Genomic DNA, 49,173 nt, shown 5'->3' with positions numbered 1-49,173 from the left:
TTCCTCCGCAAACCCCGGCACGGCCTGCAGCACCTGGAAATCTTCGCCACCACGGACCAGTTCGAACACCTGATCACCGTGATGAACACCGCCACCAACCCCCGCACCGGCCCCGACACCGGCCAGGGCACCGCCACCGGCAACACGGCACAGGCCGGACCGGGCGAGGCGGGCGAGGGCGGGGCGGGTGACGGGTCCGCGGCGGCGGATGCGCCAGGCCCGGCTGCGGAGCCCGCCACGGTGGAAGAGGACCCGTCGCTGCCGGTTCTGGACCTCCGCTCCCGGCCCCAACGGCTGCTCGACGGCCTGGTCGGCGCGTGCAAAGCAGCCCTCGCCACCGGAGGGCTGCCCGCCGCGGGCGGGCTCCGGCCCCAGATCATGGCCACCATCGACTACCGCGACCTGCTCACCCGGCTCGGAACGACTCCCGCCGAAGCAAGCGCCCCTGCCAACACCGCACAGCACGGCACCGGAACCAGGCACGGCACCGGGACGCTGCTGTTCACCGGCCCCGTCACCGCCGGCACCATCCGCAAAATCGCCTGCGACGCCGACATCATCCCCGTCGTCCTCGGCGGCGAGGGCCAGGTCCTGGACATCGGCCGCGCCTCCCGCATCTTCCCGCCCCACATCCGCAAGGCCATCACGGCCCGGGACCGCGGCTGCGCCTTCCCACAATGCACCATCCCCGCCCCCTGGTGCGAAGCCCACCACATCACCTACTGGTCCCGCGGCGGAACCACCGGAACCGGCAACGGAACCCTGCTCTGCTCCCATCACCACCACGTGATCCACAAGGAACACTGGAGCATCCAGATGCGCACCGGCATCCCCTGGTTCATCCCGCCACCCCACCTCGACCCAGCCCAGACACCCCGACGGAACAGATACTTCCGCCTGGAGTGACCCCGTGGCCGCCGCGTGACAGAAGCTTGGACGGAGGCGAGCCATGCGGTTCGGACGGCAGCGGGCTGGCCGCCCCGTGAACAGCGGCCCGGACGGACGGCGGGCTGGCCGCCCCGTGAACAGAAGCCAGGACGGCCGGGTGGGCTGAGCGGCTCGCACGTCCAGGCCAAGGTCATGGCCGCGCGGGGGGCAACCCCGAGTCCTCAGTCCTGGGAGCCCCGGGAGCCCTCCGTCTTACGAGTTTTCCCGGGACGTGATACCAAAGCTCGGAGACTGCAGCTCGGTGAAGTTCCCGACGCTGGCACGCACGGTGCACTGGGGCGTGATCTGCAGGGCCGTCACGGTAAGCCCCGCGCTGTCCACCGCGAGCGCCCCGCCGCAGCCGTCGGAGAACCGTACTCCTTTCTCGCCGCCGCTCACGGCGGCGAGCATCTGCGAGGGCTTGCCCGACGCGGGACTGACGTAGAGCGGGTTCAGCTCGTCGGCGCCGCCGGCCCAGACTGGCACGAGGGTGATCTTTAGCGGGCTGGGCGTCACGACGCGCGCCGGAGTACGCACCTCCACGCCCTTCAGGCGCTGGACGGTATAGGCGGTGCCCTTGACGGCAGGGTCCTGCGTCGCGGCCGTCGTCGCCTCGGACCCAGCCCGCAGCCATGCGTCGAGGGCCTGCTGGTCCGCGGGCGACACTGACACCTTGGCGGTGACCTGGGCTGCCCCTCCCGCCGGGACCTCCAACCCCGAGACCTTCCAGCCGCATTCGACGTCAAGGCCGGTGATCGAGGCCTGATTCCTGCTCACCGAAGCCCCGTCCCATGTGACCGCAGGGCACGCTTCCCCATCGGCCAGGCCCGGGATCACCTCAAGGAAATCACCGGACAATGGCGCCTTCTGCGCCGCGTACGCGACAGTCAAGCGGACCTGACCGGAGGACGGCTCATAGGAGGCCTCCCGCGAGATTGTCAGGCCGGTTGGCAGCGCCGCGTCCTGAAGTTGCTTGGACACCTGGCCTTCCGCGGTGGGCCGCATTTGCTGACCTGCAGGGGCGAGGACAACGAACCCCACGACCATCGCGACGACGAGCAGGGTGGCGGCGCCCGCGAGCAGTAACGCTTTGCGAGTGCGCCAGAACGGGGTGGCGACCTGTTCCTCGAGCCGGGCCTCCGCCCGGGGCCGCACTTCGCGACGCGGGATTGGCCGGGCGATGGTGGCGCTGTCGGCCTCCCCGAGCTCGGGAGCCTTCCCGGCGTGGTCATCTGGCGAGCCTGACGCGAAGGCCGCGAGGTCCTCGTCCGTGAAGGCGCCCCGGACGACGGTGGCCGAGCGTTCGACTGCGTCGAAGTCCTCCGGGGCCTCGGTACGCGTGATCGGGCTGCTGCCGGCAAGGCGGGGTGCGAGACGCCGAAGCGTCGCCGCGGCCTCACTCGCCGTCGGGCGTTGGGCGGGGTCTTTGGACAGCAGCGAGTCGAGTATGTTCCATACCGCGTCGTCCACGGGGATCCGTGGCGGGCGCGAGGAAACATGGCGGTACGCGACGCTGAAGTCCGTCCCCGGCCCGGCGAAAGGAGTGCGCCCGGCGAGGAGCTCGTAGAGCATGATGCCCGTTGAGTACACATCGCCCGGCGGGCCGGACCGGCCCTGGCTGATGAGCTCGGGAGGCATGTAGTGCGGGGTGCCGATGAGACCGGTCGTCTGGCGGATCTTCTCGCCCACGACGTCGGAGATGCCGAAGTCGGAGACCCGTACGTCGCCCGCGGCGCACTCGGGCCAGGGGCGGGCGAGGAGCACGTTGTCCGGCTTAATGTCGCGATGGGTCACGCCTCGTGAGTGCGCGAAAGCCAGTGCGTCGAACACTTCGGCGGCGACGTTGAACGCGTCCACGGGACGCAGCGGGCCCGTCTCCTTGAGCGCGTCGCGCAGCGAGCCTCCCTCGACGTAGTCCATGACGATGGCCAACCGCGCGCCTTCCACCACCATGTCCCGCACCGTGACGATGTGCGAGTCCCGCAGGCCAAGCAGGACGGATCGCTCACGGACGAACCGCTCTACGAGCGAGGGATCGTCGGCGTGCTCCGGGCGCAGGACTTTGGCGGCAAGCGTCCGGCCGTCGGCAGAGGTGACGGTCCAGACCTCGCCGACGGCGCCGGAGCCCACCCGTTCGCCGAAGCGGTAGGACGCTCCCAGAGCCTGACCCGTCTGTGCGAATTTCATACCGTACTCCCCAACGCTATCGATCTGATTCTTCAAGGCCCCCGGCCGTCCACTCGTTCGTCGTAGGCGCTCGTAGCCGGGCTCAGCCCTCGGCGCTCATCGACTGGATCAGTGCCAATTGCCCGCCGACGCCGATATATCCACGCCCCGCACTCAGCGCCACCGGCGCCCTGCGCGGGAGTGCGGTGCCCAGCAGTTCGCCGTCGTAATCTGCATCCGGTTGCAGCAGCACGCCCAGGCGGGATTTGCGGAGCGTCTTGGTCCAGTGACTGTACAGCCCGCGGAGATCCGTGGCCCGTCCGGCCGCGATGACGCACAGCCCCGGCTGCCCGGATGTCACAGTCCCCGCGATGGATTGATCGGTGTCCTCGAAGCGCTCTGCGTCGTCGATGAGCAGGAACACTGGGCCGCGCTCGAGGCGCAGGGAGGCCAGCAGGGCCGGCACTTCATCCGTGCCGACGGCCACGCGATCCAGATCGGCGAGGGCCAGGGGCGAGCGGCGATCGCAGATGCCCCACACCTGAGCCGGCCCGCGTGAGGTGGCCGCGCCACGCAGGGCTGCGGCCAGGGCCAGCAGCAGCGTGGACTTTCCCGACCGGGCAGGCCCGGCGACAAGCGCGTGCTCGCCCTCGTAGATTTCCAGGAACGCCGGCGAGAGGTCAGCCTCCTTTATTCCTACCGGGATGAGCCAGGGTTCGGCCTCCAGCCGGGGTTCCACCCCTAGCTCCAGCATGGTGACGTTGGAGGGCAGGCGCCGGATCGCCGGGGTCTTCGCGGGTGCGTGCGCCCAGCTTTGCCGCACGCGATCCACCGCAGCCTCGACCCCGATACCGGGCGTGGCCACATGCATCTGGAGCGAGGTGCGGGGATCCACGCAGCGCCCAGGAAGCGCAGCGGGGATTTCCTTGCCCCGGACGCCGAGCGAGGAGTAGTCGTAGTCGTCCGCCAGCCGGAAGAGCCACTTCTGCAGCGTCACCTCGTTCATGGCCGAGGGCACCGCCTTGGCGCGTGTGGTGGAGACCGCGAAGGACAGTCCCAGCGCCGGGCCGTCCGCGTACGCCCGATACAGCAGCGCCAGCAGCTGCTGCCCTTCGAAATCCTGGAACTCGTCCCGCAGTGAGGCCAGGCCGTCCAGCAGCACCACGGTGCGGCGGTGCCTGCCAGGCTCGGCGCGGCGGCTCTCGAGCTCCGTGTGCAGGTGCCGGAGGAAACGGGCCTGCTGCTCCTTGGCACCGGCCCCGGTTCCCACATACGCCACGGTGTGCGGCAGGCGTTCCAGGGCTTCGAGTTCACGGGAGCCCATGTCGAGGATCATCAGGTCCAGTTCGGCCGGATCGGCGTCCTTCGCCAGTGTCAGCGCGATCGAGGCCAGTGTGGTGCTCGTGCCGGAGCCGGCCACGCCCATGAGCATCAGGTTCCCGACGGACATGTCCCATCCCGCCGCGGACTGGCGCTGCAGCTCCGGCTCGTCGACGATTGCCACCTGGACCGTGGAGCCTCGGACGGCGCCCACCATCGGCAGCGGCCGGCGTGCGGGATCGGTGGGAGTGTCGGACGGTGTGGCGCGACGGCCGCCGTCCGGCTGAGGATGGTAACCCTCCAGCTCCACACGCTCACCCAGGGCCTCCGGCCAGACCTGCCGCGGCTGGGCGTACCCTGCCTCGGCGTTGGCTTCGACAACCGCGTCGATGAGCAGTTCGAGGTCGTTCTCGTCCACGCCCGCAGACCGTGGCGGCGCCGCCGCGGGCACGGGGACGCCGAACTGGCGGATCTCGCGCACGTCCACGGCGGGCCCGGCGCCGAGCTGCGCCCGTCCGGTCACGAGGGCTGTCTGCACGGGGGTGATGTCGTCCTGGCCCAGTTTCACGAATGCCCGGCCCATCTGGGCCCGGCCGATCGCCGAGGCGGCGGGCACACCGATGACGTTGTTGGAGTCGTCGCGGCTCTGCACCCGAAGGGCCACCCGAAGGTTGGTGTTCGCGAGGATGTCGTCGCTGACGACGCCCGCCGGGCGCTGCGTCGCCAGGATCATGTGCACTCCCAGGGTGCGGCCCACTGCCCCCACGCTGACGAGAGCTTTGAGCACGTCCGGGAAGTCCTTGGCCAGCATGGCGAACTCGTCGATCACGAGCAGCAGCCGGGGCATGGGCTCGGCCGGGTTCGTGGCCAGGTAGGCGTTCAGGTTGTCGATGCCCTCGCCGGCCTCCGCGAAGACCCGCTGGCGGCGTTCCATCTCCGCTTCCAGGGCGCGGAGGGCCCGGTCGGCGAGCTGCTCGTCCAGATTGGAGATCGTGCCGATGGTGTGCGGAAGGCGTTCGCATGCCTTGAAGGCGGCCCCGCCTTTGAAGTCGACGAGGATAAAGTTCAGGCGCGTCGGATCGTTGCGTGCCGCGAGGCCGGCCACAAGCGAGCGGAGGAACTCGGACTTGCCGGAGCCGGTGGTGCCGCCCACCAGGCCGTGCGGGCCGTCCTTGACCAGGTCCAGGGTCAGGGTACCGTTCTCCCCTGTGCCGATCGGCGTGGAGACTCCGGTGGGAGCCTGCCACATGCGACGGATCATGGTCGAGTCCGGGCGGTCGTAGCCGAGGAGCCCGGGCAGCCGCACAAGCGGGGGCAGCGAGGCCCCGGGCACGCTCAGCTCCGGATCGTCGAAGTGCGCCACGCGCATTGCGCAGCGAAGGGCCTCCTCCTGGTCCAGGCCCGCCAGGATGACGTCCTCCACGCGGGTCAGGTCCTCCGGCTGGTCCACAGTGGCCGCTGCGTCCGAACCGACCCTGATGATCGTGGTGCAGGAGGCCGGCAACTGTTCCTCCGAAGTCGCGATGACGATGCCCGCCACCCGGGACGGGCGCTGCTGCGGGCTCCCATGGGCCCCCGGCACGGAGCGGCCCGTGCCGAGCAGCGCGCGTGCCGGTGAGTCCCTGCCCTCCGTGAGGACCTCGGAGTCCAGGACCACCAGCATCGCTGGTGTGGGCAGCTCCTGCACAGCGTCCTTGAGCGTGCGCAGCATGGCCAGGCTCGCCTCGCGGTCCGCGGACATCCACCGCTCGCCCGTGCTGCTGCCGGCCTGGCGCGTGTGCGGCAGCCATGAAGCCCACTCCCACTCGTCAGCGCGTCCGGCGTCGCAGAAGACGCCGATGGTCAGGTCGGCTGGGCCGACGTGCACCGCGGCCTGGGCCAGGAGGGATCGCGCGAGCGCCAGAGTCCCCTCCCGCGGCCCGACGATACCCACCACACCGGCGTCGGTCAGGTCCACGAGCACGGGCGCGGCCTGAAGGCGCGCGGCCGCGAGGGAGTCCTTCACCTTCTCATCCAGCCGCGACCCGGCTGTGCGGTCCACCTCGGGCTTCCAGGGGACGTCACCTGTGCCGGCGTGCAGGGCCAGGAAGTCGTCCGCGTCGGCGCGGCGCTGCCACAAGGACGTGGCGGGGAGTGCGGGGCGCCGGACTACGGTCGCGGGATCGGGGATCATCCGATGGCGTCGTGCGGTCTCCGTCGCTGCGGCTTCGCGGATCTGCCGCTCGAATCCTTGGAGCGCCCCGGCGAAGCGCTCGTCCTCTTCTTTGAGGCCCCGGGCGTGACGGCGCTTTTGTTCGAACCACATGCCCACGGCCATGACCGGGCTGAGCATGGCGAACATCGCGAAGCGCAAGTCCCTCAGGATCAAGACCATCGCCGCCGCCATCACGAGGGGCGCGAGCACCGTGATGTAGCTGAATTTGCTGGCCGGCGGCACGTCCTTGCGGCTCGGCGGGACCAGGGGCTCGCCCGCCGGGGTCTGCCCGGGGCGGGGAGGCCGGTTGAAGGGCGCTGTCGCCGCCGGCGTGAGGTTGTGCAGGCTGCCAGGCGGCGGGGCGGGCGTCTCGTCCAGGGACCGGCGCAGGAGGAGCACCGCGCCGCCCGCCGTGATCGTGGCGGTTTCGGTCACCAGGACCCCGTCCTCCCCCACCGGCTCCCCATTGACGAGGGTGCCGTTCGTGGACCCGCCATCGAACACCCGCAGCCCGTCCTCCTCCCGGCGCAGGCGGCAGTGGTCCCATGACGCACTTTCGGTCGGAAGGCTCAGATCGGCGTGAGGGGACCGGCCGATGAGCATCTCTCGCCCGTGCGGAACGTCAGTCACGCCGCCGGTGCTCTGGCCGCCGGCGAGCGTCACGCTCCAGCCGCGCACGCGCTGCGGAATCTGCCACGGCGCCCGCGAGATGCGGCTGCCCTCCAGGAAGATCAGCTCTGAGACGGGGGTGGAACCACGCACCTCGGCCTCGTTCACGAACACCGCCTCATCGGGTGCCAGGCGCGTGCCACCGGCGGCCTCCACGAGGTCTGTCAGCGTCGTGGCGGGCGCGGCGTGAGCCACGTCGCACTCAAAGCGACGCTCGTCCAGGTCGATCAGCACACGCACCGGGCGCTCCTTCAGTGGTGGATGGTTCCCGCCCGCTTTGGGGCGAGCCGGGGGCAGGTGGTCAGGGGTTTGCCGGCGCCGGCACCCAGACGAGCCGCGGAGCGGCCTCATCCGGCGGCCGCAGGCCCAGATCCTGTGGGGAAGCGTAGACCGGGATTGCCTCCGCGGTCAGCGCCGCGGAGCGCGAGAAATCCAGCGCCGGCCCGGCGAGGCCGTCACCAGGACCGAAGGACATGGTGCGCAACGCCGCGCCGACCTTGGACGGCTCGCCGCTTCCAGCCGATGCGGCCGCCCGTGTGAGGGCGACGACGGCGTCGTGGCTGCGTGAGTCCGCCGCCCATGCGTCGGCGGAGAACGCGGCATCGCCCGTCAGGTTCTTGACCTTCGGGTCGCCGGAGGCCAGGCGCACGGCGGACAGGAATGCGGACATCCCGCGCCCCTGGGCGTCCTGCTGGAGCGCCGTGGCATCGCCGCCGGCCGGGGCAACGCTGACCAGCTGCCCGGAGGCGGCGCCGTCGAGTTCGGCGAGCGTGGAGGCGAAGGCCGGGGCGGTGGCGCCGTCCGGTATGACGACGGGGACGGACACGTCGCGGGCCTGCAGGGCCTGGACCAGCCGGGCCAGCCGCTGCGGGGTGGCGGCCGAGACAACCACGGCGTCCGCGGGCTCGGCGACCCTCGTGGACCCGGCGCCTGCTGGGGCGTCCTCGGCAGGAGGGCGCAGCTGGTCCCCTGTTCGGATGGCGGCCTCCTGGGCCAGGTCCGTCACCGCGTCGAAGCCATCGAGGTTCAGCGTCTGTGAGATCCCGACGGAGGCAGGGACCTCGCCGCCGTCCCCGACGAGCAGCACCCTGTTTTTGCCGTTCAGCGCGGTGCGAAGGGCGGCCGCGACGGATGCGCCCGACGGCCTCGTGGTCCAGGTGGTCTGCGCGGGGTCCGATGGTTCGGCGTAGGGCAGGATCGCCGGGAGGCCGAGCTCCTCGGCGGTCTTTGCCGCGGCCCGGGCCGGCGCACCCGTGGTCGCCACGACGACACCCGATGCTCCCTGCGCGGCGAGCGCGTGGACGGCGGCGCGGGCGCCATCCTCCGTGCCGCGGTCGTTCTGGGCTGCGAGGGCGACGGTGGCGCCGCCCTTGGCAAAGCGCTGTGCGGCGACGATCGCGCCCTGTGCCGCCCGGTTGTACTCGGAGCCGGGCTCGCCGGACTGGCCCAGGGTGAGGACGACGCCGATGGAGAAGTCCTTCGGCAGGCCCTCGGCCTGCAGCGCAACGGGAACCGTCGCGGCTACCGGATCGGGCCGTGAAGCCTCCTTGGGACGGCTCAGCGCCACGGTCGTCAGGGCGATCGCAGCCGCGAGGACGACAGTGATGCCCGCGACGATCAGGGTCGTGAGCCCGGTGCGGGAGCTCATGCGGTGCCGCCGATCTTCAGTGTGTACAGGGTCTGCGACGTGGCGCCGGCCGGCACCTCGAGGTGGAACGGTGGCAGTTCGTCGACCGCGGTGAGTGAAGCCTTGAACTGCGCCTGGCGCAGGAGCAGCCCCGCCACGTCCCTGGAGCGGATATTGGCATAGCCCTCAGCGTTCTGCGATGCCAGTGCCAGCTGATAGTCAGCGGTGTCGGCTTTGGCGGCGCTTGTGGCCATGGAGCCGAGCAGGCCGGATCCGTTCACCGAACGGTCGCCCAGGTCGAGCATCACCTTGGTGAGGCTTGAGGACAGGAGGGCGCTGGCGCCCTCGACGTCACGGGTTGAGCCGGACGTGCTGGAGGCGATGTTCGCGAGCGAGGACTGCGTGCCCTTGTCCAGGGATGCGGCCAGCGCGTCGCTCTGCCCGCGCAGTTCGTCCCGCTGCTTATTCACCGTGCCCTCGGCGTCGTTCACCACCTCGTCCGAGGTGGACTTCAAACCGGAGATAGAGCGGTTGAAGGCCGTGATCACGGCGTCGGAGCCCGCGTCGCCGATCTCGGCGACCCGGCGCACTTGCTCGTCCACGGTCTTGTAGACCTCGGCGGCGGTCTCCGCCGAAACCTCGCGGAGGGACTTCTTGATCTTGTCGCCGAGCCCGTCCTGCTGCTCCTTGAGCTTCGCGAGCGTCGAGCCGACCCGGCCGGAGGAGTCGATCGCCTTACCAAGCACGGCGTCCAGGGCAACGAGTTCGCGCTTGTTGCTGTTGACGTCGCCCGTGGCGGCGCCGTCGAGCGCCTTCGTGGCTTCTTTGATGGCGTCCAGCTTGGCGTCGATGTCGTCGATCGTCGTCCCCAAAGTGGTGAACGCCTGGCCGATCTCCTCGTCCGGGGCGGTGGTGTCGGTGGCCGCCAGGACCGCGTCCCAGGCGGCCGTCTGGGCCTGGATCCGATCGTCCAGAGGGTCCTTGAACCCCAGCGGCGGGCGCAGTTCCTGCGCGGGGTTTCCGCTTTCATCCGTGGGCTCGCACGGTGCGGACGTCAGGTAGGAACGCAGCCGCTCCGCTTGCTCGGCGGACAGTCGGCCCTCGCGGGGCAAGGCGCCGTCGGCCATCTTGCACAACTCGTCGGCGAGCCGCTGCGTTTGCTGCGTCATCGAGCCGTTCAGCAGCGAGCGGTCACCCAACTCGCCCCGGGCGTCCTGCGCAGTCTTCTTGATGTCGCCCAGCTTCTGTCGCAGGCCGTCGATGCTGCCGCGGACCGCAGCGGCCGCGTCCCGGGTCGCGGCGACGGAGGCCCGGGCGGACTTGATCGCTTCCTCCACGTTTGCGAGGGCAGTCTTGTAGTCTTCCGTGGTCTCCGCGCCGTCGAGGACCGCAGCGAAATCAGTGCGCACCTTCTCCAGCGTGACGGCGGCAGCCTCCTGATCCTTGATCGCGCCCTCGACCATCTGCGGCTGCAGGTCCGCCACGAGCTCGTCGCCCTTCTTCACCAGGCCCAGCAACGCGCCGGTGACGGTCACGGCAGAGCCGTAAAGGGAGCATGTCATCGAGCCCTGCTCCGCGCATTCCTCCGCGGTGGGGTCCTCGGGGCCCATGGTGGCCTTGATGGCGCCCGCCACGATATCCCGGCAGCCCGCACTCACCTTCGCGTAGGCGTCGAGCTGCGAGGCCATGGTCTGGATGCTGGAATAGACCGTGGCCGCCTTCCCCGATTTGGGCACCTCCGCGGTGCAGCCGTCACCGTTGATGGGAGCCGTCGCGGGCACGGCCGAGGTGTCGCCCAGCATCGCGTCCACGGCGGCGACGGTCAGCTTCAGCTGGGACGCGGTGGTGGACTGCGTTGACTTCGCCGCGGCCTCCAGGTCCGCGCCGAGAGTCTTCAGTTGCTCCTTCAGGTCCACCATGGTTGCGGCCAGGGCCGTGGAGTTATCGCGCAGCTCGCCCGCGGTCTTCGCACCCAGGGTCTGAGAGGTCTCCTGCAGGTTCTGCCGGACCTCGGTGATGGTGGATCCGGCCTTGGTCAACACGGTGTTGACGTCCGAGACCAGCGAGATGGTGCGGCGTTGCAGCCCCATCTCGGAGCCCGCACCGGAGGAGAACGCGCCAGCGAGCACGCCGTCCGCGCTGAGGTCGGTGTTAATGCCCGGCTGGACCGCCACGTCGAAAGCAGGGACCTGAAAGTCCTTGACCTCAGCAACGAGGCGCAGCGTGGTGCTCGCACCCGAACGGGGTGGGGCCAGCACGGTGGCCCACTGCACCACGGTGGCACCGTCCTCGGTGCTGCTCAAGACGCCGTTGGTGCCCGTTCCGCCGTCCGCAGAGCCGGCGGTGACGTCGTCGGCCCGTACACCGGTGAGCTTCGTTGAGGCGGCGATAGTCAGCGGGGCGCCCACGAGGGCGGTATCGGAGCGGGTTTGGCCCGCGGCATCGTATTCGATGACCCGCGGCTTAACCGTGAGGTTCTCCAGTGTCAGGTCGATCTCGACCGGCCCGGTGTGGCCTTGAAGCTCGGTGAGGTCGGAGCCGGACTTGTCGCCGGCCCGGTACTGCAGGCTCACTCGCACCGGCAGTTCGCCCACCGCCTGGGCGGCGTCGTACTTCGTGTCCGCTGCAGAAGAGTCGCCGGCCGCGGACACAGAGATGGTGGTGCCTTCGATCGTCTCGACCCCGGCGGCCGGGGACATGCCCACGCGCACGCTCTGCAGGAGCTTGACCGGATTGGACACCGACTCCGGCTCGGGGGCCGGGCCGCACGACGTCGTCGCGATCAGCCCCAGGCCGGCAAGGAAAGCGCCCAGCGCCCGGCCGGGCGCGATGCGGCGCCCCGGGATGTGCTGGTGCGTGGTAGTCCGTCTGGACATGATCGTCCCCTCTTCCGTTCATGGTGCCTTCAGCATGATACGGGGTTTCACTCACGAATGGACTAATCGCGGTTTGCCTGTGTCATGCGCATGACTTGGGCGGTCATGTCCCGCCGTCCTAGTTTTTCTTTTTGTTGGATTTATTGACGTGTGTTGGTAGCGTCGGCACCGTCTGGTCGTCGGCGGTTACGTGTCCGGCGGAGAAGCGCTTGTCTCTTGGGAGGAATTTCTATGTCGCGTGTGTTGTCTACTGAGCAAGCGAAGGCTGCGATTGGGCAGGTGCAGTCGATCATTAACGGTGGTTTCACGGATCAGATCTCGGCGCTGGATGCGCAGGGACGAGTTTTGTCAGATCCGAATATTTGGGATGGTCCCCTGGCTGCGCAGTTCCGAGGTTCTACGTGGCCGGAGACGAAGGCTGCTTTGGACAAGGCCAAGGAGGAACTCGAGCAGTTGCGGGGGCAGCTGCAGAAGATTTCGCAGGACATCTTCTCTGCTGGCGGCGGCGCCTGAGCCTGTATGTGATTGCGTGAGGGCCAGGTAGTCGCGCCGCTCTGGTGAGTGGGCGGTTACCTGGCCGATGCACGTTTGGTGGTTTGTCTTTCTGTTCCAGTTCTTGTTCTGTGGGGGGCTTTGGTTGTGACCGATTTCGTTGAGGTGCCGCTGTTGCCGGCGTCGGATGCTTCTCATGGCGGGCGGTTCAGTTATGCCGTGGCCGAGGCGGTGCAGTCGGTATTTGAATCGGCGGCGTCGCGGGTTGAGGGGCAGGCGGGGTCGCGGGCTTCGTATGTTTCCACGGCGAAGACGGACTTCCAGGGCCATTTCTCGGACCTGTTCGCGGCGAACGCAGTAACGGCTGCGGGCGACGCGGAGGCCCTGGCCTCAGCATTGCGGACGGTCGCCGGCTATGTGGGGCAGATGATCGAGGCCGGGCGTGATGAGGATGATCGGCGCCGGCGGAACAACGAGTGGGTCCGGGAGCACAACGACCGGAACGGCTTCGAACAGGCCAGGGACTGGTTTTTTGGTGAGTCGGAGCGGCCGAACGCGGATCCGGGTCCGGCCCCGTCGTTTGCTCCGGCCTCGGCGGCCCTGGGCTCACGGGAAACCCCGGCGCCCGGTGGCGGGTATGGAGGCGGGACGTCCTCGGCGCGGCCGGCTGATCTGCGGTCCTTCGCGGCAGGGTCGCGGGGCCTGGACGACGGTTTGGCGGCCGAGCCGGGCTCGTTGCACGGGCAAATGTCCTCGTTCGCGTCTGCTTGCTACTGGGGTTCAATAGACGCGTCCGGAGTGATCACCGCATACCGGCGGTACTTGCAGGCGAACGAGAACGACGCGAAATGGGCGGTGACGGTTGCGGATGCATTTGCCGCCGCCGGCGGCGAGGGGGCCGTGTCGAGTGTTTCAGACGCGGCGGTGAACGAGGCGCTCGCTGCGGCGGGGGTGAGTGCGACCCGGTCCTCGTTGGCGATTGATCCGCCCACGGCGGCCGGTGCGATGCCGACCAGCGGGTACGCCAATGATCCCGTGAACACCTCAACGGGAAACTTCATCGAGCCGGAAACGGATCTGGGGTTCGCCGGGGTTGCCTCAAACGTGGTGCTGTCTCGGATGTACAACTCGCTGGCGTCAGGTTTGGAGATGCCCGGGGTGTTTGGTCCTGGGTGGGCCTCGGTTCTGGATCAGTACCTCGCGGTCTCGGATGAGGGCTGCCGGTGGGTGATGGCCGACGGCCGCGCCGTGGACTTCCCCCGGGAGGGCACCGGCTGGGGCAGGGGTGTGGGAGAGAATTACTGGCTGGCCCGCGAGCATGCAAAAGCTGCTGACCTGGCGGAGCTGGGCTCCCTGCCTGACGTTACGGTCGAGCTCCTGGTAGTCCGGGACAACCAGGGCGCGTGGTGGGCTTACAGCCTGGCCGGCGTGTGGCTCGGTGCCGGGTCCGGGCCTGGCCGGACGGCGTCCGTTCTCCGGGAAGGGCCAGCTGACGCCGGCAGTGCCGGACTGGTGACCCGGCTGGCGCATGTGCGGGGCCGTTTCCTCGACGTCGAGTACGTGGACGGGCTTGTTGCCGTGGTGAGGGCCTCGGACGGGCGCCGGGTGGAGTACGCGTACGACGCCGCTGGCAGGCTGACGCGTGTGGAGACCGGGCTGGGGACGCGCACCTACCGGTGGAATGAGCAGGGCCTGATCGAGGCCGTGGTCTCGGCTGCGGGCGTTCTCGAGGCAGAGAACACCTACGACGAACACGGCAGGGTTGTCCTGCAGACCTCCCAGCATGGGCGCCGGACCAGGTTCGCGTATCTGCCGGGCCGGGTCACGGTGGTTTCGGATGAGGACGGTACCCGCTCAAACTCGTGGATCGCCGATGCGAAGGGCCGCCTGGTCGGGGTGCTTGATTCCCATGACCAGCGTCAGTCCATGGCGTATGACGGCCACGGAAATCTGGTGTCGTTCACGGAGCGCGACGGGACGGTCACGGTGCACGCCTACGACGGGCGGGGCCGGAAGACCCGGACCGTGACCCCGGAAGGCGCGGACCTCACCTACGGCTGGGATGAGCAAGACCGCATCACCACGCTGGTGACGGAGTCCGGGTCGGTCGTCTCGTATGAGTATGCCGATGAGGTGTCGCGGGATCCCTCGGTGATCCTGGACCCGCTGGGCGGGCGCACCGAGCTTCAGTGGCGGAACGGGCAACTGGCCCAAGTAGTGGACCCGGCCGGAGTGACGGTCGGCTTTGAGTACGACGGGTTCGGGGACCTGGTCGCGACCCGGAACGCTGTAGGAGACATCGCAAGGATCGTCCGTGACCATGCGGGCCGCCCGGTCACGGCCATCAGCCCGTCGGGCGCTGAGACCCGTTTCAGCTACGACGCCGCGGGCCCGCTGGTGCGGCGCGAGGACCCGGACGGCGCCGTCTGGGCCTTCGAACACGATTCGGCGGGGCGGACGACGGCGTTCGTCGCCCCGGACGGCGGGCGGACCGAACTCGAATACGCCGTCAACGGTGAACTGGTCCGGACAATCGATCCGTTGGGCCGGGCCATTGAGCGGGTCTTCGATGAGCTCGGCAACGTCACCGCCGCGGTGCTGCCCGACGGTGCCCGCTGGGGCTTTGTCCATGACACGCTTTCCCGGCTGGTCGGGATCACGGACCCCGCCGGCCATGACTGGGTACGGGAGTACGACAAGATCGGCGCCCTGACCGCCGTCGTCGACCCCACCGGGGTCCGCACAGACGCGACCGCGGACCGCAAGGCCGGGACGGCGACGCTGACGGACGCGTTCTCATCCTCGACGTACAGCTTCGATGCGTACGGGCGCCCCAGGCAGGTCCAGGGGGTGGACGGCTCCGCGGAGCTCATCTCCTATGACGCGGCGGGCAACCCGGTGGAGCTCGTCGACGGCGACGGCGGCCTGACGGTCCTGGGCCGGGACGTGGCCGGGAAGATCACGTCGATCACCTCCCCCAGCGGTGCCGTTACCCGGTACGAGTACGACGTGTGCGGGCGGCCCTGGAAAACCACGGACCCCCTCGGCGCGGTCACGGAACTGGCCTACGACGCCGATCAGCGCGTCATTTCCCGGACGCTGCCCACGGGCGAGGTCGAGACCTTCGAGTACGACCCGTGCGGGCGGCTTGTGTTGCGCCGCACCCCCGGTCAGGGCGTTTCCCGGTACGGCTACGACAAGGCCGGGCGGCTGACGTTCAGCCAGGACTCCTGGTACGGCACGCGCCGGTTCAAATACAACACCGCCGGGGAACTGACCGAGACCGTCAACGGCGTGGGCGGCCGGACCCGGTTCGAGTACGACGTCCGCGGGCGCCTGGTCCGGATCACCGATCCCCTGGGCGGGGTGACCACCCGCACCTACACGGCCACGGACCAGGTTGATTCCGTCACCGATCCGCTCGGGCGGATGAGCACCGCCACCTACGATCCCGCCGGGCGGCAACTGTCCCAGACCGACCCGGACGGACACACCACAACCTGGACGTATGACCGGGCCGGCCGGGAATCCTCCACCTCGTTCGACGGGAAGCCCATTGCCGGCGTCGAACGCGACCTGATCCGCCGCCGCGTAATCATTACCGATTACACGGGCGCTGACGGGCTGGCCGTCGAGCACGAGCTCGCGTATGACCGCTGCGGGCGGCTGGCGTCCCGCACCCGCGGCGGCCGGGGAATGTCGTGGAAGTACGACGCCGACGGGAACCGCACCGGTTTCACCGACGCGCACGGAACCACCACCACTTATGTCCGGGATGCCGCAGGCCGGGTGACCGCTGTCAGCAACCCCCGGCTCGGGGAGGCCGTGTTCTCCCACGATGCGTCGGGGCGTATCACCGCAGCCACTGCCGGGAACCTGGTCCAGGAATGGGCCTACCGCTACGGGAGCCTGTCCGAGCACAGCCGCACGGACCGTTCTGACCCGCTCTCGACCGATGTCACCCTGATCGGCCGGGACGAGGACGGCCGGATCACGGCCCTGACCCGCGCCGGTACTGTGACCCAGTACGGGTATGACGGGGCCGGCCAAATGGTCTCGGCCGCCACCACCCGGAACGGGGAGCCGTGGCTTCCCTCTGCGGTCTCCGAGTGGATGTACGACGCCGGCGGGCGCCTTATCCGGGAATCCACGCCGGGTGGCTCCCGGGTCTATGAGTACGACGCCGCTGGACAGCTCCTCGCCGTCACGGACGCTGACGATTCACGGACTGAGTATGTTCATGACGGCCTGGGCCGCCGCACCCGGCTCATCCACCCGGACGGGTCCTGGACCGAGTACTCGTGGGGTCAGAGCGGCCAGCTGAAGAGCGTTGCCGACCGCACGCCCGACGGCATGGAAACCTCCCGGCATGAGCTGTGGGTGGACGCCCTCGGCGAGCTGGCTGCCGTTGATGGGTCGGAGCTGTGGTGGGACACCGCCACCCCCATCCCCACCCTGGCCGGCTTCGGCGGTCAACAGGTCCTTTCGTTGCCTGGTGGTGTCACCGGTATCGAGGACGCCTGGATCGCGCCGGGCTGGCGGGCCGCCCGCCCCACCGACCAGTCCGACCCCTGGGCCGTCATCGGCGCGCCGGCAGTCCCTGGCCCGGGTCCGGGTGGCACTGCCGTTGGTGGTGCCGCTGGTTTGGGTTCGGTGTCCGGGCTGGCCGGTGTGCTGCCCGCCGGGATCACTCTGACCGGCAACGGCGGCCTGGACATCGCTGGCCTGGAGTGGCTCGGGGCACGTGCGTACGACCCCGCTACTCGAGGTTTCCTCTCCACCGATCCTCTCTCCCCCGTCCTCGGCGCGGGCTGGGACGGCAACCCCTACGCCTACGCCGGCAATAACCCCCTCAACACCACCGACCCCACCGGGCTGCGTCCGCTCACTGATGACGAGCTGAAGGCCTACGACAAATCGGCCGGGAGCCACTGGGAGTACGTCGTTGCGGGACTCGCCGTGGCCGCTGGCGTTGCTGCATTGTTCGTGCCGGGGCTCAACATCATCGCGGCAGGAGCTATCGCCGGGGCATTGAGCTCGGGTGGCCTCTCGGTCTTTTCCCAGAAATCGCAGAAGGGTTCGGTCGACTGGTGGTCGGTCCTCGGCAACACCGCGATAGGCGCGGCTACCGGTGCTGCAGGTGGCGGCGCGGCCATGTGGACTAGGGGCGTCCTCGCGGGTGCGCCGGCCGGACAGGCTGCAGCAGCGCTCGGAGTAAGTGCTGGCGCCAACGGGGTCGTCGGTGCGGGTGCAAGTGCCGCGAGCTACCTTTATCAGAAAGGCGGGCGCATCAATAACGGCTGGGACTTTGCGGGCAAGATCGCTGGTGGTGGCTTCGCCGGTGCCGTAGGCGGCCTCGCGGGGCCGGCCGGCGGCAGCCTCGCCAGAGGGATGTCATTGTCGTCGACCGGCGTGGTTGCCAAGGCCGGAACGATGGCCATCAGTGGCGTTGGTGCGGGAACAGGTTCGATGCTGGAGAACGTCGTCGCCGGGGATCCCATTGACCCCGCGAAGGCCGGGGCAACAGGCCTGTTTGGAGCGGGTGCTGCCGCGATACCTGTGGGGCGCATACCGGCGTTCAACCAGACCGGCGTTAGCACGCTAAGGCAGATGCCGTACTTTGCGCCTCGGACTGTGAACGGCATGTTTAACTACAACCAGACGAATACCGTGGGACTGTGGGGAGGCGCCTTTGGAGGTGGCACTGTCGGCTTCGGTGGCGACCAACTCCAGAGCGCACTCGGATGGTGAGCAAAACAGGCCTAGAAAGGGTTGGTTGTTGTGGGAAGAAAAGCTGAGCATCCGGTAAGAAATGCTCTGATCCTTAGTGGCGTGTTATTGAGCGCAACGGTCGCGGTGATCCTGGTAGGACCTCAGGACCACGTGTCACAGGAGGTCGTGGCACTACTCGCCGGCCTGGCCGTGGGTGTGTGGTTGCTGCGTTTCTCGCCGCCCTGGCGATGGCTAGCCATGTTGGTTTTGGTGCTTTCCCTCGTTCTCTGTTTGGTGTTGGGCCCAGCCGGAATCGCGTGGTTCGGTGGGTTTATTTCGGGCACTCAGGCAGGACTGGCCTGGCAGCATGCGAATAAGCGGAGCCGTCAGCCCGCTAAGCCGAGCCGGGAAACCACAAATAAGGCGGAGTGGCTTGTTGATGGGCGGGGCCTTAGCACCGTCGCGGAGGCACGTGAGGCGGCTGGTGCTGCGCTGCATTCCTTGGACGGGAAGTTGCGTGGACGGCTGGCTGTTGAGCATGGGTCGGCACGTTTTGAGGTGGCCGGTGGTGTTGGGCTGGGGATGGTCTGTCACCGGAATGCTGATGCTGACCAGGAGAGTTCCTGGGCGGTGTTGTTGCGGCCCGGACAAGCGAAGGATGAATCGGTGGATGTGCCGATGGGTGATGCGACGGGCTTCATTCCTTCTCGGTTCGTTAACGACCTCGGACCTGTCGAGGCGGCACTGACAGATTTCCTCGGGAACCCGGGATCAGCGTCGTTGGGCCCGGAATGGATGACGGGTAACGACGCAGAAGCCACTCGCCTGACCACTTTCTAACCACTAAATGGTGTCGCGATTGGCAGGAATGTGAGATCGTCGCGGCCCGCTTGTTCCGGGACGGCGAGTTGGAAAAATGGGTCGAGTATCCCACTGGATTAGTAATCAGCGATTCCGAGTTACAGACATAAGTTGGAGTCGTTCTGAACCACATGGGCCTTTGACCACAATGCTGAATCAGTGGAGCCCCTGGAGCGACTTGCAGGAGTGTCAGCGGATTGCCGATCGCCTTTTTCGGGAGGGCCGGAGGGAGGATTGGGTTGAGTACTCAACGGCCATCGTCGTGCCGGGTTAGGCGTTGGGGGAATACTCAGCAATGCTCCGAGGACAAAAGGCCGGCCGCCGCGCTCAACGGCGCTAGTGATTTGCACGTCGCGAAATCTCCAGATCGACCGTGGCGACCAATCCTGAAGTAGGAAAAGCGTATGGTTCGGTGGATTTATTTTGGGCACTCAGGCAGGACTGGCCTGGCAGCATGCAAGTAAGCGCCGTGAGCCCGCTCAGCAGGCCCGGGAAACCGCAAAAAAGGAACGCTGACGGCTGTCGGATCACGATGCAAGATGTGGATCGTCGGCGCTCTTGGTTTCGCAAATTTGCGCGTGTATCGTTGGCTATCGTTGTATATCGTTCACGGTCGTCCAGAGGAGAGCATGATGCGCAGTTCTTACCCGGCAGGCGGATTTCGCGGCAACAATGTCGACGGCATGTGGCAGGCCGTAGAGGAGTTGCGTTCGAGGTTCGAGAAGCGCTCGGGTTCCCGGGCGGGGCGTGGCGAGGTGCGCTCGGCTGTGCTGGCACTGCTCGCCGAGCGGCCGATGCACGGCTATCAGATTATTCGTGAAATCGAGGAGCGCAGCGGCGGCACCTGGAAGCCCAGCGCCGGCTCCGTCTATCCGACCCTCCAGCTGCTGGCCGACGAGGGCCTTATCCGTGCTGAGGAATCCAACGGCCGCAAGATCTATTCCCTGACGGACGCAGGCCGCGAGGAGATGGCGGGTGCCGGTACGTCAGCGCCCTGGGAGTCGACGGGTCCGGCGTCGGGCTCGGGATTCGCGGCGCTGCCCAAGGCGGGCGTCGAGCTCGCGCAGGCCGCCTCCCAGGTGGGACGCACCGGCACGCCGGAGCAGGTGCAGGAAGCCGTGGCGGTGCTCGATGACGCGCGCCGCCGGCTGTACGCGATCCTCGCCCAGGGCTGACCGGGGTGATGTCGGTTCGCCGGGACCGGGCAGCTCCGGGACCCGGCACCCGGGGCCACCGGGCCCGTTACCGCCGAATCCTGCGCTTCGCCGCATGGCATCTCGCGGTGACCTGGTGGTTCGAGCTGTTCCTCCCCCGCATCGGGCTGGTGCGGATTGCCGAGCGCACCAGGGCGAAGAGGATGCGGCGCTTCGCTCAACGCTTCCATGCGCTGGCGGTGGACCTCGGCGGCCTCATGATCAAAGTCGGACAGTTCCTGTCCTCCAGGCTCGACGTGCTGCCGCCCGAGATCACCAAGGAACTCGAGGGGCTGCAGGACGAGGTGCCTCCGGTTTCGTTCCCCGCGATCCGCGCCCTCGCCGAAGCTGAGCTGGGCGCGCCGCTGGAGCAGTTGTTCGCCTCGGTCGAGGAGACACCGATCGCAGCAGCGTCCCTCGGGCAGGCGCACCGGGCGAGACTTGGCCCGGGCGACGCCGCCGACACCGGGCTCGACCGGGTGGTGCTGAAGGTGCAGCGGCCGGGCATCAAAGCCATTGTCGACGTCGACCTGGCGGCACTGCGCAAAGTGGGCGGCTGGCTCAGCCACGTGCGCCTGGTGTCCGATCGTGCCGACATGCCCGCCCTGGTCGAGGAGTTTGCGCAGACCAGTCTTGAGGAGATCGACTACCTGAATGAGGCGGCGAATTCGGGGCGGTTCGCCGCCGATTTCGCCGACGACGGCCGGGTGGAGGTGCCCGACGTCGTCTGGGAACGGAGCACCCGCCGCGTGCTCACCCTCGAAGACGTCACGGCGATCAAGATCACGGACTCGGAGGCACTGCTGGCGGCGGGCATCGATCCGGCCCAGGTCGCCCCTGTTTTTGCCTCGGTCATGTTCGACCAGATTTTTACGAGCGGCTTTTTTCATGCCGATCCGCACCCGGGGAACATCTTTGTCACGCCGGTTGCCGATCCATCCACGGAGCACCCATGGAAGCTGACATTCATCGACTTCGGCATGATGGGCGAGGTTCCGGCGAGCACACGCAGCGGTCTGCGGAAGCTGCTCGTCGCTGCCGCTTCGCGTGACGGCAAGGGGTTGATGACCGCGATCAGCGACGTGGGGGTGTTGGTGCCCTCAGCCGACACGGTCGAGCTTGAGCGGGCGATGACACACCTCTTTGCCCGCTTTGGCGGGATGGGCTTCGCCGAGCTTCGCGAGGTTGACCCCCGGGAGTTCCGTGATTTTGCGGTGGAGTTCGGTGATGTGGTCCGCTCGTTGCCGTTCCAGATGCCGGAGAACTTCCTGCTCATTATCCGGGCGATGTCACTGACGTCGGGTGTGTGCAGCTCGCTGGACGCCCGGTTCAATCTGTGGGACTCGGTCGAACCCTATGCGGCGCAGCTGCTGCGCGACGAGCGCGGCAACATCGTGCAGGACGTTGCCCAGCAGGCCCTCGATGCCGCCGGGATGGCGCTGGGTCTGCCGAAACGTCTGGATGGGCTGCTAACCCGGCTCGAGGACGGTTCACTGTCGGTAGCAAATCCGCGCCTTGAGCGGCAGCTGGGACGGCTTGACCGCACGGCGCAGCGATCGGCATCGGCGCTGATCTTCGGCGCCCTGCTGGTTTCCGGCTCCGTGGTCCGCGCGGATGACATGGTGCTCGGCAATGTCCTGATGATCGCGTCGGTCCTTCCGCTGCTGCATGGGTTGTGGGTGGGGCGCAGCGGCCGCTGATCGAGCCGGTGACGGGGTTTTGTCGCGCCCGGACCCCTTTGGGTTCCGCTGCCGGGGGTTATCATCAAACCGTGAAGGAAGGCCAGCCTTTTCGTCCTGCGAACCCCACCGAAACCCCCGGCCCCGGCCCCACAGGGCCCAACCCCACTTCCTGGAAGTCCTCGATCCTGAACGGGAGCGGCGCTCTCGCGGCGGCCGCCCTGATAGTGGTCCCGCTCTGGATGCTGCTCAGCAACCCGGCCGTCCTCGGCGGCCACCCCGCCCTGCCAACTCTCCTGGTGGCCGCCGTCGCACTGGGGATACTTTGGGCGCTGATTCTGGTCAGACGCTGGTGGTTCGGCGGCAAACAGCAGCGTAGCGGTGACATTTCCACCTGGCAGTTGGTCCGCGGGATCGCAGGCAGGCTCACGGTCCTCGGTTTCGTGGCGGCGCTGATGTGGCTCAGCCCGTTCCCCCACCAACCCGACCGCGGGAAGACGGTCCCGGCCAATGGACCCACCGCGACCGCGCCGGTCGGGCCAAAGGCTGCAGATGACGCCACTTCGATCACCCTTGCCCCGGCGGGCGAAGCCACCACGGGTCTCGTCTTCTACCCCGGCGCCAGGGTCGACGCGCACGCCTATCAGGAGCTGCTGCAGCCGCTCGCGGACGCGGGTCATCTAGTCGTCATCCTGAAACCACCCCTTGGCGTCTCCCTGCTGGACACCACCCAGGCCCGTGCAGCCATGGACCGGCATCCCGAAATCACTTCCTGGGCCGTCGGTGGTCATTCGTTGGGCGGCGTGAGCGCATCATCCTTCGCGGCGGCGAATCACGACGTCGCCGGGCTGCTGCTCTTTGCTTCGTACCCCGCAGAGAACATGGCGGACGCGCAGGGCCTCTCGGTGCTCTCCATCTCCGGCTCAAACGATGGCCTGAGCACGCCGGACAAGATCGCGGCGTCAAGGTCCCTGCTCCCGCCAACCACCACCTACGCAACGGTTGTGGGCGGCGTGCACGCGTTCTTCGGTGACTACGGTGGGCAGCCCGGGGACGGCGAGCCGGGCATCAGCCGCAACGAGGCGCAGCAGCAGATAGTTGCCGAGTCGCTCCGCTTCATGGACCGGCTCAAGGCTTCCGGCTAGGAAGCGAGCATTCCTCAGCTCCACCGCTACGCACCGCCAACCGCTACCGGCCCGCGGCGTACCCTTGCGCACCGCGCGCATTTGCGGCAGCCTGCAGGATCCCGGTCTCAGGATCCCGCACGACGGCGGACAACCGCCCCAGCGCCCAGTCACCAGCCCGGCTGACCACATGCCCGCGGCGTTCCAGCCCCGCGATGACGTCCTCACCGAGCCGGTCCTCGACGACGGCGCCACCGGGCTCCCAGGTGCGCGGCCAGAAGGACCCGGGCACCGACGTCGTATGGAACGTCGGTGCGTCGATGGCCTGCTGCGGCGAATACCCGCCCACGATGGTCCGCAGCAGGTACGGCAGCTGCCACTGGTCCTGCTGGTCGCCGCCGGGCGACCCCAGCGCGGTCACGGCGTGGCCGTCCCGCAGCACGAGCGTGGGCGTCAAGGTGGTGCGCGGGCGTTTGCCGGGCGTCAGAGTGGACGGCGTGCCGGGCTCCAGCCAGGTCATCTGCAGCCGGGTGCCCAAACAGAAGCCCAGCTCCGGGATCGCCGGGGAGGACTGCAGCCAGCCGCCGGACGGAGTCGCGGAGACCATGTTGCCCCAGCGGTCCACGACGTCGATATGGCAGGTATCGCCGCGGGTCACCCCCGCGGGTGTCACGGTGGGCTCGCCGACGCCGAGTCCGGCCGCGGAGGCATGGCCCGCGAGCGCCGGCAGCGTGTAATTGGTGCGCAGTGGCGGCCTGTACGGCGCCAGCCCGGGCACGGTGCCAGGCCGGAAGTCGTGGGAGGCCCGTTCCGTGATCAACGCCCGGCGGCCGGCACAGTAGTCCTCCGACAAGAGGTAATCGAGCGGCACGTCCGTGTCGCCGTAGTACGCTTCCCGGTCCGCGAGCGCGAGCTTCTGCGCTTCCAGTACGGTGTGCGCCCCGAGCTCGGTGGACGGATCAAGGAACCGGTCCTCGAAGCCGGACAGGATGGCCAGGGTCTGCAGCAGCACCGGCCCCTGGCCCCACGGCCCGGTCTTGGCGATCGTGTGGCCCCGGAACTCCACGGTGGCGGCCGCCTCATACCCGGCCTCGAATCCCGCGAGATCGTCCAGGGCGAGCACTCCGCGGTGATCCGTGCCCGAGGAATGCCGGTGCGGGGACTGAACCGACTCCACCATGGCGCGGGCCACGAACCCCTCCCGCCACTCGCGGCGGGCCGCATCAATTCCCGCCTCGCGGGTGGATTCCCTAACTCCGGCCTGCACGAGCCGTTCCAGGGTGCGGGCATAGGCCGGGTTCCACACCAGCTCGCCCTCAACCGGGATTCGGCCGCCCGGCATCCACAGCTCAGCGGACGTGGGCCAGTGCGCCTCGAACAGCGCGGACACGGCCGCGATGGTGGTTCCGACCCGGCCGAGCATCGGGTGCCCGTCCCGCGCGTAGCCGATCGCGAAGTCCAGGACCGCGTCCAGCTCCCACGTCCCGTGGTCACGCAGCAGCAGGAGCCAGGCGTCGACGGCGGCAGGCACCGCGGCGGCCAGGGCACCCGATCCCGGAACGAGGTCCAGGCCTTCGGCCACGTAGTGCTGCACGGTGGCCCCGGCCGGCGCAGGGCCCTGCCCCATCAGGACTATGGGCTGCTCCGGCCGGTCAGCGGTGACGAAGATCCCGGTCATGTCTCCGCCGGGCCCGTTGAGGTGCGGTTCCACCACGTGGAGCACGAACGCTCCCGCCACCGCGGCGTCGAAGGCGTTCCCGCCGCGCTCCAACACGGACTGGGCCGCCGCCGTCGCAAGCCAATGCGTGGACGCGCTCATCCCGAACGTGCCCTGCAGCGTGGGGCGGGTGGTGAACGCCTCCGGGCGTGTGAACGGCACACTCACCGCGCGCGAACTACCACCGAAGACTTCTGCCACCACGGTGTCAGCCAAACAGGGCCGCCACGCGGGTGAGGGTCTCATAGACGCCATACGCGAGCGGCACGCCGACAAGCCCCCAAGCGATGACCAACCTCCCGGTGGACGGTGTGACCGGACTCTGTGCAGTACTCATTTCAGCCCTCCAAGGCAGGTTCTTCGGCCCGGACGCGGCCAGGACGTGGTTCGTGGAATCGTGCGTCCACCGGCGTGACCAAGAGGTTCGCCACGAAACCGATCACCAGCAGCCCCACCATGGTCAGCAAGGCTGGCTGGTAGGACGCGGCGTTGAGCGCGCCGGGCTTGCCCTGCGCGTCCAGGAAAGCGTTGACGATCAGCGGCCCGGCGATGCCCGCCGCGGACCAGGCCGTCAGGAGCCGGCCGTGGATGGCTCCGACCTGGAACGTGCCGAAGAGGTCGCGCAGGTAGGCGGGGGCCGTCGCGAACCCGCCGCCGTAGAAGGAGATGATGACGAACGCGAGGGCCACGTAGAGGACGGTGGACGTAGAGCCGGCCAGCGCCAGCACGGTGTAGAGCACGGCGCCGACGCCGAGGTAGACCATGTAGATGCGCTTGCGGCCTGTGACATCGGAGGTGGCGGACCAGGCAAAGCGGCCGGACATGTTGCCGATCGAGAGCAGCCCCACGAAGCCCGCGGCCACTGCGGCGCTGGCCAGGGACGTGCCGTCGGGCTGGCGGAAGAAGTCCTGGATCATCGGAGCGGCCTGCTCAAGGATGCCGATCCCTGCCGTGACATTGCAGAACAGGGCGATCCAGACGAGCCAGAACTGCCTGGTCTTGACCGCGTTCCGGGCGGAGACGTTGTCCGTGGTGACCAGCGAGGCGGCCTTGACCTTTGCGGGGTCGAAACCTGCCGGTTTCCAGCCCTCGGCCGGAACTCTGATGGTGAACGCGCCGAACATCATGTAGGCCAGATAGACGACGGCGAGGGTCAGGAAGAGCTTGCCCACCGACTCACCACTGGCCACCCAGCCCTTGGCCCCGGAGTTGGGATCGTACATTTTCAGCAGGGCCGTGGAGACCGGGCTGGCGATCAGGGCGCCGCCGCCGAACCCCATGATCGCCATGCCCGTGGCCAGTCCGGGCCGGTCCGGGAACCATTTGATCAGGGTGGAGACCGGGGAGATGTAACCGATCCCCAGTCCGATGCCGCCGACGACGCCGTAGCCGAGGTAGACGAGCCAGAGCTGGTGGCTGAAGATGCCCAGGGAGCCGATCAGGAAGCCGCTCGCCCAGAACGCGGCGGAGGTGAACATCGCCTTGCGGGGCCCGTTCCTGTCCACCCAGGTGCCCATGATGGCGGCCGAGAGGCCCAGCATCACGATCGCAACGGAGAAGATCACGCCGATCTCGGTCAGGCTCGCGCCGAAGTGCTTCACCAGCGCGGTCTTGTAGACGCTCGTCGCGTAGGCCTGGCCGATGCACAAGTGCACCGCGAGGGCTGCCGGGGGGACGAGCCACCGGTTAAATCCCTGCGGGGCGATGGTTCGTTCGCGGTCCAGCCAACCCATAAGTACTCCCCCTGCTCGTCAACGGACATCGGTGTCCAGCACATTGCGGAAACGGCCCTCTGCCAGGGCCTCTGACCGAGCTTCCGGTAGAGGGCCGTTGCCTCCGGCAATCATGGTGCAGATCGTCAGCAAACGTACTACTTATGCGCCAAGCGGTAGGGAATCCGCGACGAACGGTGGTGCGGCAGCCGCACCGGGCGCTACTTGCCCAGGCCGGCCTTCCGGAGTGCCTCGGCCATCGCGGTGTTGACCGGCGACGGCGTGGGGGCCGGCTTCTGCGGTTGCCTGCCCGGCGTCCGCCGGTCGGCTGCCGGTTTCCCGGACGGCTGCCTTCCGGACGGTTGATTCGACGGCTGTTTCGACGGCGGCTGCGACGCCGGCTGCGACGCCGGCTGCCGCGGACGTTCCGGCCGCGAGTCCGCACGACCGCCAGCCGGGCGGTCTCCGGCAGTGCGGCCGCCCGCCGCACGACCGCCGGACGCTGCCGGTTCGTCGTCGAGCCTGAGGGTGAGCGAGATGCGCTTCCGCTCCGGATCCGCCTCCAGCACCTTGACCCGGACCACCTGCCCGGACTTCACCACTTCACGGGGATCGGAGACAAAGCGGTTGGCCAGGGCCGAGACGTGCACAAGCCCGTCCTGGTGCACCCCGACGTCGACGAACGCGCCGAACGCGGCCACGTTGGTCACCGTTCCCTCCAGCACCATGCCGGGCCTGAGGTCCGAGATCTTCTCGATGCCTTCAGAAAACGCTGCCGCCGCGAAGGCCGGACGCGGGTCACGGCCGGGCTTCTCGAGCTCGGCGATGATGTCCTGCACGGTGGGCAGGCCGAAGGAGCCGTCCACGAAGTCCTGCGGATTCAGCGCCGCAAAGCTTCCCGCAGCGGGCGCTTTACCGGCGGCCGCCTTGATTTTCCGGGCCACGGGGTAGGCCTCCGGATGCACGCTGGAGGCGTCCAGCGGCTCCGCTCCCCCGGTGATCCGCAGGAAGCCGGCGCACTGCTCAAACGCCTTGGCGCCCAGCCGCGGGACCTTCTTCAGCTCGCTGCGCTTGGCGAAGGGCCCGTGCTCGTTCCGGTACGCCACAATGTTCTCGCTCAGCAGCGGCCCGACCCCGGCCACCCGGCTCAACAGTGCGGGCGAGGCGGTGTTGACGTCCACGCCCACCGCGTTCACGCAGTCCTCGACCACCGCGTCCAGGCTGCGGTCCAGCTTCGCGGCCGTGACGTCGTGCTGGTACTGTCCGACGCCGATCGACTTCGGCTCAATCTTCACCAGCTCCGCGAGCGGGTCCTGCAGCCGCCGGGCGATCGAGACGGCGCCGCGCAGGGACACATCCATGCCGGGCAGCTCCGCCGCGGCGAGCGCCGACGCCGAATACACCGACGCCCCGGCCTCGGACACCACAATTTTCTGCGGCTTGTTTTCCGGTCCGGAGGAGAGCTGCTTGAGCAGTTCGGCGGCGAGCTTGTCCGTCTCCCTCGACGCGGTGCCGTTGCCGATCGCGACGAGTTCGACCCCGTGCTTCGTGGCGAGGCCCACGAGGGTCCGCAGCGCCTCGTCCCATTTCCGGGCCGGGGCGTGCGGGTAGACGGTGTCGGTCGCGACCACCTTGCCGGTGCCGTCCACCACGGCGACCTTGACGCCGGTGCGCAGTCCCGGGTCCAGGCCCAGGGTGGCGCGGTTCCCGGCCGGCGCGGCGAGCAGCACATCGCGCAGGTTCGCGGCGAACACACGCACGGCCTCGTCCTCGGCGGCGGCGAACATCCGGCTGCGGAGGTCTGCCGTCAGCCGCGCCAGGACGCGCGAGCGCCAGGCCAGCTGGGCGGTCTGCAGCAGCCAGGCATCGGCGGGCCGGCCGCGGTCGGCAACCCCGAGGAACCTGGCCACGGCCGCCTCGTACCGGCCGCGCGCGGCAGTGAGGGCGGCGTCGTCGTTCGGATCAGCCTCGGCGAGGTCCAGCTCCAGCGCGCCGTCCTTTTCTCCGCGCAGCAGCGCCAGGACACGGTGCGAGGGCATTCCGGCCGGCTGCTGGGAGAACTCGAAGTAGTCCTTGAATTTCTGGCCTTCGGCTTCCTTGCCTTTCTTCACCCGGGACACCATCCGGCCCTGGGTCCACAGCCGTTCCCGGAGCGTGGCGGCCAGGTCAGCGTCCTGCGCTACGCGTTCCACCAGGATGGAGCGGGCACCGGCGAGCGCCGCGGCCGCGTCCCCGATCGAGTGTTCGGCGTTGAGGTACTTGGCCGCCTCGCTCTCCGGGTCCAGTTCGGGGCGCTTGAGCAGGGCGTCGGCGAGCGGCTCCAGCCCGGCTTCGCGGGCGATCTGCGCCTTGGTGCGCCGCTTGGTTTTGAACGGGAGGTAGATGTCCTCCAGCCGCGACTTAGTGTCCGCGCCGACGACGGCGGCCTGCAGTTCCGGGGTCAGCGCGCCCTGGGCGGCAATCGCCTCGAGGATACTCCGGCGGCGGTCCTCGAGCTCGCGCAGGTAGCGCAGCCGCTCCTCCAGCTCGCGGAGCTGGGTATCGTCCAGGGTGCCGGTCGCTTCCTTCCGGTAGCGGGCGATGAAGGGCACGGTGGACCCGGCATCGAGCAGATCCACGGCGGCCTTGACCTGCCACGGCAGAACGCCGAGCTCGCCGGCGATCTGGGCGGCGATGCCGGACTCCTGGGTGTGCGGCGTGCCGGTCTGTGGTGAGCCGGTCTTCGCGGACGGGCCGGGGGCGGGCGAGGCGGGTGAGGCGGGCCGCTGCGGGTGTTGGGTCACCAAACCATTTTGCCTTACCCCGGTCAGCGGCCGGGCTCGCCCGGAGGAGTCAAGGGCTCCTGCACGTCCTGAACAACCTCGTTGCGGCGCAGGAACCACGGCTTGAACGGCGGATCAAAACGGGCGAATCGTGGCGGCCCCACAGGCTTCAGCCCGGCTAGCTTCAGTGCCTCCTGGAGGCCATCGTTTCGCCGTACAAAGGCCGCCTCCGACCCGCTGCCGGAGAACCGAAGGGCGGCTGCCAGGGAACCTGGCTGGGCCCGGACTCTAACGTCTGGGTTCGCCGGGACCGGCGCCGTCTCCGCCGTCACCCCAGCGGGGAGCACAAAGGCCACGATGAAATCAGCGGGCTCTGCGCTTCCCGGCAGCGGGCCGCTTTGCAATACCGGCGCGGTCATCGCCAGCTTTTGCGACGGCCCGGGCCCCTGGATCACCGGGGCCGTCATCGCCAGCTTCCGTTGCGCCGTGTTGCTGCCGCTGATGTAGTTGAACAGGTGCCGGAAAGCGGCATTCCCGGCGCGGTCGAAGGTCGCTTTGACCTCTATTTCCGCTACGGCGTACGCGGGATAGCGGCGCAGCTCGAAGTGCGCGTAGCGCTGGACCAGCTCATACGGTTGCTGTTCGGTCATAGTCCTCAGACCCTACGCCGGTCCTGCGACAGGAACCAGAGGGCATTGCCTGGTACCTGTCCCGTGTTTGACTGTCAGAGGGCTTTGATAGCTTGAATAGCGGAGGCACCAACAACGGGGCACCACCAACGGGGGCACAGTGTTTTTTCTTGAACCTGAGGTACCGGGCTCATCACCGGATCTGGTCTACTCCGCGAGCGACCTCGTGGTGGCAGCGAGTTGCGAGTATCAGCTGCTGCGCAAACTCGACGAGAAGCTGGGCCGGTCCCCCAGGGCTACGTTCGAAGACGACGAGATGCTCAAGCATGCAGCGGTGTTGGGTGACCTCCACGAGCGCAAGGTCCTCGGCGGTTTCGTGGCGGAGTTTGGCGACTGGGATCCGGCCACCGGGCACGGCGTGTACGACGTCGTCCCGGCCGAGGCCATGGACCGTGCCACGCTGGCGGCCAAGCACGCCGAGTCCATTGGGGCGCTGCGCGAGGGAGCCGACGTCGTCTTCCAGGCCGCCTTCTTCGACGGCCAGTTCCACGGCCGCTCCGACTTCCTCGTGCGGCACGCCGACGGTAGCTACGCCGTGTTCGACACCAAACTCGCCCGCCACGCAAAAGTGACGGCCCTGCTCCAGCTGGCCGCCTACGGCGACCAGCTGCTGAAGGCCGGGATCCCGGTGGACCCGGCGGTGACACTCGTCCTCGGCTCGACGGTGCAGCTGCCCGGCGGCGGATTCGACTACGTGCGAAGCCACCACAAACTCTCCGAGATCCTGCCGGTTTTCCGCGAGCGCCGCGAGCGTTTCCTCGCGCTGACCGCCGCGCACATCGCACAGCCGGGACCAGTGGGCTGGGGCGCCCCCGGGCTCACCGCCTGTGGCCGCTGCGATTACTGCCAGGAGCAAGTCAAAGCCACCGACGATCTCCTCCTCGTGGCCCGGATGAACTCCGTGCAGCGCAAGAACCTCCACGAACGTGGGATTCGTTCAGTCACTGACCTGGCGCAAGCGACCCTCACCAAGCCCACCCCTACGCTCCTGCGCCTGCAGGAACAGGCGCGGATGCAGAGCGGCGTTGGCCCTGCTGACGGCGAAGTCTGCTAGCGCAAGGACGGCGAAGAGCACACCATCCGCTACGGCGTCCTGCCCGGGAACACCTTGGCCGAGCTGCCCCCACCGAGCCGGGGCGATATTTTCTTCGACTTCGAAGGCGATCCGCTGTGGCAGGACCGCGCCACGGGAGTGTGGGGGCTCGAGTACCTGTTCGGCGTGATTGAGGCGCCCACCGAGCCCGGCAGTCCGGGGATTTTCCGGCCATTCTGGGCCCACAGCCGGGAGGCGGAGAAGCAGGCGTTCCTCGATTTCCTTGACTATGTCGAGAAACGCCGGCGGGACCACCCGGACATGCACGTCTACCACTACGCACCGTATGAAAAAACGGCGCTTCGAAAACTCTCGGTGATGCACGTTGCCGGGGAGGACATCGTGGACGAGTGGCTCCGCGAAGGCCTGCTGGTGGACCTGTACCAAACGGTCCGGAACAGCATCAGGATCTCCGAGAACTCCTACAGCATCAAGAAGCTCGAGCCGCTCTATATGGGGGCGAACCTTCGAACTGGCGAAGTGAAGGATGCCGGCGCCTCCGTGATTGCCTATGCACGGTTCTGCGACGCGAGAGACAATGAGCGGCCCGACAAGGCGGCCAAAATCCTCGCCGGGATCTCCGACTACAACGAATACGACTGCCTCTCCACGCTGGAGCTCCGGAATTGGCTGCTCGGGCTGGCCAAGGAACGCCGGCTGGAGCAGCACGGCGCGGAGGCGGGCGCGGCGTCCGGTGCGGAGGCGGGCTTAGCGTCCGGCGCGGAGGCGGGCGCGGCGTCCGGCGCGGAGGCGGGCGCGGCGTCCGGCGCGGAGGCGGGCGCGGCGTCCGGCGCGGAGGCGGGCTTAGAGGACGGCCCCGACGACGGCTCGGCACGAGCCGATGCCGCGCTGGCCCCGGCTGAGCTGGCACTGATGGAATTTGCTGAGCCGGGCAGCGGCTTGTCCGAGGACGACGGTAAGGCCGTCGCCATGCTGGCCGCGGCCGTGAGCTACCACCGCCGGGAGCGCAAGTCGTTCTGGTGGTCGCACTTCGACCGGTGTGAGCACGGTCCGGACACGCACGAACGGGACCGGAACGTTTTCCTCGTCGAATCCGCGGAACTCCTCGACGACTGGCAACAGACGGGGACCAAACTTCCGGAGCGGCGGGTCAAGCTGACCGGCTCCGTGAGTCCCGGGTCGGACCTCCGCGAGGGCAGCAAGTGGTTCCGCATGTACGAGCTGCCTCTTCCCTCCGGGCTGGAGGGTACCGGCAAGAACGGAACCGGGCGGAGCGGATGGTTCGGCACGGAGGTCCTGGAGCTGGGGCGTGAGGACGGCAAGGACACCGTCATCATCCGGGACCGGCTGCACCGGAAGATACCGCCCTACAATGACCTCCCCATTGCGCTGACGGAAGACCAGCCCCTCGCCACCAAGAGCCTCGAGCAAGCACTGGCAGCCCTCGCTGACACGGTGGTCGCCGGCCTGGGGTCCGGCTCCCTCCCCCGCCATCCTGCGCTTGACCTCGTCCGGCGTCAGCCGCCGAGGCTGGCCGCCGGAGCTTCACTGCCGCAGCCTGGTGCCGGACCGGACCGCTTCATTGAAGCCATCACGGCGGCCGTGCTGGCCCTTGACCACTCCTACCTGGCGGTGCAGGGTCCGCCCGGAACGGGCAAGACCCATGTGGGGTCCCACGTCATCGCCCGGCTCGTGGCCCGTGGCTGGAAAGTCGGCGTCGTCGGCCAGTCGCATGCGGTGGTGGAGAACCTGCTGAAGACCGCCGTCACGAAGGCCGGGGTCGACCCGGCACTGGTGGCCAAAGACGTGAAGCACAACGACGCCCTGCCGTGGGCCCGGCGCACCGGCAAGGACGTTGCGGAGCTGTTGGGTGCGCCTGGAGGCGCCCTCGTCGGTGGCACGGCGTGGACCATGACCGGCGCCACCGTCCCGGCCGGCTCCCTGGACCTCCTGGTGATTGACGAGGCCGGCCAGTTCTCGCTGGCCAACACCCTTGCCGTGGCCCAGGCCAGCAGCCGGCTGCTCTTGCTCGGCGACCCGCAGCAGCTGCCGCAGGTCAGCCAGGGCAGGCACCCCGAGCCGGTCGACGACTCTGCCCTGGGCTGGATTTCCGCAGGCCACGCCACGTTGCCGCCCGAGCTTGGCTACTTCTTGGCCGACTCGTGGCGGATGAACTCAGAGCTGTGCCTGGCCGTCTCGGAGTTGTCCTACGAAGGCCGGTTACGTTCCGCCCCGCCCGCGGATCTGCGCCGTCTGGAGGGTGTGCCCGCGGGGATTGAGACGGTGATGGTGCCGCACAGCGGGAACACGACGTCGTCGGCCGAGGAGGCTGCCGAGGTCGTCGGGCAGGTGCGCCGCCATTTGGGCCTTTCCTGGCACACCGCAGACGGAGCCCGGCCATTGGAGGCGGCCGACATCCTGGTGGTGGCTGCCTACAACGCACAGGTCAACGTCATTCGCGATGCCCTGGACGCCGCGAATCTCGCCGGCGTGCGGGTGGGGACCGTGGATAAGTTCCAGGGCCAGGAGGCCGCGGTCGTGATTGTGTCCATGGCATGTTCTGCGGTGGCCGAGGCTCCGCGGGGCATGGAGTTCCTGCTCTCGCGGAACCGGATCAATGTGGCGGTGTCCCGCGGCCAATGGCGTGCCGTGATCGTCCGCGCGCCCGAACTGACCAACTACCTCCCCGCCCACCCCGAGGGTCTGGAGCAGCTGGGCGGCTTCATCGGCCTGTGCCAGAGGTCAGTCCGCGCCTAGCTGTCTTTGCCGCACCCTCCGACGAGGGACATGCCCATTCTTCGATGGCCTCAGCCTGGGACATGCCCATTCTTGCCCCCGACCAAGGACATCTAGGCATCATGCCCGTCGCACGCGGCCAAGGCCGGACATGTCCACTCTTCGCTGCCCACCCAACGGAACATGCCCATTCCTCGGTGGCCACAGCATGGGACATACCCATTCTTGCCCCCGACCAAGGACATCTAGGCATCATGCCCGTCGCACGCGGCCAAGGCCGGACATGTCCACTCTTCGCTGCCCACCCAACGGAACATGCCCATTCCTCGGTGGCCACAGCATGGGACATGCTCATTCTTGCCCTCGACCAAGGGACATCTAGGCATCATGCCCATCGCACGCGGCCAAGGCCGGACATGTCCACTCTTCACTGCCCACTCCACGGAACATGCCCATTCTTCGATGGCCACAGCATGGGACATGCTCATTCTTGCCCTCGACCAAGGGACATCTAGACATCATGCCCGTCGCACGCGGCCAAGGCCGGACATGTCCACTCTTCGCCACCCACCCAACGGAACATGTCCATTCCTCGCCAGCCACCCCACGGGACATGCTCATTCTTGCCCTCGGCCAAGGGACATCTAGGCATCATGCCCGTCGCACGCGGTCAGGGCTGGACATGTCCCACGGGGGTTGGTTCCGGTGCAGTGAAGCCCTCGGCCAGCAGGAGTGCCTCATCCAGCACGGCGCCGAAATTCACGGGGTCGTGTGCAAACCGGCCCAGGAACAGGCCCGAGAGACCCTCAAGCGTGGGCAGCAGTCCGGGCTTCGCCGAACCGCCGTAGATAACCGGCAACCCTGGCACGCCGGCGGCGGTGAGCTGGTCCCGGAGCCGGTTGACGACGTCGGACACGTACGCGGCGGCGGCCGGCTCGGCCGCGCCGATGGCCCAGACCGGTTCGTAGGCCACCACCAGGCGGCCGGCGAGGTCCCAGTCGCCGTCGACAGCCGACTCGATCTGGCGGAACACAAAGTCCGCCGCGGCCGCCGGCTGCCCACCGTCGCGCTCCCCCACGCACAGCAGCGGGGTGAGCCCGGCGTCGTCCGCGGCCCGGACCTTGAGGGCCACCATGGCGTCGTCCTCGCCGAAGTGCTGCCGGCGTTCGGCATGGCCGATCTCCACGAGCCGGACGCCGAGTTCCGCGAGCATGGACGGGGCCACTTCCCCGGTCCATGGCCCGTCCGACCAGCCGCAGTTCTGCGCACCGAGCAGCAGCGGCGAACCCGCCAGGAGCCGAGCCGCCGCGGGCAGGACGGGGAAGGACGGGATGACAAACGGGACAACCCGCCCGGCCGCGAGGGCCGGGCGGGTGTCCACTTCGTGCCGCACCCGCTCCAACCAGTCCAGGCTGTCCCGGTAGCCGAGGTACATCTTCGTGCTGACCCCCACCAGAATGCGGGTGTTGGAGGACTGGCTGCCGGGAATCTGCTGCATTTCTTGGTGCTTTCTGCTGGATCCAGTGGATGGGCGCTGGACGTCGCGCTGGAAGTGAGGCCGGGAGCCTTTACTGCTCCAGCAGCTCGTCGGCCTTGTTCTTGAAGCGGCGGGTCGCGAACATCATGGCCGCTGCCAGGAACGGGAGCACGCCGAGGGCATAGACGCCCATGGTCCCGGTCTCCGAGGCGGTCATCTGGTTGACCGAGGTGCGCAGGATCGGCGCGACGAAGCCGCCGAGGTTTCCGAGCGAGTTGATCAGGCCGATCCCCGCGGCCGCGGCGGTTCCGGTGAGGAACGCCGTCGGGTAGGACCACGCGATGGGGCCGATGGAGAGGAACGAGCACACGGCGAGGGTGATGAAGATGATGCCGAGCGCCGGAATGTGGTTGGCGCCGGCCCACGCGGAGCCGAAGATGCAGAGTCCGGTGGAGATGAACAGCCCGGTGCCCCAGACCCGGCGGCGGATCACGGTGTTCGCTGCCTTGCCGATGAAGTAGCAGGCGAAGATACCGAAGAACCACGGGATGGCTGCCATCAAGCCGACGGCGATGCCCACCTTCTGGCCGGTCAGCTGGGCGACCTGCTGCGGCAGGTAGAAGGTGACGCCGTAGACGGCGATCTGCAGGCAGAAGTAGATGACGGTGAAGTACCAGACCTTGCCGTTCTTCATGGCCGCCAGGACGCCGCGCGGCCCGGACTCTTCCTTGACGGTGTCCTCGAGCGCCATGACCTCCAGGAGCGCGTTCTTCTCGTCCTTGTCCAGGAACTTGGCGTCCTGCGGGCTGTTGATCAGGAAGAAGTACGCGGCGACGCCGGCGACGACCGCCAGCATTCCCTCGACGAAGAACATGACCTGCCAGCCCTGGACGCCGGGGACCTGGTCGCCGATGTTGATCAGCCAGCCGGAGAGCGGGGCGCCCAGCATCTGGGAGAACGGCTGGGCCAGGTAGAAGATGGCGAACATCTTGACGCGGACCTTGTTGGGGAACCACGCGGCCAGGAACATGATGACGCCGGGGAACAGCCCGGCCTCGGTGACACCCAGCAGGAACCGCAGGATAATGAAGGACGTCTCACCCTGCACGAACGCGAAGCAGGCCGAGACGATGCCCCACGTGATGGCGATGCGGGCCAGCCATACCTTGGCGCCGAACTTGGTCAGGAGCAGGTTGCTCGGGATCTCGAACAGGGCGTAGCCGATGAAGAAGATCCCGGCGCCCAGGGCGAAGGCGCCGGCGCTAATACCCTTGTCCACGCCCAAGGCAGCTTCGGAGAAGCCGACGTTGGTGCGGTCCAGGAAGGCGACCACATACAGGATCACCAGCATGGGCATCAGCCGGCGGGAGGCCTTGGAGATGGCCGATTTTAGGACCGGTGTCTCCAGTAGGTCCCGGGTGGACGTTGTTGTTACGGTCATCAAAAAACTCCTCGTCGAGCAATCAGTGGTGTAACTCAGGGGGGGTGAATCAGTTGCATGAAAGTGGCCGGATCAGGCCAGTCCAAAAAAAGCCAGGCCGGCTCCGGCCGGAGAAAACTAGCGCGAAAAAACCATCATCAGGACGCCGGCCACGCAGGCCAGGATCCCGACGGCGAGGTAGATCTTCCGTCCCTTGCTCCAGGCTGCGAATCCGGACGCGCGGGTTTGGCTGTGTTGTGCCACGAGGCTTCTTCCTTAGTGCATGTAGAGTCCGCCATCCACATTCAGCGTCTGGCCGGAGATGTAGCCGGCGTCCTCGCTGATGAGGAAGGCGATGGCTGCTGCGATGTCCCGGGTGGAGCCGACCCGGTTGACCACGAGGTCTTTGGTGAGTTCGTCCTTGCGTTCCTTGCTGAGGGTGCCGCCCATGATGTCGGTGTCGATGGGCCCGGGTGAGATGGCGTTGACCGTGATGTCGTATTCGCCCAGTTCACGGGCCGTGGCCCGGGTCAGGCCGATCACGCCGGCTTTCGCCACGGAGTACGGCGTCTTGGAGAAGGTGCCGCCGCCACGCTGCGCGGAGACAGAGGAGATGTTCACGATGCGCCCGATCCTGTTCTTCACCATGGATTCCGCGACGCGGCGGGTGGCGTAGTGGACGCCGTTGAGGTTGATGTTCAGCACCCGGTCCCATTCGGCGGCGTCGAGTTCCAGGTAGGGCACCGGAGAGCTGACGCCGGCCACGTTGGCGAGCGCAACGATCTGCGGCAGTTCCGCCTCGATGGCGTCGATTGCCGCGCGGACCGAGCCTTCGTCGGAAACGTTGGCGCCGGCACCGAAGGCCTTGACGCCGTGCTCGGCTGCCAGTTCCTTGGCCGCCGCCTTGCAGAGTGCGTCATCGAGGTCGATGATGCCGATGTTCCAGCCCTGTGCGGCCAGGTAGCTGGCGGTGGCGCGGCCGATGCCGCGCTCGGACACGGCGCCGGTGATGATGGCGGTGCGTTCTGTGGGAAAAGTGCTCATGGGAAGGCTCCTGAAGTGAAAGAGGAAGATGCGGAATCAGCTGATGGGGGCGGGGCCGAGCTCGTCGATGAGCTTCTGCATGGCCACGTACGCCTTGTTCCGGTAGGCGATCAGTTCCGGCGTGCGCTCCGCCGGAACGTTGAGGAAGCCGGCTCCGGTCTTGGTGCCCAGCTTTCCGGCCTCCACCAGGTCGGTGAGGATCTTCGGCGTCGCGAACCGTTTCGGGAAATCGGTCTGGAGGGACTTGTAGCAGAAGTTGTAGACGTCCAGCCCGGCCATGTCGGCTATGGCGAAGGGCCCGAAGAACGGCAGCCGGAAGCCGAAGGTGGTGCGGACCAGGGTGTCGACGTCCTCCGCGGTCGCGATCTCCTGTTCCACCAGCTGGGCGGCCTCGTGGAACAGCGCGTACTGGAGCCGGTTGAGCACGAAGCCGGTGACGTCCTTGACGACGGCGGTCTGCTTGTTGGCCGCGTGCACGAGGTCGCGGACGGTGCCGACCGTCGCGGCCGAGGTGCCGGCATGGGGGATGATTTCCACGCCCGGGATGAACGGGGACGGGTTGGAGAAGTGCACGCCCAGGAAGCGTTCCGGGTTGGTGACCGGCTCGGACAGGTCCGCGATGGAAATCGTGGACGTGTTGGACCCGATGATGGCGTCCGGGCGAGCGGCCGCGCTGATGCGGGCGAGAGTCTGGTGCTTGGTCTCGATGACCTCGGGGACGGCTTCTTCGATGAAGTCGGCGTCCGCCACGGCCTCCTCGATGTCCTTGGCGGGCCAGAGGTTTTCCTTCAGGATTGCGGTGGCGCCTTCCGGGAAGAGCCCGGCGGCAACGAATTCGTCGGATTCGGCCAGGAGCCGCTCGTAATTCTTCTGGGCCACTTCCGCGGACACATCCGCGAGCGCCACCCGGGCGCCACCGAGTGCCAGGACCTGTGCGATCCCGCCACCCATGTAGCCGGAGCCGACGACTGCGATCTTGCGGGCGGCGTTGATGGCGGCTGCGGTTGCTGTTGATTCGGTCATGTTCAGACTGCCTTCGTGTATTCGGGTTCGTACGAGCAGATGGCGTCCACCTTCGCGGCGGAGGAGGAGTTTTCGTCGAAGCGGTGGCTCAGCCATTCGCCCACGAGCTTCTTGGCCAGTTCCAGCCCGATGACGCGCTGCCCCAGCGTGAGCACCTGGGCGTTGTTGCTCAGGACGGACCGCTCCACCGAGTAGCTGTCGTGGGCCGTGACGGCGCGGATGCCGGGGACCTTGTTGGCCGCGATCGCCACGCCCAGGCCGGTGCCGCAGATCAGCAGCGCCCGGTCGGCGTCGCCGTCGGCGATCTTGCGGGCCGCGTCGACGGCGACGTGCGGATAGGCGGTGGAGTCGTTGGCGCCGACTCCCACGTCCTGCACGGACGCCACGCGGGGGTCGGCTTCCAGGAGCGCCTTCAGCGCGTTCTTGTATTCGACGCCGGCCTCATCGTTGCCGATGACCACGCGCCAGCCTGTTGCTGTGCTCATGCTTGTGCTCCTTGTTCCGCCGGCTCGGGGGTGCCGGGCCGGGATCCTGTGTCTGTGGTGTCGGTGTGGGTGGATATCCGGGTCGCGATGAGGGCGAAGGACACCGCTCCGGGGTCGGGGTGGCCGAGGCTCTTCTCGGCGAGCGGGCGGGCCCGGCCTTTGAGCGGACGCAGCCCGGCGGTCCGCTCTGCGGCGGCTGTGGCGGCGGCCGCCGCCGCGGCGAGGGAACCGGCCACTGGTGTGCCGGCGTCGAACGCGGTGAGGAACGCGTCCTGGAACGGCAAGAGTGCGTCCACCATGGTCTTGTCCCCCGACTCGGCCTTGCCGAGCGCGGTGATGGCATCCACGAAGGCCGTGACCGCGGCGGCCGCGTCCTCGCCGCTGTAGCTGTCCTGGTTGCCCAGGGCCTGTCCGGCGGCGATGATCGCCGAGCCCCAGAGCGCACCCGAGGTGCCGCCGGCGCGTTCGCTCCAGGCCTCCCCCGCAGCGGTCAGGACCCGCGACGGCGAGGCACCGCCGTCGTTCGCGGCAGCCTGTTCGGCCGCGGTGACTGCCGCGTCCACGCCGCGGCGCATGCCGATCCCGTGGTCGCCGTCGCCGGCGACGGCGTCCAGGCGGCCCAGTTCTTCCTCATGCTCGACCACCACGTCCCGCGCCTGGCCGAGGAAGTCGGCGGCCAGCCGGCCGAGGGCTGCCGCCGCGGCGGTGGGCCGTTCGACGTCGGCGGTCTCTTCGGCGTCCGGACCGGCGAGTTCGCGGCGGGCACGGGGTGCCAGGTTTCCCTTGCGGAACGCCGGGGTGTCGGCCGGGGCGGCCCAGTTCTGTTCGAGTTCCTCGTCCAGCCACAGCAGGGTCAGGGACAGGCCGGACATGTCCAGGCTCGTGACGAGCTCGCCGCATTCGGGTTCGACGACGGTGAGCCCGGCGGCGGTGAGGAGCTTCTCGATCTTGCCGAACAGCAGGAAGAGTTCGTCGTACTTGACCGTGCCAAGGCCGTTGACGATTGCGACCACGCGGGTGCCGGCGTCGTCCGGTTTGTCGGCCAGGAGCCTGCTGACCAGGAGTTCGGCCAGTTCGGAGGCGGTGGGCATGGGGTGGTCGGAGATGCCCGGTTCGCCGTGGATGCCCAGGCCCAGGGACATGTGCCCCACGGGGACAGAGAACAGCGGGGCCTCCGCGCCGGGCAGCGTGCAGCCGTCGAAGGCCACGCCGAGGGACCGGGTGCGGTAGTTGGTCCGGATGGCCAGCCGTTCGACGTCGTCCAGGCTCAGTCCCGCCTCTGCGGCGGCGCCGGCGATCTTGAAGACCGTCAGGTCCCCGGCGATGCCGCGGCGCTTCTCGATCTGCTCCAGCGGGGCGCTGGCGATGTCGTCGGTGACCAGGACGGTGCGGGTTTCGATGCCTTCGGCGTTGAGGCGCAGCTGGGCCTGGCCGAAGTGCAGGACGTCGCCGGCGTAGTTGCCGTAGCTCAGCAGCACGCCGCCGCCGGCGTTGGCGGCCTTGGCCACGCGGTAGACCTGGCCGGCCGCGGGCGAGGCGAACATGTTGCCGCAGGCCGAGGCGGTGGCCAGTCCGGGCCCGACGAGGCCGGCGAAGGCCGGGTAGTGCCCGGAGCCGCCGCCGACCACCAGGGCCACCTGCCCGGAGGGGACTTCGGTGGAGCGGACGACGCCGCCGTCGACTCGGGCCACGTAGCCGCGGTTGGCCGCAACGAAGCCGTCCAGTGCCTCATCCGCGAAATCAGCGGGATTGTCGAAGATCTGGGTCATGGTTCCTCATTGAATCCGTGTTGGAGAACTGATGCTGTGGGTAGAGGTGGGTGGTGCGGCCGCCCCCCAAGTGGCTTGACGGCCGCACCACGCGCCGGTGTCGGCGCCCGTTCAGGCGCTGGCGAGTACCGTGGCCGCCGGCAGCTGCCGGCCCTGGGCCACCTGGCTCGTGCCGAGGGCGTAGCCGTCGGTCTTCGGCAGGACCTGGCGGCGGAGGTAGTCCTGGTTGCTGGCCGTGACGCTGAGGCCGTCGCCGCCGTAGTGCTCGGTGCACAGGATGCCCTGGAAGCCGACGGAGAGCGCGGTCTTGAACGCCTCGCGGTAGTTGATGAGGCCGCTTTCCATCGGGGCCGGCATCGCCACGTAGGTGTCCCGGGCGACGTCCTCGTCGCGGATGTAGTTCTTCATGTGCCAGTAGTTGGAGTACGGGAGGGTCTTGGCGACCATCTCGCGCCAGTCCTCGATCGGGCGGTGCAGCCGGATGAGGTTGCCGATGTCCGGGTTGATGCCGACGTTGGCCAGGCCGATGTCCTGGACCAGCTGAACGGAGGAATCCGCAGTGCCGAGGTACGTGTCCTCGTACATTTCAAGCGAGAGCAGGACGCCGACCTCGGCCGCGTGCTGGCCGAGTTCGCGCAGGCGGCTGACAGCCTTACCCCACGTTTCCTTGTCCCCTGCCGGGTCCTTGTACCCTTCGACGGTCCAGAACCAGAGCTGCTTCTGCTGCTCGGCGGTGATGGCCTGGTGCAGTCCGAACGAGACGACCTCGCAGCCCAGCTCGGCGGCGGCGTCGATGGTGCGGTGGCTGTACGCCAGGTTGGCTTCCCAGTTGCCTTCCTCGATCACGCTGCGGCGGATGGCCGAGATGACGGGGATGCCGATGCCGACGTTGTCCGCGGTCTGCTTGAACTCGGCAAGCCGCGGAGAGCTCAGGTCGCCGGGGCGGACCCAGCTGTCCGTGAGGTCGGCATTGGCAAAGCCGGCGTCCTTGACCTCACTGAGGACCTCGGCCCAGGCGGAGGCGTCGGCGTCGTTGATGTGGCTGCCCTGCGCGTCGGTCCCCGGGAACTGCAGGAGCGCTGCGGTGATGGGCCAGTTTTCGGCTGTATAGGCCATGGGTTCACTCCTTCGTGGAATCCTGTTTCCTATAGGATTTACTATCTATAGGGATGTTGTCAAGGTCACACCCCCGGGTTACGGGCGCTTCGCGGCGAAGGCCGCGGTCGCGAAGACCTCCGGATTCAGGACGTTGGCAGGGCGCTCCCCTGCCGCGACCGCCAGGATTGACCCAATGGCGCTGGCAGCGACGTCCCGCGTGAAGTCCTCGGTCCAGCACAGGGAATGCGGGGAAAGCACCACGTTGTCCAAGGTCAGGAGCTCGTCGTCGGGAAGCAGGGGTTCCGGCTCAAAGACGTCCAGGCCGGCGCCGGCGATCCGGGCGTCCCGCAGGGCGTCCCGGAGGGCATCCGTGTCCACGAGCTTTCCGCGGCCGATATTGATCAAGTAGGCGCTTGGCTTCATCCGCGCCAACGCGGCCGCGCCGATCAATTTTTCGGTCGCCTGTGTCAGCGCGGCGCAGAGCACAACGTAATCCGAGCGCTCCAGGAGCTCGTTCAGGCCCAGCAGCTCAACGCCGAGTCCGGCGGCCTCCGCGTGGCGGCCGCTGCGGTTGTTGCCCACGACCTTCACCCCGAGCGGGGCCAGGAGGCGGGCGAGCTCAGCGCCCACGCTGCCGAAGCCCACGATGCCGACCGTCTGGCCCACCAGCGGCGCGCCGCGGTAATGCTCGCGCTGCGCCCAGTCAGAGGTCCGGGTCAGCCTGTCCTTGGCCAGGAGCTTGTGCGAGAGCGCCAGGAGCAGCGTCAGTCCCGCCACCGCCAACGGCCGCCGGATGGCATCCGGGGTGTTGGTGACAACGATGCCGGCGCGGGTGCAGGCGTCCAAGTCGATGGTTTCGTAGCCGGCCCCGAACCGGGCAATCAGCCTCAGGTCCGGGGCGTGGTCCACGGTGCGTGAATCGAAGGCGATGTGCCCCAGGGACAGCACGGCCTGGACCCCGGCGAGGTCGGCCAGCGGAACCGGGTCTGTGTAAGTGGGCAGGACGCTCCAGCTGATGCCATGCTCGCTGAGCCGCTGCAGCCCCAGATCCCCGTGAATGGAGCTTCCGTCCGGCCGCGCGGCGTCGGCGGTGACGGCCACGGTGAACGGCGAGCGGGCGGTGCCCGCAGTGGAGGTTCCCGCCGCCGGGGCGGCCGCCGTGGGGGCGACCGCCGTCGTCGTCAATGCATTTGTTGCTGTGCTCATGCGTCGGTTCGGCTTTCTGTCTGCGTTGCTGCGGCCTTGTCCTTGATGGGTTCGCGGACCAGCACGGTGTATGCCACTGCGGCCAGGGCGGCGATGACGCCGCCGATCACGAACGACGGCGCGTAGGAGCCGGTGGCATCGGCGATCACACCGGTCAGCAGAGGGGCAAAGGCGCCGCCGAAGTAGCCGCCGAAGTTCTGGATGGCACCGACGGAGGCAACCTGTGAGTTGTCCACGATGTCGCCGGGCATGGCCCACGCGGCCGCCTGCATGGTGGCGACGAAGCCCAGTGCCACGGTCATGACAGCGATGGCGAGCGGGAGGGAATCTACGAACGGGATGAGGCAGATCAAGATGCCGGCGGCAATCGCTGCAATGGACATCACGTGGCGCTTGGCCAGCAACGGATCGCGGCCGGCCTTCTTCGCGTAGCGCGTCATGACCCAGCCGCCGGTGATGCCGAGGATGGCTGCGCCGAGGTACGGAACAGCCGCAAGCCAGCCGGAGCTGGCGATGCTGGCACCGCGTTCTTCCTGCAGGTAGAGCGGCAGGAAGACGATGAAGATGTTCCAGATCCAGATGACGCAGAAGAATCCGGCCATCATGCCCCAGATTTGGCGGTGCTTAAAGAGTCCGAGCCACGATACCTTCTTGGCAGTCAGGAGCTGGGTGGTGCGCTGGCTTTCAATGTAATCCAGTTCCTTCGCGCTGATGCGCTTGTGCTCTTCGGGAGCGCGGTAGTAAAGGAAGAAGGCCAATGCCAGCACGATGCCTGCGACGCCGAGGAAGAGGAAGATGGCCTGCCAGCCGAACGCGAGCATGATGGCGGTCAGGACGGGCGGCGCGATGGCGGGTCCCCACTTGGAACCGCTGTCCCAGATGGCGGTGGCCTGTCCGCGCTCGGCCCGGGGGAACCAGTCAGCGGTGAGCTTTGCCGACGCCGGCCCGTTGGGGGCCTCGGTGATGCCGAGCAGGACGCGGAAGGTGACGAATTGCCACATCTTGGTGCCGACGGCCATCAGCGCGGTTGCGATGCTCCAGCCCGCGATTGCGAGGAAGTACATCCGTCGGGCGCCCAGCTTGTCCACGAGCCAGCCAGCGGGCAGCTGGGCAAAAGCGTAGGTCCAGGAGAACACGGTGCCCAGGAGGCCAATGTCCGTCCGGGTCATGCCGAAGTCTTTGATCAGTTGCGGCGCGGCGATGGAGATTGCACTGCGGTCCATGTAGTTGATGATGCCGGCGGCCAGCGCCCAGCCGAGAATCCACCACCGCAGATTCTTGATGGTGCGGCGTGTTGCGGACTCCTTGGGCCCTGCGGCCAAAGTTTCTGTTTGCACTCTTCACTCCCTTGTGACTCCCCATGCCGGCACCGTAGCCGTCACAATCGAAGATCCTATAGGGTCTTCGATCAGCTGTGAAGGGGGTCACAAAAAGAGGGCTCAGAAGCCGGGCGTGGCGCGCTGTTACGCGGTGTTGGGCCCGCGTGCGTCAGCCTGGGAAGTGAGCCTCATTCCGCGGGAGCGTCCGCGATGGCGCGGCCGCGCACCTTTTGCACGTGCTCGGCCATGGCGGCTGCGGCCTTCTCCGGATCGCCCGTCGCCAAGGCATCCAGGACGGCCTGATGTTCGGCGATCGCGTGGTCGGCGTCGGTGATCCCCACTCCCCCGAACAGGCGGAAGCGCTGAATCTGTCCGCCGAGGGCGGCGTAGGCGGCCACCATGAACTGGTTGCCCGTCTGCTCCGCGATCAGCCGGTGGAACCGCTCGTCGGCCTCGAGGTAGCCGCGGAACTCGGCGAAGGAGGGCCCGCGCGGCGCGTCCTTGAGATCGGCGACTGCCCGTTCCAGTTCGGCCAGGTGGCCGGGCGTCAGCCGTGCACACGCCAGGCGGGCGTTCACGGGCTCGATCGCGAGCCGGGCTTCCATGAGCTCGGCGAAGTCTTCCCGGGTGAACACCGGAGCAACCCGGTAGCCCTTGAGGGCCACGCGGCGCACCATCCCGGTGTGTTCCAGCCTGGCGAGCGCCTCCCGCACGGGGGTGGGCGAGACGTCGAGTTCACGGGCGGTCCCGTCGATGCTGACCGCGGTTCCGGGTTCCAGCCGGCCATCCATCAGCGACGCCAGAAGTTCTTCATAAACGTGGTCCGCCAGGACCTGCCGGCTGACTGCGCGGCCGGCGGGGCGCCCCTCAGAATGGCTGCCGGTGGAAGCTAATTGCATCTTCAGATCCTATAGGACTAGGCACGGCGAGGCCCCCCTCCGGGACATGCCCATTTGCCGCCCCCACCGCTGGACATGCACCTCGCTCCGCACCATGGGCCCCACGGGGGACATGCCCAATCCCGGCGCCAGCCACGGGACATGTCCAGTGGCCAATTCGTAGAGGGAACATGTCCCGGCGGCTCCGATGTGCAGGACGGGACATGCCCAGCCACACATGTCACCGCGGAGCATGTTCAGTCTCGGACCTGCCCTGCGAGGGACATGCTCATTGTTAGATGCGACCAGTGGGCAGAATGGCATTCTGCCCACTGGTCGTGGCGGCCGCTGGGCATGTCCCATGGCCATGATGCGCCGCGAGGAACATGCTCTCTCGTGCAGATCATCGCGGCACATGTCCGGCAGCGGGTGCGGCCCTGTGACTCGCGCACCCGGTCTCGGACCTGCCCTGCGAGGGACATGCTCATTGTTAAATGCGATCAGTGGGCAGAATGGCATTCTGCCCACTGGTCTTGGCTGCGGCTGAGCATGTCCAACCGAGCGTGACCTGCGCGGCGCGTGCGGCGCCGCGGGAGTCACCGCACCGCAGTTGGTCCTAGTTCTGGTAGGCCGGGTAGTCGGTGTAGCCCTCGGCGCCGTCGGCGTAGAACGTGGACGCGTCGGGCTCGTTGACCGGCAGGCCTTCGCGCCAGCGGCGGGCGAGGTCCGGGTTCGCGATGGCCGGGCGTCCGACGACGACGGCGTCCGCGTGCCCGTCGGCAACCAGCGAGATGGCCTCATCACGGGTGGTGATGACGCCAAATCCGGTGTTGACGAGGAAGGCGCCGTTGAACCGTGAGCGCAGGTCCTGGACCAGCTCGCCGGTGGGATCCTTGTGCAGGATGCTCAGGTAGGCCAGGTTCAGCGGCGCAATAGCATCCACCAGCAGGCGGTACGTCTCGCGAACATCTGCGGCGTCCAGTTCGGTGACACCCTGGACGTTGTGCTCCGGCGAGATCCTGATGCCGACGCGTTCGGCGCCCACGGCCTCAACCACAGCCCGCACAACTTCGATCACGAAGCGCGCCCGGTTCTCGGGCGTGCCGCCGTAGATGTCGTCACGCTGGTTCGACGACGGCGCCAGGAATTCGTGCAGCAGGTAACCGTTGGCAGAGTGCAGCTCCACGCCGTCGAACCCTGCCTCGATGGCGTTCCGCGAGCCCTGGACAATTTCCTGCAGGACGCCGGGCAGTTCGTCGGTGGTCAGGGCGTGCGGCACGGGGTGCGCCTGCTTGCCCTTGGACGTGCGGGTCTCCGCCTCGACGGCGATGGCGCTAGGCGCAACCACCTGGTGGCCGCCGGTGATGTCCTCGTGCGAAACCCGGCCACCGTGCATGACCTGCGCGAAGATCCGGCCGCCTTCGGCGTGAACGGCGTCCGTGACCTTCTTCCAGCCGGCAATCTGGTCCGGGGTGACGATGCCGGGCTGGCCCGGGTACGAGCGCCCGGCCGGGCTCGGGTAGGTGCCCTCGCTGACGATCAGGCCCAGTGAGGCGCGCTGGCGGTAGTGCTCAGCAACCAAGGGCCCCGGGATACCTTCCTGGCCGGAACGGAGACGGGTCAGCGGCGCCATGACGAGCCGGTTGGGCAGTTCCAGCTCGCCGAGGGTCATCGGGGAAAACAGCATGCGCAATTCCTTTCGCAGTGAATGGGTTCACTGGCGGCAACTGCGAGGCGTCTGCAACTATTCCCGCGTGAGACTCTCATCACTACGGGTGGACGATGATCTTCACCGCGGTGTCGTTGTGGTTGATCAGCGTGTCGAACCCCTTGTCCACCAAGTCGTCCAAGGCGATCCGCCCCGTAATGAAGGGTTTCAGGTCGACTTTTCCTTCCTGGACGAGCTTGATGGCGGCTTCGTGGTCGCCGCAGTAGGCGATGGTGCCGCGCAGGTCGATTTCCTTGAGCACCACTTTCTGCATGTCGACCGTGGCCGGGTGCCCCCAGATCGAGACGTTGACGACGACGCCGGCGGGCCTCACGACGTCGAGCATGGTGTCCAGCACCGCATTCACACCGGCACATTCAAACGCCGCATCGGCCCCCGCACCGTTGGTCAGTTCCAGCACGCGCGCCTTGATGTCCTGGGCACTCGGATCGAGCACGTGATCCGCGACCCCGGACGAAGTCGCCTTGTCTTTGCGGGCGGCAGACAGCTCGGTAACGATCGTGGTGACGCCGATGCCTTTGAGGACCGCGGCGGTCAGCAGGCCGATAGGTCCGGCACCGCCGACGACGGCGACGTCCCCGGCTTTGACGCCGCTCCGGCCGACGGCGTGATACGCCACCGCAAGGGGTTCGATCAGTGCGGCTTCGTCCAAGGGGATGTCGCCGACAGGGTGCACCCACCGGGTGTCGACGACAATCTTCTCGCTCAAGCCGCCACCGCCGCCCGCCAGGCCGATGAAGCCCAACTTGGCGCACAGGTTGTAGTGGCCGCTGAGGCAGGGACCGCATTCATTGCAGACGTAGTACGGCTCCACGACGACGTTGTCTCCAACGGCCAGACCGCTGACGCCTTCCCCCAGTTCCTCGACGGTGCCGGAGAACTCGTGGCCGAGGGTGACCGGGGCGGCCTCGTGGGTGAGCCCGTGGGGGTGGCCGGGCGGCGGGGTGAAAATGGGTCCTTCCAGGAATTCATGGAGGTCGGTGCCGCAGATACCGCACCAGGCCACGGCGATCTTCACCGTTCCCGGTCGCAGCTCCGGCTCTTGAATGTCTTCGATCCGGAGATCCTCGCGGGCGTGGAATCGTGCTGCTTTCATGGTGTTTCACCTTCGCAGTCCAGGACCGTGGATGCGCCCGGTCAGGCGCATCCACGGAATAAAAGTTGGATTTTCACAGCGGGGCCGTAGCCCCAGTCTGGTGGCCGTGCCTGAGATTGTCACGACCCCGTGAGTCGGCGCGTGCGGTTAGCGCGCGTGATGCGTGGGCTGCAGCTCGAAGACCGGCGTCGGCAGTCCTTCCATCCTGGCCTTGAGCTGCAGGGCAAGATAGTTCGAATAGTGCCGGCTCTGGTGCAGATTGCCGCCGTGGATCCACAGGTTCTCGACGTTGGTGGGCTTCCACATGTTGCGCAGTTCCCCCTCCCACGGCCCCGGATCCTTCGGCGTATCCGATCCGAACCCCCAGCACTTGCCGACGGCGTCTGCCACCTCGGGCGAGACCAGATCAGTCAGCCAGCCGTTCATCGACCCATACCCGGTGGCGTAAATAATGACGTCGGCATCCAGCTCCGTTCCGTTGGCCATCACGACGGAGTTGCCGGTGATCTTGCTGACCTGGCCATTGGCCAGCTTGACCCGGCCGTCGATGATCAGCTGCGAGGCGCCGACGTCGATGTAGTAGCCGGAGCCGCGCCTCAGGTACTTCAGGAACAAGCCGGAGCCGTCAACGCCGAAGTCCAGGTCAAAGCCGGCAGCCTCGAGCTGGGAGTAGAACTCCGCGTCCCGGCGGGCCATCTCCGCATAAACCGGGATCTGGGCTTCGGGCAGAATCCGGTACGGCAAGGAGGCAAACAGCAGGTCGGCTTTCTCCGTGGTGACGCCGTTGGCCAGTGCCTCTTCGGAGTACAGCCCGCCGAGAGCGAGGTCCATGAGGGATTCACTGCGGGCAATATGCGTCGAGGACCGCTGGACCATGGTGACGTCCGCGCCGTGTTCCCAAAGGTCGGCGCAGATATCGTGGGCCGAATTGTTGGAGCCGATGACCACGGCTTTCTTGCCGGTCCAGTCGCCACCGCCCGGGTGCTTGGACGAGTGGTACTGCTCCCCCAGGAAGGACTCGGCGCCGTCGAACGTGGGGACACTCGGGTACCCCGATACACCCAGGGCGAAGACGAGCTGCTTCGGGCGCAGGGTGACCGGTTCGCCGTCGCGCATCAC

30 protein-coding genes and 1 pseudogene (1 of these 31 cut by a window edge) are annotated in these 49,173 nt (G+C 68.0%); 8 read left to right on the top strand and 23 right to left on the bottom strand.

Going from position 1 to position 49,173, the window contains the following annotated elements:
- The coding region (locus tag AC1DFR_RS13075) for a DUF222 domain-containing protein (protein WP_476873537.1) at positions 1-906 on the top strand (906 nt) is incomplete at its 5' end.
- A 234-nt stretch (positions 907-1,140) separates the two neighbouring features.
- Here the strand turns inward: AC1DFR_RS13075 and AC1DFR_RS13070 are convergent.
- From AC1DFR_RS13070 to AC1DFR_RS13055, 4 genes are all read right to left on the bottom strand, one after another.
- The gene (locus AC1DFR_RS13070) at positions 1,141-3,114 is read right to left on the bottom strand and encodes a serine/threonine-protein kinase (RefSeq protein WP_476873536.1); all 1,974 of its coding nucleotides are present in this window, start codon (positions 3,112-3,114) and stop codon (positions 1,141-1,143) included.
- Between the two features lie 82 nt (positions 3,115-3,196).
- Positions 3,197-7,516 (bottom strand): FtsK/SpoIIIE domain-containing protein, encoded by a 4,320-nt coding sequence (locus AC1DFR_RS13065; protein ID WP_476873535.1) that lies wholly within the window; start codon positions 7,514-7,516, stop codon positions 3,197-3,199.
- 61 nt (positions 7,517-7,577) lie between these two features.
- Complete coding sequence (locus AC1DFR_RS13060) at positions 7,578-8,924, bottom strand: hypothetical protein (protein ID WP_476873534.1); 1,347 nt, start codon at positions 8,922-8,924, stop codon at positions 7,578-7,580.
- Positions 8,921-11,779, bottom strand: a complete 2,859-nt coding sequence (locus tag AC1DFR_RS13055; protein ID WP_476873533.1) for a hypothetical protein — start codon at positions 11,777-11,779, stop codon at positions 8,921-8,923. The genes AC1DFR_RS13060 and AC1DFR_RS13055 overlap by 4 nt, the downstream gene beginning before the upstream one ends.
- A 231-nt stretch (positions 11,780-12,010) precedes the next feature.
- Between AC1DFR_RS13055 and AC1DFR_RS13050 the strand changes: the two genes are divergently transcribed.
- From AC1DFR_RS13050 to AC1DFR_RS13025, 6 genes are all read left to right on the top strand, one after another.
- Positions 12,011-12,292, top strand: a complete 282-nt coding sequence (locus tag AC1DFR_RS13050) for a hypothetical protein (RefSeq protein ID WP_028275663.1) — start codon at positions 12,011-12,013, stop codon at positions 12,290-12,292.
- 126 nt (positions 12,293-12,418) lie between these two features.
- Entirely contained in the window at positions 12,419-18,022 is a 5,604-nt protein-coding gene (locus AC1DFR_RS13045) for a DUF6531 domain-containing protein (protein WP_476873532.1), read from the top strand.
- 30 nt (positions 18,023-18,052) lie between these two features.
- Entirely contained in the window at positions 18,053-18,823 is a 771-nt protein-coding gene (locus AC1DFR_RS13040) for a hypothetical protein (RefSeq protein ID WP_476873542.1), read from the top strand.
- Between the two features lie 653 nt (positions 18,824-19,476).
- Complete coding sequence (locus AC1DFR_RS13035; RefSeq protein WP_223915556.1) at positions 19,477-20,019, top strand: PadR family transcriptional regulator; 543 nt, start codon at positions 19,477-19,479, stop codon at positions 20,017-20,019.
- Positions 20,020-20,027: 8 nt separating this feature from the next.
- Positions 20,028-21,737 (top strand): ABC1 kinase family protein, encoded by a 1,710-nt coding sequence (locus AC1DFR_RS13030; protein WP_476873541.1) that lies wholly within the window; start codon positions 20,028-20,030, stop codon positions 21,735-21,737.
- A gap of 71 nt (positions 21,738-21,808) precedes the next feature.
- Complete coding sequence (locus AC1DFR_RS13025; protein WP_476873531.1) at positions 21,809-22,861, top strand: alpha/beta hydrolase; 1,053 nt, start codon at positions 21,809-21,811, stop codon at positions 22,859-22,861.
- A gap of 43 nt (positions 22,862-22,904) precedes the next feature.
- Here the strand turns inward: AC1DFR_RS13025 and AC1DFR_RS13020 are convergent, their stop codons facing one another.
- The 5 genes from AC1DFR_RS13020 to AC1DFR_RS13000 all read right to left on the bottom strand — a co-directional run bounded on the left by AC1DFR_RS13020 (position 22,905) and on the right by AC1DFR_RS13000 (position 29,681).
- A complete protein-coding gene (locus AC1DFR_RS13020) occupies positions 22,905-24,659 on the bottom strand; it encodes a gamma-glutamyltransferase family protein (RefSeq protein WP_476873540.1) in 1,755 nt (584 codons plus the stop codon).
- A 106-nt stretch (positions 24,660-24,765) separates the two neighbouring features.
- Complete coding sequence (locus tag AC1DFR_RS13015; protein WP_290370315.1) at positions 24,766-24,894, bottom strand: MFS transporter small subunit; 129 nt, start codon at positions 24,892-24,894, stop codon at positions 24,766-24,768.
- 1 nt (position 24,895) lies between these two features.
- Positions 24,896-26,290 (bottom strand): OFA family MFS transporter, encoded by a 1,395-nt coding sequence (locus AC1DFR_RS13010; protein ID WP_230009426.1) that lies wholly within the window; start codon positions 26,288-26,290, stop codon positions 24,896-24,898.
- A gap of 200 nt (positions 26,291-26,490) precedes the next feature.
- Positions 26,491-29,052 carry a Tex family protein gene (locus AC1DFR_RS13005; protein WP_476873530.1) on the bottom strand — a complete coding sequence of 854 codons (2,562 nt, stop codon included), beginning with the start codon at positions 29,050-29,052 and terminating at the stop codon, positions 26,491-26,493.
- 23 nt (positions 29,053-29,075) lie between these two features.
- A complete protein-coding gene (locus AC1DFR_RS13000) occupies positions 29,076-29,681 on the bottom strand; it encodes an SOUL family heme-binding protein (RefSeq protein ID WP_476873529.1) in 606 nt (201 codons plus the stop codon).
- A 139-nt stretch (positions 29,682-29,820) separates the two neighbouring features.
- Between AC1DFR_RS13000 and AC1DFR_RS12995 the strand changes: the two are divergent.
- Positions 29,821-33,531: pseudogene (locus AC1DFR_RS12995) on the top strand (TM0106 family RecB-like putative nuclease).
- 649 nt (positions 33,532-34,180) lie between these two features.
- Here AC1DFR_RS12995 and AC1DFR_RS12990 read toward each other — a convergent pair.
- From AC1DFR_RS12990 to AC1DFR_RS12925, 14 genes are all read right to left on the bottom strand, one after another.
- Complete coding sequence (locus AC1DFR_RS12990) at positions 34,181-35,008, bottom strand: triose-phosphate isomerase family protein (protein WP_476873528.1); 828 nt, start codon at positions 35,006-35,008, stop codon at positions 34,181-34,183.
- 70 nt (positions 35,009-35,078) lie between these two features.
- Positions 35,079-36,428: an MFS transporter gene (locus tag AC1DFR_RS12985; protein WP_476851399.1), complete on the bottom strand. Its 1,350-nt coding sequence runs from the start codon at positions 36,426-36,428 to the stop codon at positions 35,079-35,081.
- A gap of 117 nt (positions 36,429-36,545) precedes the next feature.
- Positions 36,546-36,671 carry a hypothetical protein gene (locus AC1DFR_RS12980; RefSeq protein ID WP_290370395.1) on the bottom strand — a complete coding sequence of 42 codons (126 nt, stop codon included), beginning with the start codon at positions 36,669-36,671 and terminating at the stop codon, positions 36,546-36,548.
- Positions 36,672-36,683: 12 nt separating this feature from the next.
- On the bottom strand, positions 36,684-37,451 hold the full coding sequence (locus AC1DFR_RS12975; RefSeq protein WP_476872097.1) for an SDR family NAD(P)-dependent oxidoreductase: 768 nt from the start codon (positions 37,449-37,451) through the stop codon (positions 36,684-36,686).
- A 36-nt stretch (positions 37,452-37,487) separates the two neighbouring features.
- Positions 37,488-38,474 carry a 3-hydroxyacyl-CoA dehydrogenase family protein gene (locus AC1DFR_RS12970; protein ID WP_476873527.1) on the bottom strand — a complete coding sequence of 329 codons (987 nt, stop codon included), beginning with the start codon at positions 38,472-38,474 and terminating at the stop codon, positions 37,488-37,490.
- Between the two features lie 2 nt (positions 38,475-38,476).
- Positions 38,477-38,959, bottom strand: a complete 483-nt coding sequence (locus AC1DFR_RS12965; protein WP_018775886.1) for a ribose-5-phosphate isomerase — start codon at positions 38,957-38,959, stop codon at positions 38,477-38,479.
- Complete coding sequence (gene dhaL, locus AC1DFR_RS12960; protein WP_476873526.1) at positions 38,956-40,728, bottom strand: dihydroxyacetone kinase subunit DhaL; 1,773 nt, start codon at positions 40,726-40,728, stop codon at positions 38,956-38,958. Before dhaL ends, AC1DFR_RS12965 begins: the two co-directional genes overlap by 4 nt.
- A gap of 111 nt (positions 40,729-40,839) precedes the next feature.
- Entirely contained in the window at positions 40,840-41,844 is a 1,005-nt protein-coding gene (locus tag AC1DFR_RS12955; RefSeq protein WP_476873525.1) for a sugar phosphate isomerase/epimerase family protein, read from the bottom strand.
- Between the two features lie 78 nt (positions 41,845-41,922).
- Entirely contained in the window at positions 41,923-43,032 is a 1,110-nt protein-coding gene (locus tag AC1DFR_RS12950; protein ID WP_476873524.1) for a 2-hydroxyacid dehydrogenase, read from the bottom strand.
- Positions 43,029-44,369 carry an MFS transporter gene (locus tag AC1DFR_RS12945; RefSeq protein WP_476851393.1) on the bottom strand — a complete coding sequence of 447 codons (1,341 nt, stop codon included), beginning with the start codon at positions 44,367-44,369 and terminating at the stop codon, positions 43,029-43,031. Before AC1DFR_RS12945 ends, AC1DFR_RS12950 begins: the two co-directional genes overlap by 4 nt.
- A gap of 170 nt (positions 44,370-44,539) precedes the next feature.
- Positions 44,540-45,250 (bottom strand): GntR family transcriptional regulator, encoded by a 711-nt coding sequence (locus AC1DFR_RS12940; RefSeq protein WP_476872093.1) that lies wholly within the window; start codon positions 45,248-45,250, stop codon positions 44,540-44,542.
- A 595-nt stretch (positions 45,251-45,845) separates the two neighbouring features.
- Positions 45,846-46,916 (bottom strand): alkene reductase, encoded by a 1,071-nt coding sequence (locus AC1DFR_RS12935; protein ID WP_476857127.1) that lies wholly within the window; start codon positions 46,914-46,916, stop codon positions 45,846-45,848.
- Between the two features lie 82 nt (positions 46,917-46,998).
- Entirely contained in the window at positions 46,999-48,054 is a 1,056-nt protein-coding gene (locus tag AC1DFR_RS12930) for a 2,3-butanediol dehydrogenase (protein WP_476873523.1), read from the bottom strand.
- A 147-nt stretch (positions 48,055-48,201) separates the two neighbouring features.
- A protein-coding gene (locus tag AC1DFR_RS12925) for an NAD(P)-binding domain-containing protein (RefSeq protein ID WP_476873522.1) crosses the window boundary here: on the bottom strand, positions 48,202-49,173 show its 3' portion. 819 nt of this gene lie beyond the right edge of the window; 972 of the gene's 1,791 nt are visible here — the last part of the coding sequence; the start codon falls outside the window, past its right edge; the stop codon is at positions 48,202-48,204.

The organism is Arthrobacter sp. 05T410 (assembly GCF_056396505.1).
Note: the sequence above shows the minus strand (reverse complement) of the source record. Positions and strands in the feature narration are given on the sequence as shown.

Coding starts and splice junctions, on each gene's coding strand:
- AC1DFR_RS13055 (WP_476873533.1), bottom strand. CDS start 11,779: ATGTCCAGACGGACTACCACGCACCAGCACATCCCGGGGCGCCGCATC.
- AC1DFR_RS12955 (WP_476873525.1), bottom strand. CDS start 41,844: ATGGCCTATACAGCCGAAAACTGGCCCATCACCGCAGCGCTCCTGCAG.
- AC1DFR_RS13000 (WP_476873529.1), bottom strand. CDS start 29,681: ATGACCGAACAGCAACCGTATGAGCTGGTCCAGCGCTACGCGCACTTC.
- AC1DFR_RS12950 (WP_476873524.1), bottom strand. CDS start 43,032: ATGAGCACAGCAACAAATGCATTGACGACGACGGCGGTCGCCCCCACG.
- AC1DFR_RS13035 (WP_223915556.1), top strand. CDS start 19,477: ATGCGCAGTTCTTACCCGGCAGGCGGATTTCGCGGCAACAATGTCGAC.
- AC1DFR_RS13030 (WP_476873541.1), top strand. CDS start 20,028: ATGTCGGTTCGCCGGGACCGGGCAGCTCCGGGACCCGGCACCCGGGGC.
- AC1DFR_RS12990 (WP_476873528.1), bottom strand. CDS start 35,008: ATGCAGCAGATTCCCGGCAGCCAGTCCTCCAACACCCGCATTCTGGTG.
- AC1DFR_RS13070 (WP_476873536.1), bottom strand. CDS start 3,114: ATGAAATTCGCACAGACGGGTCAGGCTCTGGGAGCGTCCTACCGCTTC.
- AC1DFR_RS13020 (WP_476873540.1), bottom strand. CDS start 24,659: ATGAGCGCGTCCACGCATTGGCTTGCGACGGCGGCGGCCCAGTCCGTG.
- AC1DFR_RS12935 (WP_476857127.1), bottom strand. CDS start 46,916: ATGCTGTTTTCCCCGATGACCCTCGGCGAGCTGGAACTGCCCAACCGG.
- AC1DFR_RS13015 (WP_290370315.1), bottom strand. CDS start 24,894: ATGAGTACTGCACAGAGTCCGGTCACACCGTCCACCGGGAGGTTGGTC.
- AC1DFR_RS12940 (WP_476872093.1), bottom strand. CDS start 45,250: ATGCAATTAGCTTCCACCGGCAGCCATTCTGAGGGGCGCCCCGCCGGC.
- dhaL (WP_476873526.1), bottom strand. CDS start 40,728: ATGACCCAGATCTTCGACAATCCCGCTGATTTCGCGGATGAGGCACTG.
- AC1DFR_RS12970 (WP_476873527.1), bottom strand. CDS start 38,474: ATGACCGAATCAACAGCAACCGCAGCCGCCATCAACGCCGCCCGCAAG.
- AC1DFR_RS12930 (WP_476873523.1), bottom strand. CDS start 48,054: ATGAAAGCAGCACGATTCCACGCCCGCGAGGATCTCCGGATCGAAGAC.
- AC1DFR_RS13060 (WP_476873534.1), bottom strand. CDS start 8,924: ATGAGCTCCCGCACCGGGCTCACGACCCTGATCGTCGCGGGCATCACT.
- AC1DFR_RS13050 (WP_028275663.1), top strand. CDS start 12,011: ATGTCGCGTGTGTTGTCTACTGAGCAAGCGAAGGCTGCGATTGGGCAG.
- AC1DFR_RS12975 (WP_476872097.1), bottom strand. CDS start 37,451: ATGAGCACTTTTCCCACAGAACGCACCGCCATCATCACCGGCGCCGTG.
- AC1DFR_RS12965 (WP_018775886.1), bottom strand. CDS start 38,959: ATGAGCACAGCAACAGGCTGGCGCGTGGTCATCGGCAACGATGAGGCC.
- AC1DFR_RS12985 (WP_476851399.1), bottom strand. CDS start 36,428: ATGACCGTAACAACAACGTCCACCCGGGACCTACTGGAGACACCGGTC.
- AC1DFR_RS13010 (WP_230009426.1), bottom strand. CDS start 26,290: ATGGGTTGGCTGGACCGCGAACGAACCATCGCCCCGCAGGGATTTAAC.